The 56,024-nt window shown below is 67.8% G+C and carries 53 protein-coding genes (1 of these 53 only partly in view); 30 read left to right on the forward strand and 23 right to left on the reverse strand.

The features are described 5' to 3' along the window. Window positions 1-833 carry the 5' portion of a porin gene (locus AACH06_RS14875; RefSeq protein ID WP_341426522.1) on the reverse strand. The gene continues 112 nt to the left of window position 1, outside the view, so only the first 833 of its 945 coding nucleotides appear in the window; the start codon lies at window positions 831-833; its stop codon lies beyond the left edge, outside the window. Window positions 834-1,098: 265 nt separating this feature from the next. Between AACH06_RS14875 and coq7 the strand changes: the two genes are divergently transcribed. Further along, a complete protein-coding gene (coq7, locus tag AACH06_RS14880; RefSeq protein ID WP_341426523.1) occupies window positions 1,099-1,731 on the forward strand; it encodes a 2-polyprenyl-3-methyl-6-methoxy-1,4-benzoquinone monooxygenase in 633 nt (210 codons plus the stop codon). Between the two features lie 46 nt (window positions 1,732-1,777). Here coq7 and AACH06_RS14885 read toward each other — a convergent pair whose 3' ends face one another. Next, on the reverse strand, window positions 1,778-2,200 hold the full coding sequence (locus AACH06_RS14885; RefSeq protein WP_341426524.1) for an OsmC family protein: 423 nt from the start codon (window positions 2,198-2,200) through the stop codon (window positions 1,778-1,780). A 342-nt stretch (window positions 2,201-2,542) separates the two neighbouring features. Between AACH06_RS14885 and ilvA the strand changes: the two genes are divergently transcribed. The 7 genes from ilvA to AACH06_RS14920 all read left to right on the forward strand — a co-directional run bounded on the left by ilvA (window position 2,543) and on the right by AACH06_RS14920 (window position 12,092). Continuing rightward, window positions 2,543-4,129: a threonine ammonia-lyase, biosynthetic gene (ilvA, locus tag AACH06_RS14890; RefSeq protein ID WP_341426525.1), complete on the forward strand. Its 1,587-nt coding sequence runs from the start codon at window positions 2,543-2,545 to the stop codon at window positions 4,127-4,129. Between the two features lie 181 nt (window positions 4,130-4,310). Beyond that, window positions 4,311-5,486: a tetratricopeptide repeat protein gene (locus AACH06_RS14895; RefSeq protein WP_341426526.1), complete on the forward strand. Its 1,176-nt coding sequence runs from the start codon at window positions 4,311-4,313 to the stop codon at window positions 5,484-5,486. A 341-nt stretch (window positions 5,487-5,827) separates the two neighbouring features. Then, a complete protein-coding gene (locus AACH06_RS14900; RefSeq protein ID WP_341426527.1) occupies window positions 5,828-6,382 on the forward strand; it encodes an ECF-type sigma factor in 555 nt (184 codons plus the stop codon). 15 nt (window positions 6,383-6,397) lie between these two features. Further along, entirely contained in the window at window positions 6,398-9,175 is a 2,778-nt protein-coding gene (locus AACH06_RS14905) for a protein kinase domain-containing protein (RefSeq protein WP_341426528.1), read from the forward strand. A 9-nt stretch (window positions 9,176-9,184) separates the two neighbouring features. Continuing rightward, complete coding sequence (locus tag AACH06_RS14910; protein WP_341426529.1) at window positions 9,185-9,502, forward strand: hypothetical protein; 318 nt, start codon at window positions 9,185-9,187, stop codon at window positions 9,500-9,502. A gap of 225 nt (window positions 9,503-9,727) precedes the next feature. Continuing rightward, a complete protein-coding gene (locus AACH06_RS14915) occupies window positions 9,728-11,647 on the forward strand; it encodes a multicopper oxidase family protein (RefSeq protein WP_341426530.1) in 1,920 nt (639 codons plus the stop codon). 19 nt (window positions 11,648-11,666) lie between these two features. Further along, window positions 11,667-12,092 (forward strand): hypothetical protein, encoded by a 426-nt coding sequence (locus AACH06_RS14920; RefSeq protein ID WP_341426531.1) that lies wholly within the window; start codon window positions 11,667-11,669, stop codon window positions 12,090-12,092. A gap of 32 nt (window positions 12,093-12,124) precedes the next feature. On the opposite strand, the gene AACH06_RS14925 is transcribed toward AACH06_RS14920, so the two are convergent. Further along, window positions 12,125-12,619 carry a hypothetical protein gene (locus AACH06_RS14925; RefSeq protein ID WP_341426532.1) on the reverse strand — a complete coding sequence of 165 codons (495 nt, stop codon included), beginning with the start codon at window positions 12,617-12,619 and terminating at the stop codon, window positions 12,125-12,127. A gap of 171 nt (window positions 12,620-12,790) precedes the next feature. Here AACH06_RS14925 and AACH06_RS14930 point away from each other — a divergent pair, with 171 nt between their 5' ends. Next, window positions 12,791-13,282, forward strand: coding sequence for a GNAT family N-acetyltransferase (locus AACH06_RS14930; protein ID WP_341426533.1), 492 nt, complete (start codon window positions 12,791-12,793; stop codon window positions 13,280-13,282). 51 nt (window positions 13,283-13,333) lie between these two features. Here AACH06_RS14930 and AACH06_RS14935 read toward each other — a convergent pair whose 3' ends face one another. Next, complete coding sequence (locus AACH06_RS14935) at window positions 13,334-16,282, reverse strand: adenosylcobalamin-dependent ribonucleoside-diphosphate reductase (protein WP_341426534.1); 2,949 nt, start codon at window positions 16,280-16,282, stop codon at window positions 13,334-13,336. Between the two features lie 253 nt (window positions 16,283-16,535). Here AACH06_RS14935 and AACH06_RS14940 point away from each other — a divergent pair, with 253 nt between their 5' ends. From AACH06_RS14940 to AACH06_RS14955, 4 genes are all read left to right on the forward strand, one after another. Beyond that, complete coding sequence (locus AACH06_RS14940) at window positions 16,536-17,504, forward strand: ProQ/FINO family protein (protein ID WP_341426535.1); 969 nt, start codon at window positions 16,536-16,538, stop codon at window positions 17,502-17,504. Between the two features lie 204 nt (window positions 17,505-17,708). Then, window positions 17,709-17,915: a hypothetical protein gene (locus AACH06_RS14945; protein WP_341426536.1), complete on the forward strand. Its 207-nt coding sequence runs from the start codon at window positions 17,709-17,711 to the stop codon at window positions 17,913-17,915. Window positions 17,916-18,196: 281 nt separating this feature from the next. Next, window positions 18,197-18,400: a hypothetical protein gene (locus AACH06_RS14950; protein ID WP_341426537.1), complete on the forward strand. Its 204-nt coding sequence runs from the start codon at window positions 18,197-18,199 to the stop codon at window positions 18,398-18,400. Window positions 18,401-18,725: 325 nt separating this feature from the next. Next, window positions 18,726-19,850, forward strand: coding sequence for an ABC transporter substrate-binding protein (locus AACH06_RS14955; protein ID WP_341426538.1), 1,125 nt, complete (start codon window positions 18,726-18,728; stop codon window positions 19,848-19,850). Window positions 19,851-19,871: 21 nt separating this feature from the next. Here the strand turns inward: AACH06_RS14955 and AACH06_RS14960 are convergent, their stop codons facing one another. Continuing rightward, window positions 19,872-20,669: a helix-turn-helix domain-containing protein gene (locus AACH06_RS14960; RefSeq protein ID WP_341426539.1), complete on the reverse strand. Its 798-nt coding sequence runs from the start codon at window positions 20,667-20,669 to the stop codon at window positions 19,872-19,874. Window positions 20,670-20,736: 67 nt separating this feature from the next. Here AACH06_RS14960 and AACH06_RS14965 point away from each other — a divergent pair, with 67 nt between their 5' ends. Next, complete coding sequence (locus AACH06_RS14965) at window positions 20,737-21,288, forward strand: DUF3224 domain-containing protein (protein ID WP_341426540.1); 552 nt, start codon at window positions 20,737-20,739, stop codon at window positions 21,286-21,288. Between the two features lie 53 nt (window positions 21,289-21,341). Here AACH06_RS14965 and AACH06_RS14970 read toward each other — a convergent pair whose 3' ends face one another. Further along, entirely contained in the window at window positions 21,342-22,112 is a 771-nt protein-coding gene (locus tag AACH06_RS14970) for an SDR family oxidoreductase (protein ID WP_341426541.1), read from the reverse strand. Window positions 22,113-22,348: 236 nt separating this feature from the next. On the opposite strand from AACH06_RS14970, the gene AACH06_RS14975 reads away from it, so the two are divergent. Both AACH06_RS14975 and AACH06_RS14980 read left to right on the forward strand, forming a co-directional pair. Further along, window positions 22,349-22,759: a DUF2141 domain-containing protein gene (locus tag AACH06_RS14975; RefSeq protein ID WP_341426542.1), complete on the forward strand. Its 411-nt coding sequence runs from the start codon at window positions 22,349-22,351 to the stop codon at window positions 22,757-22,759. A 62-nt stretch (window positions 22,760-22,821) separates the two neighbouring features. Next, window positions 22,822-24,333, forward strand: a complete 1,512-nt coding sequence (locus AACH06_RS14980) for a carotenoid oxygenase family protein (protein ID WP_341426543.1) — start codon at window positions 22,822-22,824, stop codon at window positions 24,331-24,333. Window positions 24,334-24,371: 38 nt separating this feature from the next. Here AACH06_RS14980 and fghA read toward each other — a convergent pair whose 3' ends face one another. Together fghA and AACH06_RS14990 are read right to left on the reverse strand one after the other, a co-directional pair. Further along, the gene (gene fghA / locus AACH06_RS14985; RefSeq protein ID WP_341426544.1) at window positions 24,372-25,235 is read right to left on the reverse strand and encodes an S-formylglutathione hydrolase; all 864 of its coding nucleotides are present in this window, start codon (window positions 25,233-25,235) and stop codon (window positions 24,372-24,374) included. After that, entirely contained in the window at window positions 25,235-26,341 is a 1,107-nt protein-coding gene (locus AACH06_RS14990) for an S-(hydroxymethyl)glutathione dehydrogenase/class III alcohol dehydrogenase (RefSeq protein WP_341426545.1), read from the reverse strand. Before AACH06_RS14990 ends, fghA begins: the two co-directional genes overlap by 1 nt. A gap of 90 nt (window positions 26,342-26,431) precedes the next feature. Here AACH06_RS14990 and AACH06_RS14995 point away from each other — a divergent pair, with 90 nt between their 5' ends. The 3 genes from AACH06_RS14995 to AACH06_RS15005 all read left to right on the forward strand — a co-directional run bounded on the left by AACH06_RS14995 (window position 26,432) and on the right by AACH06_RS15005 (window position 32,234). Beyond that, window positions 26,432-27,817 (forward strand): DEAD/DEAH box helicase, encoded by a 1,386-nt coding sequence (locus AACH06_RS14995; protein ID WP_341426546.1) that lies wholly within the window; start codon window positions 26,432-26,434, stop codon window positions 27,815-27,817. Between the two features lie 232 nt (window positions 27,818-28,049). Then, complete coding sequence (locus AACH06_RS15000; RefSeq protein WP_341426547.1) at window positions 28,050-31,088, forward strand: transglycosylase domain-containing protein; 3,039 nt, start codon at window positions 28,050-28,052, stop codon at window positions 31,086-31,088. A 39-nt stretch (window positions 31,089-31,127) separates the two neighbouring features. Then, window positions 31,128-32,234, forward strand: a complete 1,107-nt coding sequence (locus tag AACH06_RS15005) for an NAD(P)/FAD-dependent oxidoreductase (protein ID WP_341426548.1) — start codon at window positions 31,128-31,130, stop codon at window positions 32,232-32,234. A 53-nt stretch (window positions 32,235-32,287) separates the two neighbouring features. On the opposite strand, the gene AACH06_RS15010 is transcribed toward AACH06_RS15005, so the two are convergent. From AACH06_RS15010 to AACH06_RS15030, 5 genes are all read right to left on the reverse strand, one after another. Further along, window positions 32,288-32,494: a hypothetical protein gene (locus AACH06_RS15010; protein WP_341426549.1), complete on the reverse strand. Its 207-nt coding sequence runs from the start codon at window positions 32,492-32,494 to the stop codon at window positions 32,288-32,290. Between the two features lie 313 nt (window positions 32,495-32,807). Next, on the reverse strand, window positions 32,808-34,463 hold the full coding sequence (locus AACH06_RS15015; RefSeq protein WP_341426550.1) for an MFS transporter: 1,656 nt from the start codon (window positions 34,461-34,463) through the stop codon (window positions 32,808-32,810). Between the two features lie 205 nt (window positions 34,464-34,668). Beyond that, window positions 34,669-35,256 carry a 2-hydroxychromene-2-carboxylate isomerase gene (locus tag AACH06_RS15020; RefSeq protein ID WP_341426551.1) on the reverse strand — a complete coding sequence of 196 codons (588 nt, stop codon included), beginning with the start codon at window positions 35,254-35,256 and terminating at the stop codon, window positions 34,669-34,671. Window positions 35,257-35,260: 4 nt separating this feature from the next. Next, window positions 35,261-35,461: a DUF1289 domain-containing protein gene (locus AACH06_RS15025; protein WP_341426552.1), complete on the reverse strand. Its 201-nt coding sequence runs from the start codon at window positions 35,459-35,461 to the stop codon at window positions 35,261-35,263. A 13-nt stretch (window positions 35,462-35,474) separates the two neighbouring features. Beyond that, window positions 35,475-35,945, reverse strand: a complete 471-nt coding sequence (locus AACH06_RS15030) for a YbaK/EbsC family protein (protein WP_341426710.1) — start codon at window positions 35,943-35,945, stop codon at window positions 35,475-35,477. A 65-nt stretch (window positions 35,946-36,010) separates the two neighbouring features. On the opposite strand from AACH06_RS15030, the gene AACH06_RS15035 reads away from it, so the two are divergent. From AACH06_RS15035 to AACH06_RS15070, 8 genes are all read left to right on the forward strand, one after another. After that, the gene (locus AACH06_RS15035) at window positions 36,011-36,586 is read left to right on the forward strand and encodes a DUF1415 domain-containing protein (RefSeq protein WP_341426553.1); all 576 of its coding nucleotides are present in this window, start codon (window positions 36,011-36,013) and stop codon (window positions 36,584-36,586) included. Window positions 36,587-36,741: 155 nt separating this feature from the next. Beyond that, on the forward strand, window positions 36,742-36,975 hold the full coding sequence (locus tag AACH06_RS15040) for a hypothetical protein (protein WP_341426554.1): 234 nt from the start codon (window positions 36,742-36,744) through the stop codon (window positions 36,973-36,975). A gap of 80 nt (window positions 36,976-37,055) precedes the next feature. After that, window positions 37,056-37,532: a hypothetical protein gene (locus AACH06_RS15045; protein ID WP_341426555.1), complete on the forward strand. Its 477-nt coding sequence runs from the start codon at window positions 37,056-37,058 to the stop codon at window positions 37,530-37,532. Window positions 37,533-37,609: 77 nt separating this feature from the next. Further along, window positions 37,610-38,461: an archaetidylserine decarboxylase gene (asd, locus tag AACH06_RS15050; RefSeq protein ID WP_341426556.1), complete on the forward strand. Its 852-nt coding sequence runs from the start codon at window positions 37,610-37,612 to the stop codon at window positions 38,459-38,461. 137 nt (window positions 38,462-38,598) lie between these two features. Continuing rightward, complete coding sequence (locus AACH06_RS15055) at window positions 38,599-39,234, forward strand: TorF family putative porin (protein WP_341426557.1); 636 nt, start codon at window positions 38,599-38,601, stop codon at window positions 39,232-39,234. A 108-nt stretch (window positions 39,235-39,342) separates the two neighbouring features. Continuing rightward, window positions 39,343-39,930, forward strand: a complete 588-nt coding sequence (locus AACH06_RS15060; protein WP_341426558.1) for an RNA polymerase sigma factor — start codon at window positions 39,343-39,345, stop codon at window positions 39,928-39,930. After that, entirely contained in the window at window positions 39,927-40,640 is a 714-nt protein-coding gene (locus AACH06_RS15065; RefSeq protein WP_341426559.1) for an anti-sigma factor family protein, read from the forward strand. Before AACH06_RS15060 ends, AACH06_RS15065 begins: the two co-directional genes overlap by 4 nt. Then, window positions 40,637-42,076, forward strand: a complete 1,440-nt coding sequence (locus AACH06_RS15070; RefSeq protein ID WP_341426560.1) for a S8 family serine peptidase — start codon at window positions 40,637-40,639, stop codon at window positions 42,074-42,076. Before AACH06_RS15065 ends, AACH06_RS15070 begins: the two co-directional genes overlap by 4 nt. A 57-nt stretch (window positions 42,077-42,133) precedes the next feature. On the opposite strand, the gene AACH06_RS15075 is transcribed toward AACH06_RS15070, so the two are convergent. Further along, window positions 42,134-42,490, reverse strand: a complete 357-nt coding sequence (locus AACH06_RS15075) for a hypothetical protein (RefSeq protein WP_341426561.1) — start codon at window positions 42,488-42,490, stop codon at window positions 42,134-42,136. Between the two features lie 302 nt (window positions 42,491-42,792). On the opposite strand from AACH06_RS15075, the gene AACH06_RS15080 reads away from it, so the two are divergent. After that, window positions 42,793-43,206, forward strand: coding sequence for a hypothetical protein (locus AACH06_RS15080; protein ID WP_341426563.1), 414 nt, complete (start codon window positions 42,793-42,795; stop codon window positions 43,204-43,206). Between the two features lie 17 nt (window positions 43,207-43,223). Here the strand turns inward: AACH06_RS15080 and AACH06_RS15085 are convergent, their stop codons facing one another. The 9 genes from AACH06_RS15085 to AACH06_RS15125 all read right to left on the reverse strand — a co-directional run bounded on the left by AACH06_RS15085 (window position 43,224) and on the right by AACH06_RS15125 (window position 54,557). Further along, window positions 43,224-44,069: an alpha/beta fold hydrolase gene (locus AACH06_RS15085; RefSeq protein ID WP_423222037.1), complete on the reverse strand. Its 846-nt coding sequence runs from the start codon at window positions 44,067-44,069 to the stop codon at window positions 43,224-43,226. A gap of 32 nt (window positions 44,070-44,101) precedes the next feature. Further along, entirely contained in the window at window positions 44,102-46,237 is a 2,136-nt protein-coding gene (locus tag AACH06_RS15090; RefSeq protein ID WP_341426564.1) for a D-(-)-3-hydroxybutyrate oligomer hydrolase, read from the reverse strand. Then, complete coding sequence (locus tag AACH06_RS15095) at window positions 46,234-47,346, reverse strand: branched-chain amino acid ABC transporter permease (protein WP_341426566.1); 1,113 nt, start codon at window positions 47,344-47,346, stop codon at window positions 46,234-46,236. The genes AACH06_RS15090 and AACH06_RS15095 overlap by 4 nt, the downstream gene beginning before the upstream one ends. An 82-nt stretch (window positions 47,347-47,428) precedes the next feature. After that, window positions 47,429-48,445 (reverse strand): branched-chain amino acid ABC transporter permease, encoded by a 1,017-nt coding sequence (locus AACH06_RS15100; protein WP_341426567.1) that lies wholly within the window; start codon window positions 48,443-48,445, stop codon window positions 47,429-47,431. Continuing rightward, window positions 48,442-49,188: an ABC transporter ATP-binding protein gene (locus AACH06_RS15105; protein WP_341426568.1), complete on the reverse strand. Its 747-nt coding sequence runs from the start codon at window positions 49,186-49,188 to the stop codon at window positions 48,442-48,444. The genes AACH06_RS15100 and AACH06_RS15105 overlap by 4 nt, the downstream gene beginning before the upstream one ends. Next, a complete protein-coding gene (locus AACH06_RS15110; RefSeq protein WP_341426569.1) occupies window positions 49,185-49,943 on the reverse strand; it encodes an ABC transporter ATP-binding protein in 759 nt (252 codons plus the stop codon). The genes AACH06_RS15105 and AACH06_RS15110 overlap by 4 nt, the downstream gene beginning before the upstream one ends. 22 nt (window positions 49,944-49,965) lie before the next feature. Further along, window positions 49,966-51,453, reverse strand: a complete 1,488-nt coding sequence (locus AACH06_RS15115) for an extracellular catalytic domain type 2 short-chain-length polyhydroxyalkanoate depolymerase (protein WP_341426570.1) — start codon at window positions 51,451-51,453, stop codon at window positions 49,966-49,968. 71 nt (window positions 51,454-51,524) lie between these two features. After that, window positions 51,525-52,748 (reverse strand): substrate-binding domain-containing protein, encoded by a 1,224-nt coding sequence (locus AACH06_RS15120; RefSeq protein WP_423222038.1) that lies wholly within the window; start codon window positions 52,746-52,748, stop codon window positions 51,525-51,527. Between the two features lie 318 nt (window positions 52,749-53,066). Next, window positions 53,067-54,557 (reverse strand): sigma-54 interaction domain-containing protein, encoded by a 1,491-nt coding sequence (locus tag AACH06_RS15125; RefSeq protein WP_341426572.1) that lies wholly within the window; start codon window positions 54,555-54,557, stop codon window positions 53,067-53,069. Between the two features lie 190 nt (window positions 54,558-54,747). Between AACH06_RS15125 and lepB the strand changes: the two genes are divergently transcribed. Next, window positions 54,748-55,413, forward strand: a complete 666-nt coding sequence (gene lepB, locus AACH06_RS15130; RefSeq protein WP_341426573.1) for a signal peptidase I — start codon at window positions 54,748-54,750, stop codon at window positions 55,411-55,413. Window positions 55,414-55,643: 230 nt separating this feature from the next. After that, window positions 55,644-55,994, forward strand: coding sequence for a DUF3052 domain-containing protein (locus AACH06_RS15135; protein ID WP_341426574.1), 351 nt, complete (start codon window positions 55,644-55,646; stop codon window positions 55,992-55,994). Window positions 55,995-56,024 lie beyond the last annotated feature (30 nt).

Here is a 56,024-nt window from a genome sequence, read left to right on the forward strand (position 1 = left end):
TTGTAGTGGGCACCGATGCCCGCCTTCTTGGTCTCGCCTGCACCGTCCACATCGTTGGCCGCGTACATGGCCTTGATGTCGAACGCACCGACCGGCACCGTCGCACCGATCAGCCAGCCCTTGGCATCTGCGCCAGCAGCGGTCGTGCCCTTGCCGTAGCCGGCGGCCAGGGTCATGAAGCCGAAGTTGTAGCGACCGCCGATGTTCCAGACCTTGTCTTCATCGGCAGCCGGGTTCTCGTAGCCCACGCCCACCCAGAACGGGCCAGCGGAGTAGTTGGCAGCCACAGAAATGGGCTTGTCATTCGATACGCCGCCGTTGTTGCTCGCGCTCTCCGCGATCGACGCGCCGAAGTTGAAACCGGCCACGCTCAGGTCGTAGCGGATCGAATCGGCCACGCGAACCTTGGTGATACCGCCGAAGCGCATGCCGACATCACGGCCCGCTGCCACGGTGTCGCCACCGAACGGGTCGATCTGGTTCTGCATCATGATGAACGCCGGGGTGTACTGGCGACCCAGGTTCACCATGCCGAAGTTGGTCACCAGACCCACGGTCGAATAACCGTTCCAGAAGTTGGCGTTGGCTTGGGTGCCGGTATCCGGGCTGAAGCGATGCTCCATGCCAAACACGGCCTTCAGGCCACCACCCAGGTCCTCGACGCCGCGGAAGCCCAGACGGCTGCCGGTGTTGTCCATGACTTGCTTGTCTTCGGTCAGGACCGGCTTACCCACCGCCAGATCCAGCTTACCGTAGATGGTGACCGACGATTGAGCCGACGCAGCGCCGGCGAACGCGCCCAGCACGGCGAGAGCGACCAGAGATTTTTTCATTCAGAGATCTCCTAGGATTGAACAAGAGGTCCCGATCGAGGGGGAACCCGGTCACCACGACGGGTGGGGCCGATCAGGCCAACCTCCTCAACGGAAGTTGACGCTATTGCACCAGACCCCCCGGGGGGGCGCAAAGGAAACGGCCCCCTCTGAGTGCGTTCTGTTGTCGTGCAACAACGAGTTACCCACTTGTCGCGCACCAATATGGCGCAATGGGCCCATTGGCGGAGATTCACCTCGAAAGCTGGCGAGTTATCCTCGGAATATGTCTGCGGCAATATCTCTCGATCGGTGGCTCATGGCCGCCGACAACGCCCTTCGCACGGTGTCTGGGGTCGCCTACGCCGCCCGCCCATCACCGGCGGCGGGCATTGACTCAGTCCTCTCTCCTGAGGCGAAGCGACGGTCGGCCCCGTTGATGCGGGTGAATCACGTCGGCGAGGTTTGCGCACAAGCCTTGTACGAAGCCCAGGCGCTCACCGCTCGCAGCGATGACGTGCGGACACGCATGCAACAAGCCGCCAAGGAAGAAACCGACCATCTGGCCTGGACGGCGGAACGGCTCGCGGAATTGGGCGATCGCCCCAGCCTGCTCAACCCGGTGTGGTACGCCGGCGCCTTTGCAATAGGCCTCGTTGCCGGCAAGGCCGGAGACGCATGGAGCCTGGGATTCCTGGTGGAAACCGAGCGGCAGGTCGAAGACCACCTGGCGGGCCACCTCGACCGCCTTCCTGTTGAGGATGTAGCCTCGCGGGCGATCGTCGCTCAGATGAAAGAGGACGAGGCCCAGCACGCGGACATGGCCTTGGCCGCAGGCGGCGCGGCCCTGCCGGCACCAGTCCGCTGGTTGATGCGGGGCGCAGCCAAGGCCATGACGCTCACCGCTCACTACATCTGACTGCACAAGCGGCCGCAACGGGCCGCACTTGGCGGCAGTCGGCCCGTCAAGCCTCGCGCACTTCGACGCTGGTGGTGATCTGGGCCGTGTGGCCGATCATGGCGGTGGCCGAGCAATACTTTTCGTGGGACAGCGCCACCGCTCGCTCCACCGCCGCCACGGGCAGGCCCCTGCCACTGACGATGAAATGCATGTTCAGGGCCGTGAACACCTTGGGGTCGGTCTCGGCGCGTTGAGCCTGCAGCTTCACCTGGCAGCCGGACACCTCATGCCGGCCTCGCTTCAAGATCAGGACCACGTCATAGGCGGTGCAGCCTCCGGCACCGGCCAGCAAGGTTTCCATCGGCCGGGGGGCCAGGTTGCGCCCGCCCCCCTCCGGAGCGCCGTCCATCGTGATGACGTGCCCACTGCCCGTCTCAGCCAACATCGCCATTCCGGCATCTGCCACCCAATGCACCGTGCATTCCATTGCCCGCGATTCCCGTGTGATCGGCGCTCAAACACGCCATGACGGGACATTATCAACATCTGGAGCCAGCTCTCTACGCCAGGGATATTGCAGTGCAGCAAAAGCCGAGCTAGACTGCTTCGCATGCAGTAAGCGCTTTCAACAGCACTCACTGCGCCGCTTGTCTCCTCCACCCCTCAACGGTGGATTCAGCCCGGGCCCTCACGGTCCCGGGCTTTTTTCTGGGCGCTTGCGCCGTTGCAGCGCATTTGGGGGCGTCGCATATCATGCGGCGGTGCAACACGGCCGCCCACCCTGGCGTTGGCCGCCATCCACCATTCCAGTCGATGAGGAGGAGACGCCATGGCCGGCGCCGCCCGTAAGTCGCGCGCCCAGGCTGCGCGCACGACCGTTCCAGCTGTCTCCAGCGCCGCCGACTATCTGCGCCGAATTCTGACCGCCAAGGTCTACGACGTGGCGAAGGAAACGCCACTCGACCCGGCGAAGTCGTTGACCCGTCGCCTCGGCAACGCCGTGCTGCTCAAGCGTGAAGACTGCCAACCGGTGTTCAGCTTCAAGCTCCGAGGGGCTTACAACAAGATGGCGCACCTGCCGGCCGAAGCGCTGGCCCGCGGTGTCATCTGCGCCTCGGCCGGCAACCACGCCCAGGGGGTCGCCTTGGGCGCCCACCGGCTCAAGTGCCGCGCGGTGATCGTCATGCCCACCACCACGCCGAAGGTGAAGGTCGATGCGGTGGCAGCGTTGGGCGGCGAGGTCGTCCTGCACGGCGACAGCTACTCCGATGCCTACCTTCACGCGCTGGAGATCGAGAAGGCCGAGGGCCTGACATTCGTTCACCCGTTCGATGACCCCGACGTGATCGCGGGGCAAGGCACGATCGCGATGGAGATCCTGCGCCAGCATCAGGGCCCGATCGACGCGATCTTCGTCGCCATCGGTGGCGGTGGGCTGATTTCCGGCGTGGCGGCCTATATCAAGGCCGTCCGCCCCGAGATCAAGGTGATCGGTGTCCAAACCTCCGATTCGGATGCGATGGTGCGCTCGGTCAAGGCCGGCAAGCGGGTGCAGTTGCCGGATGTTGGCCTCTTCGCCGACGGGACGGCCGTGAAACTGGTCGGCGAAGAAACCTTTCGCCTGACGCGCGAGTTGGTCGATGACTATGTGGTGGTCGACACCGATGCGGTGTGCGCCGCCATGAAGGATGTCTTCCAAGACACTCGCTCGATCGTGGAGCCTTCGGGGGCGCTGGGTGTGGCCGGCCTGAAGCAGTACGTCGAGACCCACAAACCCAAGGGCAAGACATTTGTCGCCGTGACCTGCGGCGCGAACATGAATTTCGACCGGCTGCGTTTCGTGGCCGAGCGGGCAGAGTTCGGCGAACAGCGGGAGGCCCTGTTCGCGGTCACCATCCCCGAAGAGCGCGGCAGCTTCAAGCGTTTTTGCGAGTTGATCGGGACGCCGGGGCACCCCCGGTCGGTCACCGAGTTCAACTACCGCATCTCCGATGCCCGGGTGGCCCACGTGTTCGTGGGCATTTCGATCAGCAAGCGCGATGAAGCCGACAAGATCGCTCGCCACTTCATCCGGCACGGCTTTGCCACCGTCAATTTGACAGACGACGAACTGGCCAAGGAGCATGTGCGCCACATGGTGGGCGGCCGCAGTGAGCTGGCAAAAGACGAGCGTCTTTACCGCTTCCAGTTTCCCGAGCGACCGGGCGCGCTGATGCGCTTCCTGGCCGCCATGCACCCTAGCTGGAACATCAGCCTGTTCCACTACCGCAATCAGGGCGCCGACTATGGGCGCATCCTCGTGGGCATCCAGGTGCCCAAGGCCGACAAGAGGGCCTTCAAGGCTTTCCTGGACACCCTCGCGTACCCCTGCGTCGACGAGACCGACAACCCGGTCTATCAGCTCTTCCTGCGCTGACCAGGCGGGCGGGCTGGCGCACCCGTGATGGCCCCCTGCACAAGGGCGGCCCACAGGCCTAATATGGGGCGAGGGCGGCTCGGCCGGAGTCAGTCGCCTTTGCCGAGCGTTGCACCGCCCGGCGAGGCCCGTCGATGCATGTCATGGCGCGGCCCACTTGCCGGTCTTGAGGAGCAGTGCCATGCCACGCCATGTGATCGCCCGCGCCCTGATCGTCGCCGCCACCTGCATCGGCCTGGTCGGTTGTGCTCAGGTGACCCAGGCGCCGTCGGAGCCCATCGCCCCGCTGCTGCAAGACGATGCTTTTGCGCCGCCGGCCCAACCGGTGCGCCCGGAGCAGATCCTGGCGATGAGCCCCGCGATGGTCCGCTATGTGGACGACGACATCGCACGCCGGATCCGGCGCCAGGGCCGACAACAGGGGCTGATCGATGCGCTGTACGACCGGGACATGCTGCGCCTGGAATACGACTCAGCCGTCACCCGCACCGCCAGCGAGGCGTTTGAGGCTCGCTCTGGCAACTGCCTGTCGTTGGTCATCATGACGGCGGCACTGGCGCGCCACCTGGAACTGCCCGTGGTCTTCCAATCCGTCGATGTCGAGGAGAGCTGGACCCGCGGACAGGCGCTGCTGCTGGCGTCGGGCCATGTGAATCTGGTCCTCAGCCAACGTCCCGTGGACAAGGCCCGCGGCGTCTTCACCGATCCGCAACTGACGGTCGACTTCCTGCCGCCGCAAGACCTTCAGGGCCGCCGGGTCACCCGCATCACCGAGGACCGCGTGCTGGCGATGTACATGAACAACCGCGCCGCCGAAACCATGGCGCATGGCGATCTGGACCAGGCCTACGCCTGGGCTCGCGCCTCCTTGAAGCAGGACCCCTCGTTCGCCAGCGCCCCCATCACCCTGGGCGTGATCTACCACCGCAAGGGGCTGCTCGCGCCGGCCGAGGCGGCCTTTCGCCATGCGTTGCGCGCAGAACCACAAAACACCATCGCCCTGGCTGATCTGGCATCGGTGCTGGTGAGCCAGGGCAGGCAGGCCGAAGCCGATGAGGTGAAGCGGGCACTGGCGCAACTCGAAGCCTTCCCGCCATTCCATTTCTTCGACCTGGGCAAGGCAGCCGTTCAACGCGGCGACTTCGAGGCCGGCAAGGTGTGGCTGCAACGGGAGATGTCGCGCGACCCCGACTATCACGAGGTTCACTTCTGGCTGGCGGTCGCCTACAACGGCCTGGGCGACGCCAAGGCCGCTCGCAAGCACCTGTCGAAGGCGATGGCCAACAGCACGACCCGGGGCGAACATGACTTGTACGCCGCCAAGCTGGACCGGCTCCAGGCCAGGACCGCGCACTGAGTCTCACCGAGGCTCACTCGACGATCGGGGCCCGACTCCATCAACGTGCATGTTCACGTGTGGAGGGTGAGCCGGCCAGCACCGCTGACCGGCTCACACTCGCTCCCTGAGCGCCTTTCGTGAAGTGATGTCGCGGCCGACCCTCCGTCGGTCCACTTTGCACACATCGAGGGCTTGCTACCCGGTAATACGCAAACCCGACACGAAACCCGACATCGTCCGCGAAAAAAAATTGGGTTCGCGAATCCGTCACGTCACCCCCTTGGCCCGAATTGCCGCGGCCCGGACACGCGGCTAGAGTCGGCCGCTGGCGCGACCTGGTCGCCTCAGAACACAACGGCATGACCCCCAACATCACGCTGCTGCTTCGCGATGCCGCTGACGGAAACCGTCAGGCTGCCGACCAGGTGGTGAGCTTGCTGTACGCCGACCTGCAGCGCTTGGCCCGCAGCCGGCTGCGCCGGGCGGGCGATGTGACGCTGCTCGACACGACCTCGCTGGTGCATGAGTCCTACCTTAGGCTGCTGAAGGGTGAAGGCACCGAGTTCGCTGACCGGCGCCACTTCCTCGCCTATGCGGCACAGGTGATGCGTCACATCGTGATCGACCTGTTGCGCTCGCGCCAGGCCGATCGGCACGGCGGCGGCGCCTGGCACGTCACGTTGAACACCGACATCGGCGATTCGGTCGCGCAGCATGAGGACGAGGTACTGCGGGTGCACGAAGCGCTCGACGAGCTGGCCAGCAGCGACGCCCGAGTGGCGCAGGTGGTGCAGATGCGCTATTTCGGCGGGCTGTCCGAAGCCGAGATCGCTGAGTGCCTCGGCGTCACCGAGCGCACCGTGCAGCGAGATTGGCAAAAGGCCCGGCTGTTTCTCTCGCTGGCCCTCAAGTAGCCGCCCGCAGCGTCCATGGCCGAACCCGACGTCAGCACACCTGCACCTGCCGAGCCCCGCAAGGTCGACAAATCCCGCTGGCCAGCACTCAGCCCGCATCTGGACGAGCTGCTCGATCTGGCGCCCGCCGAACGGGCCCGCCGCCTGGCTGCGCTCCGGGCCGCCGACCCGACGCTGGCGGACGATCTGCAAGCACTGCTGGCGAGCCTGGAAACGCTTGATCGCAACGCGTTCCTCGAGACACCGGCCGTCTTGCCCCCACCCACACTCGAGGGCGAAACGGTCGGTGCCTACACCATCGAGCGGGAGCTGGGCCAAGGAGGCATGGGCAGCGTCTGGCTGGCCCGCCGCACCGACGGTCGCTTCGATGGCCAGGTGGCTATCAAGTTCCTGCATGCCGGTCTCGTGCCGCGGGCGGACGCCGAACGCTTCTCCCGCGAAGGCCGCATCCTGGCCAGGTTGGCGCACCCCAACATCGCCCGGTTGATCGACGCCGGCATCCATGTGCCCACCGAGGGACCCAAGAGGCCCGGTGGCTCGCAGCCCTATCTGGTGCTGGAGTATGTCGACGGCATCCCGATCGACCAGCACTGCGACCGGCACGGCCTTGGTCTGGTCGAACGCCTGACGCTGTTCCTGGATGTGCTCGCCGCGGTGGCCCATGCCCACACGCGCCTGATCCTGCACCGTGACATCAAGCCCAGCAACATCTTGGTCACAGCCGCCGGAGAAGTGAAGCTGCTCGACTTCGGCATCGCCAAGCTGATGCGTGACGCACAAGTGGGCCCCACGATCGGTGCGCCGCCCGCGGCCACCGAGCTGACACAGCGCCTCGGCCGTGCCTTCACTGTCCAGTACGCGGCGCCAGAGCAGCTCCAGAACGGGGAGGTCACGACGGCGACCGATGTGTACTCGCTGGGCGTGCTGCTGTATGTGCTGCTGACGGGCAGCCACCCCACGCCCACGACCAGCACGGCTGCCGTGGACCAGATGCGTGCGACGCTCGAACAGCCGCCCCGCCGCCTGTCCGACACGGTGATGCGCAGCGCTGGGCCCGACGCGTTGAAACAGGCGCGGGCGCTGCGGGGCGATCTGGACACCATCGTCGCGCATGCGCTGAAGAAGCTGCCTGGCGAGCGCTACCCCAACGCGCAGGCGCTCGCCGACGACCTCAAACGGCACCTGGCGCACGAGCCGATCTCCGCACGGCGAGAAACCGCCGCGTATGTCCTCAGCAAGTTCGTTCGGCGTCACCGGACAGGCGTGGTGACCAGCACGGCGCTGGCGGCCGCGGTGGTGGCGGCCGCGGCCATCGCCATCCACGAAGCGCGGGAGGCCCGCCGGCAGCAGGTTCAGGCCGAGGGCCTGATCGAGTTCATGCTGGGGGACCTGCGCAAGAAGCTGCAACCCGTGGGCCGGCTCGACGCACTGGACGCGGTGGGCGGCCATGCCCTGGCCTACTACGCCGAACAGGACGCTGACCGGCTCGACGCCGAGTCGCTCGGCCGCCGCGCGCGAGCCCTTCACCTGATCGGCGAAATCGCCGATGAGCGTGGCGATCTGGACGAGGCCAGCCGCATCTTTCAGCAAGCCGCCGACAGCACCGCCGAGCTGGTCCAGCGCTACCCACGGGACGGCCAGCGGCTGTTCGACCATTCCCAAAGCCTGTACTGGGTGGGCTTCGTCGCACGCCAGCGTCGTCAGGTGGATGAGGCCGAAAAGGCCTTCAAGGGCTATCTCGACATCGCCGACCAGTTGGTCCGGCTCGATCCCGGACGTCTCGATTGGCGCATCGAACAGGCCTACGCCAACCAGAACCTCGGCGTGCTGCAGCTCGAACGCGCACGGCCGAAGCTGGCGCTGGCCGCCTTCATCGCGGCGCGCAACACCTTCCGCAGCGAGGCACCCGAACGCAACGAGCTGGTGTTTGACCAAGCCAACAGCGAAGGCTGGATCGGCAAAGCCCAGGAGGCCAGCGGCGAACTCGTCGCCGCGCTGACGGCGCAGCAGACGAAACTCGCCACCCTGCAGACCCTGCCGGGGGCGGACAGCGACCGTCGAGCCCAACGGCTGATGGCCAATGCGCTGCATGAGCAAGGCCGCATGCACCTGGCCCTCGGCCATGCCGAACAGGCGGTCACTTCTGCGCGAGATGCGCTGGCCCTCTTCGACACGCTGCTCGCGGTGGATTCGAACAACATGGATTGGCAAAGCCAGGCGACGCTCGCCAGACTGGCACTGGCCGAAGCCGCCTGGGCCCAAGGGGACCGCGTGGTCGCGCGCCAGGCCCTGGACCGGGCCGAAGCCGACAACGTGCGCCTGCTCGCCAACGCCCGCGTCCGCACCACCTGGCGATTGGCGCAGCAGGGCCAGGCGTTGCGGCTGCGGTGGATGGCAGGCGATCCGCCCGACGCCCTGCGCCCTGCCCTCGACGCTTACCTCGGCGTGTTGCGGCAGGCCGAGGCCCAAGGCGTGTTGCTCGACACGGATCTCAGCCTGCTCGCCGCCACCGCCGAGCTCGCCTGGGGCGACGCCCTGCAGGCCGACAACGGCGCGGCGGCAGCCCGGGCCCCCTGGCAATCTGCCGCCGATCGCCTGCGATCGGCCGCCAGCGGGGGTCACCCGGCCGCTGCCACCCTGCGAGCCCACGCGCTGTGGCGCCTGGGCCAACACACCGAAGCCCGCGCGCTCGCCGCGCGCGTGGCCGGCTCGGCGTATCGGCACCCCGAACTTGCCGATTTGCAACGGCGGCTGGCGAGCGGCGAGGGCGCCGCCAGCGACAAACATCCATGAGGCCTCTCCATGAATACCGTCAATGTCAGCGTGAGCACCACCGGCATGATCAGTTGCACGCCGGACCCGGTGCCGATCAGCGGCTCGAACGTGAACATCGTCTTCAACCTGCTGACCACCGGCTACTCGTTCCGCAGCAACGCGGCAGTGGTCGTGTCGAACCCTGGCTCGCAGTTTCCGAACCCTTCCGTCACGGCATCGTCGATCCTGGTGAACCTGTTCGACGCAAACAGCGACAACAAGCACTACAAGTACACCGTCCACCTCGTCAACGACAGCAACGGCGAGAGCCTCAGCGTCGACCCGACGATCGAGAACGGTCGTTGAGAATTGTTGAGCCGCCACGAGGCTTTCCGGGCGGCTCCCCCCAGGTTTCGCGGTTGGCGGCACGCCGGTGCTGTGCTCGAATGCGAGCCATCCCCAAGCCGCCGCTGGATCGAGAAACCAATGCGCTCTCCGTTGATTGCTGGCCTGCTGCGACAGGCCTTTTTCATGCCCGCTTGCATGGTGCTTTGCGCCACTGCAGGGGCCTCCCCGATCCAGGAGCTGCCCGTGCTCCAGAGCAGCCAGGGTGTGCTCGACGTGCTGGTGGTGGCACGCGGTGAAAAGATCACCACACTCGGCACCCTGAAGCCCGATGGCTGGGTGTACGACATCTGCGCGCGCCCCACGGACGGCAGCGACACTTGCCCACCCAAGCCGGAGGGCACCAACCTGTACGGCGGCACACGGCTGCAGCTGCAGCCCGGCGACACGCTGAAGATGCGGCTGGTGAACAAGCTGCCCGAAGTGCTCGATTCCGAGCACGCCTCGGAACCTGGTCACCACTACCTGCGCGGCAACCCCACCAACCTGCACACGCACGGGCTGATCGTCTCACCGCGCTATCCGACAAAGTCGAATCCCTCGTACGGCGACAACGTCTTCGTGATGACCTTGAACCCGGCCAACACCTTGCCGGGCGACGACGATGTGGTGCATGGTGACACGCGGCTCGGCTTCACCGACTACGAAATCAAGATCCCGAAGAGCCACCCGTCGGGTCTGTACTGGCTGCACGGCCACATTCACGGCCTGACCTTGAACCAGCTGAGCTCAGGCATGTCCGGCGTCATCACCATCGGTGACCCGAGCGACTACCTTTGCAAGAACGCCGCCTGCAGTGATTTCCTCAAGACGCTGCCGGTGCGCCACCTGCTGCTCAAGGACACACAGGTGCTGAAGAATGGCCGGATGATCACCGAGCAGTACCCGGTCTTCTGCAAGAAGCACCGCGGCGCCGATGAAGAGCCGCGCGAAGGCCAATGCGCCGGCCTGCATGGCCGCCCCACAGGCGGCGGCAAGTGGTATTTCAGTGTGAACGGCCAAGGCTATCCGCACATCCCGGTGCACCAGGGCAACGGCGAAATCTGGCGCATCACCACCGGCTCCGCCACCGTCACCTACGACCTCGGGCTGCGTGACAACGCCACCGGGAAGGACATGGTGATGCAGGTGCTGTCGGTCGACGGTATCGCCGTCGAGCCCGACGGCGACGCCAGTGCCAACGAAGTGCGCAGCATGAGCGGCGCCCGCATCACCGCCGTGCCCTGCCCTGCCGACATTCCGGGCAAGCTGGCGCACAAGCCGATCTGCGCAAGCCGCGTGATGATGATGCCCAGCTCGCGCGTGGAGCTCTGGGTGGCCCACCGCGATGCGAAGGGCCGCCTGGCCCCGGCGGGCCCCAACGCCAGCGCCACGCTCTACACCGCCGACGTGCAGACAGGCCCGGCCGGCGACACCTGGCCCTCGGTGGATCTGGCCAGTGTGAGCTTCCGCGGCACGCCCGCTGCCAACGCTCCGCAGGTGCTCACCGTGACGGGCGATGCGCAAGCCGAGATGCGCGATCCGCGTCGCATCAGCGCCGAGCTGAACAACGCCAACACGAGCTTCCGTGCCGAGGCCGATTGCCTGCCACTGGCCGCCGGCCACAAGCGCCGCATCTTCATGGGCTTCACCCCCGGTGGGTCGGTGGCCTTCGGTCTGGGCTATGAAGAGCTCGATGAAAATGATCAGCCGGTTCCAGGCACCTTCCTCGACATCGAGCCTTTCAACGCCGACAAGCCCACGCTGTGCATCCCGCTGGGCGCCGGCAACACGCCCGCCACCGAGCGTTGGGAAATCGTGAACATCGCGGCGGAGAACCACAACTTCCACGTGCACCAAACCAAGTTCAGCCTGCTCTCGCGCGACCGCGTCAGCGGCCACGTCGTTGAGCATCGCGGCGGCGTGCTGCACGACAGCGTGCCCATCCCGCACGCCGATGGCGACTGCGAATCGGTGGCCGACTGGCGCGCCGGCAAGTGCACCGTCCACCCGATCTTGCTGGAGATCCCGTTCACCGTGGCTGGCGATTTCGCCTACCACTGCCACATCGGCGAACACAGCGACGAAGGCATGATGGCCCGCATCCGGATCCGCGCCGCGAAGTGACATGGCGCGCAGGCAGGGCATGGGCGCCAAACGCGCGCTGAGGGCGGCGTGCTGGGGGCTCGCTGTGGCCGCTGCAGCCCCGGCCGTCGCCACCGCCTCACTGCCGGAGGTCACGCAGATCCAGGCGGCCTACGAGGCCGCCTACCTGGCCACGCGCGGCAAGCCACCGGCGGGCGAACATGCGGACGACCTGGTGATCCAGTCGGCTCGCTGCCAACCCTTGAGCGGCATCGTTGGCGCGGCCTGCCAGATCGAATTCGTCCGCCAGCGCGAGCCTGAGGGTCGCCTTTATTCGGACATCGTCACGCTGGTGCCGCAGATTCAAGGCCAAGGGGCATGGACGCTGCTCTCGGGCCTGTGCATGACCCGCCAGCCGAACAAGCACGCCCCCGGCGGCTCGTCCAGCGCCTCATCCGGCGGCTTCCCCGCCACGACCGCACGCTGACGCCCACCGAAGGCGCCAGCGCACGCCCGCTCTCACTTGTTGAAGATGCGGTATTCGGCCTGGTAGCGGTACAGCTGGTTGGGCAGTTCGCTGTAAGCGCGCATTTCCAGCGTGTGGGTGCCGGTGATGATCTTGGCCGTCGAGAGGTGGCTCATCACCTTGAAGCCGGTGGTCGCGCTCATGCGGTCGTTCGACGGGCAGGTCACCGAGGCGCCGTCCACATAAAAGCACAAGGACGCCGAGTTCGCGCCCACCTGGCGGATTTGCGCCTCCAGCGAAGCCGACACCGTGCAGCCAGTGGTCACCGTGCAATTCACCTCGACGGGGGTGCCCACGGTGACGAAGGTCGACGACGGCAGCGACGCACCGCTCATGGTGCCGGCGTCGATGTAGGTCTTGGTCAGCTTCAGCGGGCCGACCGGGGTGGGCAGCGCTGTGGGCTGCACCGCATCGCTGGCCACGGCGGCCCAGGACGCGGCCGCCAGAGCGGCGCAGGCGACATGGCGAATGGTGTCGAATCGCTTCACGGGAATCCCTCCTCGAATGGATTGGCTTCAAAAACCGGTGCTCCGCAGCGACGCTGCTGGCCCGGGCCCTGGGGATTCTTTCAGGTCCCCCCCGCATGGTCTACTCGGTGACTCCGCCGCCCCCCACGTTTTGGTTGGTGCGGCAAGCCTCGCCTGTGAACCTGCGCACCGATGAAGCTGTCTGCCGCATCCCCAGCCCGCCCCGTTGAACGATGGGACGTTCGCGCCACCCGCCACGACGAACCAGACGCCCTGGCGATGCAAGAGCAACTGTCAGCCGTGCTGTTGGCGCGCTATGGCAGCGACGGCAAAGCCGGCTTCGCAGGCCCCCTGCCCGCTGGCTCGGTGTTCGCCGTGGCCTATGACAGCCAAGGGGTGGCGGCGGGTTGTGGCGCCGTTCGGCCCCTGCCCGGCCACGAAGGCTGCGGCGAGGTCAAGCGGATGCACGCGAGCCAACCGGGGCGCGGAATCGGCGCGGCGGTGCTGGACTTTCTTGAATCGCAGGCCCGTGCGATGGGCTACCGTGAACTGAAGCTCTCCACCCGCTGGGCCAACGAAGGTGCGATCGGCTTTTACCGATCGCGAGGGTTCACGGTCTGCGAGCCTTTTGGCTCGTACGTCACCCGCCCTGAGTGCGCCTGCCTCGCCAAGCCGCTGGCTTGAGGTGAGGGTGCGTCGTCGTCAAACGACGCGCCGCGCCCCCCGCCACCGGTTTCAACCGCACTGGCCCACGTAGCCGCAGGCGGTGCAGAAGTCGCAGCCGTCCTTGTGGATCAAGGTGGCGTTGCCGCACTCAGGACACGGGCGCCCGGCCATCACCGGCGCCACCGCGGCTGCCGAGGCGGCCTTGGGCGTCGGCGATTCGAGGATGCCCATGGCATGCAAGGGGAAGCCCTCTTCATCGAGCACGCTCAGCATGGCGTAGCGGTGAATGATGAGCCGCGCCACGTAGGCCACCGTGCTGGGCCAGACCTGCTGCCGGCGCTGGCCTGGAACGGGCGCCATGAAGTGCCCGAGCGGTTCACCGACATTCAGCAGCTTGCGCAGCTTCATCCCGATCCAGGCGGGATCGATCACCCGCATGTCCAGCGACAGCAATCGCGCCAGGCCGTCGAACGCCTTCGGGTAGTTGCCCGAGAAGCCCAGTGCGCAAGGCCGGGTCACCAGGCCGGCCGCCGAGACCTGCGGATCACGCGTGGCCAGCGACACCTCCTTGAGCGTCAGCGTGAATGATTCGCCGGTCGCGGGGTTGTCCACATCGACCGCCCAGGCCAGCGTGCCCGAGGTGCTGGTGCGCGGCTCGTCACGGCTGAACATCGCATCGAGCACGGGCGTCGGGCCTCCCTCGGCCAGGGCGCCCAGTTGCTCGCAACGCCAGCGGATCACGCTCGCCGTGGCAGCCACCACGCCGGGGAACATTCGCTTCTCGCCCTGGGGCGGGAACGGCATCTCGAACGACCGCTCTTCCGCCACCGTGGCCAGGGCATCGAGCTTCAGCTTGAGCCACTGGGGGTCGTTCGCCCGCATGTCCATCGACAGCGTCTTGGCCAGGGCCCCGAGCCCGCGCGGCTGCTCGGCGCCGTTGACCCACACCTCGAAGGGCAGCGTGGTCCCGAACAGTCCGGTCCCCGGCCCCGCCTCGGCTGGCAGCTCACCCACGAAGAGCGAGAAATCGCCGTGCGGATGCTGGATGAGGTAACTCCACGCGGGGTTGCCGGCCTTCAACTCCGGCCGCCCGGGCCAGCGCAAAGAGGTCAGCACCGGAGCGGGCAGCTTGTCCAGCGTGAGGCGCTGGTTGGCGTGATCGGTCGACAGCGGAGGCGGCGTGGCCTCCGCTGCCGCTGGCGTGTCCACGCTGAGCACGGAGCCCAGCACCGCATTCGGCCGGTAGGTGGCCAGGCCCTTCAAGCCGTTGCGCCAGGCCGTGAGGTACAGGTCCTGGAAGTCGGCATACGGATAGTCGGCCGGTACGTTCACCGTCTTGCTGATCGAGGTGTCGATGCAAGGCGCCACCGCCGCCACCATCAATGCATGCGCTTCGGCACTCATCTCGAGGGCGGTGACGAAAGCCTCGGTGAGCGGCGCATCGGGCCCCTTCATGTAGCGGTACAGCCGCCAGGCGTGATCCTCGACCGCGTATTCCTTGAAGCTGCCATCCGGCATGCGTTTCTTGCGCGTGTACGTCCACGAAAAAGGCGGCTCGATGCCGTTGCTCGCGTTGTCCGCGAACGCGAGGCTGATGGTGCCGGTGGGCGCGATCGACAGCAGGTGTGAGTTGCGCAACCCTTGGGCGCGAATGCGCTCTTTCACCTCGTTCGGCAAACGCGACGCGAACGAGCCACCAGACAGATACAGGTCGGCATTGAACAGCGGAAAGGCGCCGCGCTCGGTGGCCAGCTCGGCGCTGGCACGGTAGGCCGCATCGCGCATCGTTTCGCTGATCCGGCGCGCCATGTCGCGTGCCTCGGCCGCGTCGTAGCGCAAGCCCAGCATGATCAGCGCGTCGCCCAAACCGGTGAAGCCCAGGCCGATGCGACGCTTGTTGCGGGCCTCCTCCGCCTGTTGCGGCAGTGGCCAGACCGTGACGTCGAGCACGTTGTCGAGCATGCGCACCGCCACCTTCACCACGTCGGCGAAGCCCGCATCGTCGAACGCGGCCCCCGCTTCGAACGGTGACAACACGAAATGCGTGAGGTCGATCGAGCCCAGGCAGCAGCACCCGTAGGAAGGCAGCGGCTGCTCTGCACAGGGGTTCGTGGCAGCAATCGATTCGCAATAGCCGAGGTTGTTGTCGTTGTTGATGCGGTCGAGGAAAAGCACCCCGGGTTCGGCATGGTCGTAGGTCGACCGCATGATCTTGTCCCACAGCTTGGCCGCGGCCAGCCGCCGATAGACCCAGAGCCCATCGGCGCGTCGATAGGCGCCAGCCGCCTTCTGCGCCGCGCCCGGCTCGGCCTTGTGGACCAGCTCGATGTCGCCACCGGCCAGCATCGCCTGGATGAATTCATCCGTCACACCCACGGAGATGTTGAAGTTGCGCAGGTCGCCCTGGTCCTTCGCCTGGATGAAAGCTTCGATGTCAGGGTGGTCACAGCGCAGCACTGCCATCTGCGCCCCGCGCCGCGCGCCGGCCGACTCCACGGTTTCGCAGGAGCGGTCGAAGACCCGCATGTAGCTGACCGGGCCGGACGCACTGGACTGTGTCGAGCCCACCCACGCCCCATGCGGGCGGATGCGCGAAAAGTCGTAGCCCACGCCACCGCCGCGCCGCATCGTCTCGGCGGCCTCGGTGAGCGCGGTGTAGATGCCCGGGAAGCCGTCTTCCACCTGGGCGATCGAATCCCCGACAGGCTGAACAAAGCAGTTGATCAGCGTGGCGGTCAGGTCGGTCCCCGCTGCCGAGTTGATGCGGCCGGCCGGCACGAAGCCCCGACGTTGGGCCTCCAGGAACTTCTGCTCCCAGGCGGCGCGCTGCGGCGCCTGTTCGGCCACCGCCAAGGCGCGCGCCACACGCTGCCGCACATCGTCCAGCGTCTGCTCAGCCCCCTTGGCGTACTTCTCGGCCAGCACCTCCGCACTGATGGGTTGCGCCGGAAGCGAGGCGCGAGGATGGGGGCGGCCAGGAGGAATCGAGGCTGTCGAGGTACGGCGGACAGAAGTCATAAAGGCAGCGCCACTGACGGGCGCAAAACTGTAAATTTGAACAGTACGGATCATGCGCCCATCGCCGGCTCCGTGCAGCCGAATCCTGAGCCCGCAAGGGGGGCTTGTCGGCTCGATGCAGCAGCCGCGCTCGCATGCCGAGTGGGCATGACTTGAGGCGCGCCGGCCGTGCCCGGGCGGGGCACAATCGCGCCTCTTGTCTTTCTTTGCCAAGGGCCCGGCACGGGCCCGGACTTTCACCGCACCGCGCGCCATGACCGCCAACGACCTTCCGACGTCCGACACCGCAGGCGCCACGTCGCCCGAGCCCACCGCCGTGCCGCCCACGGCGCCCACGACGCCCGACAACGCGGTGACACCCGATGCCCCGGTGGCCTCGGCCGAGCCGTCCGCGGCGGTGGAGGCATCTGCGCCCACCGAGGTGGTGGCCGAGGCATCGGCATCCACCGAAGCGGCTTCCGTCACGTCGCCAGCCTCATCGTCTCCCCAAGGCGGCGAGCCCTTGTCGCCGGCCGCGTGCGCAGAAAAGCTCAAGTCGATGTTCCCGGCGCTTTTCACTGGCCCTGCCAAGCCGATCAAGCTGCGCATCCAGGCCGACATCCAGACACGCGCCCCCGGCGTGTTCACCAAGGCTTCACTGTCGGGCTTCTTGCGCCGCTACACCGGCGGCACCGGCTATCTGATTGCCCTCACTCGGGCTCCGCATCGATTCGACCTCGACGGCCAGCCTGCCGGCGAGATCAGTGCCGAGCATCGTCAGGCCGCAGCCGACGAACTGGCGCGTCGCCGGCAAACGCAGGAAAGCCGCCGTCAGGCCGAGGAAGACCAGCGTCGTGAGCGCGCCCAACTGTTGCGCGCCTTTGAAACGACGACCTTGACCAAGGACAACTTCTGCGCGCTCAAGGGCATCGCGCCCGAGGCCCTGGACGCGGTGCTGGCGCAGGCTCGCCAGGAAGCCGAAGAGTTCGCCCGGCAGCGCCCGGCGCACTTCCATCCGGGTGGCCGCCCGGATGGGCGCGGCCCGAGGCCGGATCGCCGCCCGCCCCACGCAGGCCATGAACGAGGCGGCGCCCGCGCTGAACACCGGCCCGATCCCCGCGGCCCCCAAGGCCCTGCGGGCGCAGCACCCAGCCCGCGTGGCCCGCGGGGTCCGCAAGACGGCCAGCGCCAAGGCGCACCGCGCGGCGAGCGCGGTCCGCGCCCGCCCCGGCCCGCCCGCTGAGCGGCTCCCCGCCACGCGGCGCGCCTTCGCGCCAGGCCTGGGCCTGGCCAGTTGGCCTCACCACCTTTGGGCCACTCACCGCTCATCCGCCGCGCACGCAGTTCATCGCGCGGCGCCGTCGGCTGGTCGCATCGGCGTGGTCGTTGGATCGGGCACTGCCTACAGTGCAACCCATCGACAACGCCTTTGCACCCGGAGCCGAACATGAGCCAGCCCAGCACCCTTCGTTTCGCCGCCCATGAATCCACCGTCCGCCGCGTGGCCGCAGGCCTGGCGCTGGCTCTGTCGCTGGGCTTGATGGCAGGCCTCGACCACGTCGCCGATCGCCAGTACGACGAAGCCTGGCTGGCCCAATCCGACAACGCCCCCACGCAGGTGGTGGTGATCACCGCCAAGCGTCCCGCCGCCTGATCCGACGGCCTTCGGGCCGCGCGTTGCGCGGGCATCTCGCCACGGGCCAGCGGCCCTCAGATGCTTCGCTCTTGATTTCCGTTCCACTCCTCTTGGGGGCCCTTCGCGGGCCCATTTTTTTTGGCCGCGCACTCGCTGCACCGGATGTCGGATCGGTGACAAGCAGCGCCCCTATTGCACACATCGTCTTGATGCGGGGCTGGCACTTCTGCATGCGCAGGACTACAGTCTTTCGCAGCGGTGTCGCAGACCGCGGCGCCGCCCACGCGAAGGAGCCCACCATGCCCACGCTGAAGCAACGCCTTGCCGCCGCCCCTCCTGTCCTGCGCGCCGTGGCCCTGGCCCTCGCCGCAGTGGTCACGCTGGGAGCCATCGGAGGGTTGGCCCACTTGGCGGACGAGCACTACTCGGACGCGCTGGTTGCGCAAGACCTGGCCACGCCGGCCGACAACTACGTGCTGGTCACCGCCAAGCCATTGCCTTGAACGCCGCGGCGCCAGCCGGCGCACTGCGGATCGGTCTCCAGGCAGGAAGGGCCCTTCGGGGCCCTTTTGCATGGGCTGAGCGCGCATGAGCTGCCGTGCGCTGCGTCACGTGGATGCGGTTCCACAGCCTCGGGCTGACCCGAAGCGCACCGGCGATTCAAGCTAGCGTTCAGCTTCGCCGACCTAGCCTCGCCGACCTCAGCAGTACCACGCCCTTGCCGGGCCCTACGCCATGTCGCCTTGCCGCTTGATTGCCCGCCGAGTCCGTCTCGTTGCCGCCGTTGTCGCCTGCGCGGCCGGCTCAGCGACCGCCGCGCCCCCACCCTTGAAGGTCGGTTTTATCTGCCCGCTCAGTGGGGGATCCGGAGACTTCGGCAACAGCGCGCGGCTGGGCGCCGAGCTGGCGGTGAAAGAGATCAACGAAGTGGGCGGCTACATGGGCCGACCGCTGGTGCTCGTCGCTCGCGACGACCAGGCGAAGCCCGATGAGGGCCGGCGTGCGGCAGAAGACCTGGTGCTGAATGAGAAGGTCGATTTCACCGTCGGCTTCTGCAACACCGGCGTCGCCCTGAAATCGTTGGATGTGTTCCAGACGCACCAGCACCTGCTGATGGTGCCGGTGGCCACCGGTTCCGCCGTCACCGCCACCTATGCGCCGCAGGACAGCTTCGTGTTCCGCCTATCGCCCCGCGACACGGTGCAGGCGGACTTCCTGGTGCACGAAGTGGCGCAGCGGCGCAAGCTCAAGCGCGTGGCCCTGTTCGCCGACCGCACCGCCTACGGCGAAGGGGGCCTGAACGACCTCAAGCAGTTCCTCTCAGCGCAGGGCCTGCAGCCCGTGCAGATCACCCGCTTCGATCTCGGCGTGGCGTCGTTGGTGGACGAGGTCAAGTCCGCGCAGGCGGCCGGCGCGGAAGCGATCATCGCCTACAGCGTGGGGCCCGAGCTGGCGACCATCGCCAGCGCCCGACAGGCTGCGCACTTCAATGGGCCGCTGCTGGGCCCGTGGCCGATGTCGCTGAAGACCGTCTGGGACAAATCCAACGGCGCAGCCGAGGGCGCGATGATGGTCCAGTCCATCGTGCCGGACCTGTCCAACGAGCGGCGCATGTCGTTCATCGCCCGCCTCAAGCGGCACGCCGGCGACCAGCCGATGACCTCGCTGATGGCCGCGGCGCAAACCTACGATGCGGTGCACCTGATGCTCAGGGCCGTGTTCCAGACCAAGGGTGACACCAAAGGCCGCGCGCTGAAGGCCGCGCTGGAGAACCTGGACCAGCCCTATCCGGGCGTGGTGACGACACACGATCGCCCGTTCAGCGCCCAGGATCACGACGCGTTCACGATGAACATGGTCTGGCTGGCCACCTGGCGCAACGGCGCCCTGCAGTTCGTCTACGCCGACGACGCGAAGAAGGCGTCAGTCATCCGTCGCAAGGCCGGTACCTGAGCCACTGACACCGGGCCTCCCTCAGCGTCGGGTGGCCGCGGCGTACTGCTGCGGCGTTTGCCCCGTGTGCTGCTTGAAGCAGCGGCTGAAGTGGGCTTGGTCGAAGAAGCCCAGCTGAAGCGCCAGATCGGCCAGTGGTGGCGCCTCGCCCCCAGAAGACAGGGCCAGCAGGGCATCGTGGATGCGGGCGCGCTGGATCACCCACTTCGGCGTGACGCCCACGTAGTTGGCAAAGCAACGCTGCAGCGCCCGTTCGCTCAGGCCCAGGCGCTCTTGCAGCGCGGCGGCACGGGTGATGCGGCTGTCGGCCTGCACCTCGCGCACCGCCGCATCCAGCCGATCCACCCAAGGGTCGATCGGCGGCCTCGCCGCGAGCAGCAAGTGCTCCGCATTCGCCACCGCCTCTTCCAAGGTCGCGGCCTGGAGCACCCGCCGTTCAGCCTCCGCCAGGTCGATGCCTGGTGGAAGGCACGGCCACGGCGGCATCTGGCGATCACGCCATCGCCACATCGGCTCGTCGATCCAGGGGCGCAAGCCACCGCACTTGAAACGCAGGCCATGCACCCGCCCGCGCTCTTGCAGCCGCCGCTCTGCCAAACCCGAGGCGATGCCATGCAGCGCGGTCTGGCCTGCTTCGAAGGCCAGGTTGGCGTTCGGGTAGGGCAGCAATTGCTGCACATGCGTCTGATCATCGGGCAGCGCCCACTCGACGATCCAATGGATGTCCAGCCAGGGTGAGAGCGCCTCGCTCACCGGCAACCGCTGAAGCCGGAACCGCTCACCCACCCATTGCGGCTGCAACAGTGCCCGGCGGGTCATCGTGAGGCCCAGGTCCAGTGTCGGCTTTCTGCAATCCGAGGCGTCGCGATGCTGCCAAGATCCGCCCATGCCCGCCTCAACCTTCACCCGAGCCCGCACGCGGCGCCGCATGCTGCGCGCCACCGCCGCGCTCGCGGTGTCGCCTTGCCTCATTGGAACGCCTGCCGTGAACGCCACCCCCAGCAACGCCAACACCCCAGCCCCCTCCACCGCGCCGACCAACCCGCCCACCGCCACCGGCCAGTTCGAGGTGAAGATCGGCCCGCCTGAGCCGATGGTCACCCCCGCCGACGCGCCGGCCATCGGGCGTCGCCGGCTGGACAAGACCTACCGTGGTGACCTGCAGGGATCTGCACTCGGAGAGATGGTCTTCGCGGGCCAGCCGCAGGCGGGCGAAGCGGCCTACACCGCGCTGGAGTCGTTCGTCGGCACCTTGCATGGGCGCAGTGGCGGCCTGGCGTTGGCCCATCTGGGCGTCATGCATGCCGGTGGGCAAGAGGTGCGCATCCTGATCGTGCCCGGATCGGGAACCGGCGAGCTGGCCGGTATCCAGGGCGAGCTGCTGTTGCGCATCGAATCGGGCGTTCACCACTACACGTTGAACTACCAGTTCAACTGACAGCTTGACCGGCACTCCCGCGCGTCCACGCATACCGGTGGCCGCCGCCGGGCTCAGCCCCGCCCGACGAACGGCATGCCGGTGGCGAGGATGGTGGTGAACAGCACGTTGGCGCTGAGCGGCAGCGACGCCATGTGCACCACCGTGTCGGCCACGTGTTGCACGTCCATGCGGGCCTCGGCCCGCCGGCTGCCATCGGCCTGCGGCATGCCCTGGGCCATCGCGGTGGTCATGTCGGTGGCTGCGTTGCCGATGTCGATCTGGCCGACCGCAATGTCAAAGGCCCGGCCATCCAGTGCGCAGGATTTGGTCAGCCCGCTCATCGCGTGCTTGGTGGCGGTGTAGGCCACCGAATTCGGCCGCGGGGTGTGGGCCGAGATCGATCCGTTGTTGATGATGCGTCCGCCGCGCGGCGACTGGGTCTTCATCAGCCGGAACGCTTCACGGGTGCAGAGAAATGCGCCCGTCAGGTTGGTGTCGACCGCGCTGCGCCACGCTGACACGGGCAACTCATCGATTGGCACCCCGGCCGTGAAGACGCCGGCGTTGTTGAACAGCAGATCGAGGCGGCCGTGCCGATCACGAATCTGGTTGAAGAGCTGCGCCACCGCATCGGCGTCCGTCACATCACACGGGGCCGCCCAAGCCCGCTCGCCTGCCGCGCCGGCGTCCGCCACCACCGACTGCAGCGCCTCCATCCGACGACCGCTGAGCACCACCGTCCAGCCGTCGGCCAGCAGGCCCAGTGCGCACGCACGACCAATGCCACTGCCGGCACCGGTGACCAGCGCAATGCGTGAGGGCGAAGAAGAGGCGTCCGACATGGGGGGCTCCGGCGTGTGGCCTGTTCGAAGGACACCCAGTCTGCCACGCCGCACCCGGTGAGGCCCCGTACGAACGTCACCGCCTGCCATTCGCGCCGGCGGGGGCACCGCTCGCGCCCGCCGGCACCCGGCCGTCGCAGCACGGTGGCAGAGGGCGCAGCCTCGGCCGAGCATCACCCCAACGACGCGCCCTGCGCGCCGCGATTCACCGACTCACCCACCACCGCCCCTCAGCCATGACACCTCGCCTTCTCTCCTTGATTTCTCTCGCCGCCGGCGTGGCCGCCTCAGCCGGTGCCGCCACCCTCACTGTCGAAGTCCAGAACGTCTCGGCCCCGGGCGAGCTGATGGTCGCGGTGTTCGACACCGAGGGCACCTGGCTCAAACAGCCCGCGCACAGTGTTCGGCAGGCCGCCACCGCCGGCACGATGACCGTGCAGGTGACGGACCTGCCCGACGGCGTGTACGGCGTCTCGCTGTTCATCGACCGCAATGCCAATGGCCAGCTGGACCGCAATGCCATCGGCATCCCCACTGAGCCCTACGCGTTCTCGAACGATGCCTCTGGCGCCTTTGGGCCCCCGCGCTTCGATAAGGCCCGGCTCGACGTGCGGGGCGACACCCGCACGGTCATCCACCTGCCTTGACCTGCCCTGACCTGCCTTGAGGCAGCGGCCCCACTCGCCCACCGTCACACCGAAAGCCCACCATGCAACGCCGACACTTCCTGCGCACCTCCGCGGCTGCGCTGAGCACCCTCTCGCTGTTCTCCGGGGCCCGCGCTGCCAACGTCTGGCAACCCCCGGCTGACTTCGGCCAGCATCCCGCGCTGCAACCGATCCGGGGGCTGCAAGGGCAGGATCTGGCCTGCGAGGCCGTCACCGTCGAAGGCCACTGGCCCGAGGGCCTGCGCGGCACGCTGTATCGCAACGGTCCGGCGCTGTTCGAACGCGCCGGCCAGCGCTATCGCCACTGGTTCGATGGCGATGGGCTGGTGCAGGCCTGGCGCTTCGGCGGCGACGGCCGGGTGTCTCACCGGGCGCGCTTCGTGCAAACGCCCAAGTTCGTCGCCGAGCAGCAGGCTGGCCGCTTCCTGCTGCCGGCCTTTGGCACCGCCATCGCACCGCAGCGCCCGATCCGCAGCGCCGATGACCTGAACGCCGCCAACACCAGCGTGTTGCCGTTGCCAGACCGCCTGCTGGCGCTGTGGGAAGGCGGCTCCGCGTTCGCAATGGATCGAGACACTCTGGCCACGCGAGGGCTGGTGACATGGTCGGACGAGCTCGCCGGGATGCCGTTTTCCGCCCACCCGAAGATCGAGCCCGACGGGACCATCTGGAACTTCGGCTCGGCCGGCGGCAAGATGGTGCTCTACCAGCTGTCGGCCGAAGGGGCGCTGCGGCGGCACGCGGTGTTCGAGATGCCGCCTTGCGCGATGGTGCACGACTTCGTTGTCACCCAGCGCTACCTCGTCTTCCTGTTGCCCCCCTTGACGTTGGACATGCAGGCGGTGCGCCGCGGTGACACGAGCTTCGCCGAGGCCATGCGCTGGAAGGCCCCCGGCCAGGCCGTGACCACCCGTGTGCTGGTGATCGACAAGGCCGACTTCGAGCGCCGGCGGGTCTTCGAGCTGCCCGCCGAGATGGTGTTCCACTTCGCCAATGGCTGGGACGACGGCGACCTGCTCACGGTGGACTACGTGCGCTCGTCCGACGCGCCGATCGGCGAGCAACGCCTGCGCGCCATCGCCCATGGCGACCACCGACCCGGCACGCCCTCACAAGCCGCGTTGTTGCGGCTGAACCTGCGCACGGGCGATCACCGTGTGGCCCAAGGGGCGGACACCCTCGAGTTCCCGCGGGTCGATCCCCGCGTGGTGGGGCAACGGCATCGTCAGGTGTTCTACCCGGCGGCGCTGACGCCGGGGCACGAGAAGCGCTTCGGGCACGACTCGGTGCTGCGGCTGGACCGCGAGAGCGGGCAGCGCGACGCCTTCACGTTCGGGCCCGAAGCGGTGGTGGAAGAACACGTCTTCGTGCCACGCCCCGGCAGCGCACGTGAGGGCGAGGGCTGGCTCGTCGGCGCCGGCTACGACCTGCGCTGGCGCAGCAGCTTTGCCACGGTGTTCAACGCCGAGCACCTGTCGGATGGGCCGGTGGCGGTGGCCCGCCTGCCCTATGCGGTGCCCCATGCCTTTCACGGCCAGTTCGTCGCGGCTTGACGGCCCCGGACGGTCTCGCCACGGTCTCGTCAGGCGCATCAGGCCAGCTGCGCGGCGTGGTGGTGCAGGTGGTCGTCGATGACGGTCGCGATGAAGTAGTAGCCGTGGTCGTAGCCGGCATGTCGCCGCAGGGTCAGCGGTTGGCCCACGGCGGCGCACGCCGATTCGAACGCCTCAGGGTGCAACTGGTCGGCCAGAAACTTGTCGGCCAGGCCCTGGTCGACCAGGATGCCGCCGGGGTAAGGCGCTGAAGGTTGCCCGGCCATCAAGGCGCTGGCGTCGTGCGCCGGCCACGCTGCTTCATCCGCACCCAAATAGCCGGTGAAGGCCTTGCGGCCCCAGGGGCAGCGCGTCGGCGCGCAGATCGGCGCCAGCGCCGACAGGCTGCGAAAGCGCCCCGGGTGCCGCAGCGCCAGCGTCAACGCGCCATGGCCACCCATCGAGTGCCCGAACAGGCCCAGGCGCTGGCCATCGATGGCACCCAGCGGCCCCATCCCCGGCAGCAGCTCATCGAGCAGGTAGCTTTCCATGCGCCAGTGCGCAGCCCACGGCGCCTGGGTGGCATCGAGGTAGAAGCCTGCCCCCACGCCGAAATCCCACGCATCGGCCTCACCGGCCACCTGCGCGCCCCGCGGGCTGGTGTCGGGCATCAGCAGCGCCAGCCCCAGCGTGGCGGCCAGGCGCTGGGCGCCTGCCTTCATGGTGAAGGTTTCCTCGGTGCAGGTGAGCCCGGCCAGGAAGGTGAGCAGCGGCACTTCCTGGCTCGCCAGCGCCTGAGGCGGCAGGTACAGCGCAAACCGCATCGGCAGGCCGATCTCGCGAGAGGCATGCCGATAGAAGCGCTGCACGCCTCCGAAGCAGCCATGCTCGCTGAGCAGCTCCAGCGCGTCGAGCGTCGCCATCAGAACTCCACCACGGTGCGGATGGACTCGCCGCGCTCCATCAGCTCGAAGCCCTCGTTGATGCGCTCCAGCGGCAGCTTGTGGGTGATGAGCGAATCGATGTTCAGCTTGCCCTCCATGTACCAATCGACGATCTTGGGCACATCGGTGCGGCCCCGTGCGCCGCCAAAGGCCGACCCCTCCCACTTGCGTCCGGTGACCAGCTGGAAGGGCCGCGTCGAGATCTCGGCGCCGGCCTCCGCCACGCCGATGATGATGCTGCGGCCCCAGCCCTTGTGGGTGCACTCCAGCGCCTGGCGCATCACCTGGGTGTTGCCGATGCACTCGAAGCTGTAGTCGGCACCGCCGTCGGTCAGTTGCACGATGGCATCGACGATGTTGGGCACTTCCTTCGGGTTCACAAAGTGGGTGGCGCCGAACTGACGGGCCATCGCCTCGCGGGCGGGGTTGATGTCCACGCCGATGATCTTGTCGGCCCCGACCATCTTGGCGCCCTGGATGACGTTCAGCCCGATGCCGCCCAGGCCGAAGACCACGACATTCGCTCCGGCCTCCACCTTCGCGGTGAACAGCACCGCGCCCACGCCCGTGGTGACACCGCAGCCGATGTAGCAGACCTTGTCGAACGGTGCATCCGGCCGGATCTTGGCCAGCGCGATACCGGGCACCACGATGTGGTTGGCAAAGGTCGAGGTGCCCATGTAGTGCAGGATGGGCTGGCCATTGAGCGAGAAGCGGCTGCTGCCGTCAGGCATCAGGCCCTTGCCCTGGGTGGCGCGAATCGCCTGGCACAGGTTCGTCTTGCGTGACAGGCAGAACTTGCACTGACGGCATTCGGGCGTGTAGAGCGGAATGACGTGGTCCCCGGGCTTCAGCCAGGTGACGTCGCGCCCCACCTCCAGCACCACGCCGGCCCCTTCGTGGCCGAGGATGGCCGGGAACAGGCCCTCGGGGTCGGCGCCAGAGAGGGTGTAGTGATCGGTGTGGCAGATGCCGGTGGCCTTCACCTCGACCAGCACCTCACCGTCGCGAGGGCCTTGCAGGTCGACCTCTTCGATCGTCAAGGGGGCGCCGGCCTTCCAGGCCACGGCTGCGCGGGTCTTCATCGTCGTTCTCCTGATGGGGACGGGGTCAAACAGCTGGGGCGCATTCTCGATGCTCGCCGAGGGCGACACCAGGCAACGGACAATCGCCCCATGTCGTTCGAATCACTTGGCCTGGCACCGGTGCTGCTGCAGGCGCTGGCGGCCCAGGGCCACACGCAACCCACGCCGGTCCAGGCGGCCGCCATGGGCCCGATGCTCCAGGGCCGCGACCTGCTCGTCCAGGCCCGCACGGGTTCAGGCAAGACGCTGGCGTACGCCTTGCCTCTGCTCCAGCGCTGGCTGGCGGGCAAGCCCCGGGCGCCACGGCCGGTTGAAGGCCTGGTACTGGTGCCCACGCGTGAGCTGGCGCTGCAGGTGGGCCAGACCCTGCGTGACCTCGCCCACGAGCTGCCGGGGCTGGCCAAGATCGCGGTCGTGTTCGGCGGTGTCTCGATCAACCCGCAGATGATGGCGTTGCGCGGCGGGGCGGACGTGGTGGTCGCCACGCCCGGCCGGCTGCTCGATCTGGTGCGCCACAACGCACTGCAGCTCGGCCAGGTCCGCACCCTGGTGCTGGATGAGGCCGACCGCCTGCTGGCGCTGGGCTTCGCCGACGAACTGGCCGAGGTGCGCGCCCTGCTGCCCGCGCCGCGCCAAACGGTGCTGGTGTCGGCCACGCTGCCGGCCCCGGTGCGCACACTGGCCGACGGCTGGCTGGTCGATCCGGTGGATGCGAAGGTCGCCACCGCGGCCCTGGCGCGGGCTGACATCCGCCAGCGCGCGATTGCGGTGGACGAAGACCGCCGCACGGAGCTGCTCAAGCACCTGCTGAAGGCTGCTGGCGACGACCGGGCGCTCGTGTTCGTGGCCACCCAGTACGCCACTGAGCATGTGGCCGACAAGCTCACCCGCGGTGGATTTCCGGCCGTCCCCTTTCATGGCGACATGAGCCAGGGTGCCCGCGTGGCCGCGCTGGACGATTTCAAGGCGGGTCGGGTGCGGGTGCTGGTGGCCACCGACATGGCGGCCCGCGGCCTGCACATCGACGCGCTGCCGCTGGTGGTGAACTACGATCTGCCGCGCTCGACCGACGACTACACCCACCGCATCGGCCGCACCGGCCGAGCCGGCGGCCAGGGCGATGCGATCAGTTTCGTCACCGCCACGAACGAGGCGCACTTTCGCCTGATCGAGAAGCGCCAGGCCCAACGCCTGGTTCGTGAGACCGTGGCCGGGTTCGAGCCCGCGCAGTCGCCGCCTGAGCGCGACCGAGGCGCAGGCACTGGGCTCGACCCGAATGGCGGCGTCAAGGGCCATCGCAAGAGCAAGAAAGACAAGCTGCGCGAGGCCGCCGCGGCGGCAGCAACCGAGACGACGCCAGAGCCCGCCGCGAAGGCGGCGCGACCGTCACCAGCCCGCTCGTCACCCGAGTCGCCCGCGCCGGAATCGGGCCCGGCATCCAGGCGATCGGGCCCGCCGACGCGACGCGCACGCTGAACGCATCTCCTGCCGAAACCAGATGACTGTGGAGTGACACCGCGAGGGCGTCAACCGGTGGTGCCGCGGGTGTTGCATAGGCCCCGCGAACACCCCTGATGCGCTGACCATGCCCCTGGTGTTGTCGAACACCCGGGGGTAATGTGAAGGTCGGAATGTTGCTCGCGAAAGGCAGGCTTCCTTGTCCGATGCCAAGGTCGTTGCCCCTCGAAATTTTCATGTCCGGCGCATCGTGGCCGGTGTCCTGGTCTTGTCTGCGCTGGCCGTCGCCGTGCTGGTGGCCGACGAGGTTCGAACCTCCCGACAACAGGCCGAATGGCTCTCGGCACGCACCCGGGATCTGCACTATCAGCTCGGGCCCGGGCCCAGCGACGCCATCCGATTTGCCGGCAACGGGCCCTACGACCAGCGCCTGGGCTACCACCAGTTGCCCCAGCTGATCGACCGGCTGAAGGAGCAGGGCTACGACGTCAGCGCGCAGGCCCGCATGTCGCCGGCGATGCTGCGCTGGCACGACAAGGGCCTCTTCACGCCCTACCGCGAGAAAACGCAGGCCGGGCTCACAGTGCGTGACTGCCGTGGCGACGCCTTGTACGACGCCAGCTACCCCGAGCGCACCTACGCCAATTTCGGCACCGCACCGGCGTTGCTGATCGACACGCTGCTGTACATCGAAAACCGCGACCTGTTCGATCCGCCGGCCACCCGCAACCCCGCGGTCGAGTGGGACCGGCTCGGCAAGGCGGTGTTCGATCAGTTGGTACGGCGGGTCGACGAATCACACAGCGCCGGCGGCGGCAGCACGCTGGCGACCCAGATCGAGAAATACCGGCACTCCCCACAAGGCCGCACCGAGACGGCACGCGACAAGCTGCGGCAGATGGCTTCGGCCTCGCTGCGTGCCTACCTCGACGGCGAAGACACTACCGGACGCCGTCGGCAAATCGTGCTGGACTACCTCAACACCGTGCCGCTGTCGGCCCAGGCCGGGTTTGGCGAAGTCAACGGCCTGGGCGACGGGCTGTGGGCCTGGTACGGGCGCGACTTCGCCGCGGCCAATCGCCTCCTCACCACGCCTGTGGCCGAACCGCCACCCGGCCCGCCCCGCCGCGACGCGCTGGCCTTCAAGCCCGCCTTGCTGCCGCAGCAAGCCCTGGTCTACAAGCAGGCCCTGTCCTTGATGGTGGCGCAGCGGCGCCCCTCTCACTATCTGGGCGGCGAGGGTGAACGCGACTTGCAGGCCTTGACCGACAGCCATCTGCGCCTGCTGGCCGAGGCCGGCGTGATCCCCACCGCGTTGCGCGACGCGGCGCTGCCGCTGAAGTTGCAACCCCTGAGCCGCCCTCCGGCAGAGCCACCGGTATCGTTCATCGACCGCAAGGCCGCGACGGCGGTGCGTGGCCGCCTGCAGCAGATGCTGGGCATGCCGCGCGCGTACGACCTGGACCGGCTGGACCTCGCGGTCGACAGCAGCCTGGCCGCCGAGCCTCAGCATGCCGCCACCAGCCTGCTGCGCAGCTTGAACGACCCGAAGGCGGCCAAGGCCGCGGGCCTGTACGGCTTTCGGCTGCTGAACGAAGGCGACGACCCGTCGAAGATCATCTTCAGCTTCACCCTCTTCGAGCGCGTCGACGGCGCCAATCTGTTGCGGGTGCAGACCGACAACCTGGACCAACCCTTCGACCTCAACGAAGGCGCCCGGCTGGACCTGGGCTCCACCGCCAAGTTGCGCACCCTGGTCACCTACCTCGAGCAAGTGGCCGACCTCCACCAGCGCTGGAGTGGGCTCGGTGCACAGGAGCTGGCCGCGATCGAGCGCCCGGAGCACGATGCCATCGGACGCTGGGCGTTGGACCATCTGCGCACCGCGGAAGACCGTGGTCTGCAGCCGATGCTGGAAGCCGCCCTTGAGCGCACCTACTCGGCCAATCCGGACGAGGGCTTCTTCACCGGTGGCGGGCTTCACCACTTCGACAACTTCGAACCCGAAGACGACCACCGCACGATGACCGTGCGCGAAGCGCTGACCCGCTCGGTCAACCTGGTCTTCATCCGCCTCATGCGCGACATCGTCCGCCACGTGATGGCCGACCGCGACGACATGAACGCCGCGCTGCTGGGCGACCCGTCGGACCCCGCCCGCCGGGCCTACCTGGCGCGCTTTGCCGACAAGGAAGGTCGCACCTTCGTCGCCCGCTACTACCGCGAGTTCGCCGGCAAGTCGAACGACGAGATCGAGGTGGCGCTGCTCGACGGCGCCCGCCCGAGGCCGTCGCGCCTGGCCAGCCTCTACTACGGGCTTGAACCCGAGGGTGACGAAGCCGGCCTGGCCCAGTTCCTGGCCCGGCACCTGGAAGACCCGCCTGACAGCGTCGCCGGCCTGCACGAGAAGTACCGAGCCGGTCGCTGGTCCCTGGCCGACAGGGCGTACCTGGCCGGGGTGCACCCGCTGGCGATGTGGGTCGCTGGGCACCTGCGCACCCACCCGCAGGCCACGCTGACCCAGGTGCTTGACGCCAGCGTCCAGCAGCGGCAGGAAGCGTACGAGTGGCTCTTCAAGACGAGGCACAAGAGCGCCCAGGATTCACGCATCCGCAACCAGCTGGAGCTGGAGGCCTTTGCCGAAGTGCACAAAGCATGGAAGCGGCTGGGCTATCCCTTCGAATCGCTCACCCCGTCCTATGCCACGGCATTGGGCGCGTCCGGCGACCGGCCCGCCGCCCTGGCCGAGCTGATGGGCATCATCGTCAACCGCGGCCAGTGGTGGCCCCAGGCCAGGGTGCGCGATCTGCAGTTCGCCACCGGCACGCCGTATGAGACCCGGTTGTCACGGCGCCCGGCCACCGCCGAACAGGTCATGCAGCCCGAAGTGGCGGATGTGGTGCGCAACGCGGTGATCGGCGTCGTCGAGAACGGCACGGCCAAACGCCTGAAAGGCGCCATCAAGCTGGCCGACGGGCAGATCGTCCCGATCGGCGGCAAGACGGGCACCGGCGATCACCGCTTCGAGGTCTTCGGTGCCGGCGGCAAACTGGTGTCGTCGCGCGTCGTCAGCCGCTCGGCCACCTTGGCGTTCCTGATCGGCGACCGGTACTTCGGCACGCTGATGGCCTACGTGCAAGGCGCCGATGCCGAGCACTACAGATTCACCAGCGCCATGCCCTCGCAACTGCTGAAAGCCCTGGCCCCCAGCCTGCTGCCGCTGATCGAAGGCTCAGCCTGCCAGAAACCGCCGCCGGTGGTGACGGCGGCGAACAGTGCCAACCCTTGAGCGTCCGCCGCCCACCGGCGCGCTGCGCACAATGCCGGCATGGACGACATCGACACCGTGGTCATCGGCGCAGGCGTCGTGGGGCTGGCCTGCGCACGCGCCTTGGCGCTGGCGGGCCACGAGGTGGTCATTCTCGAAAGCGAGTCGGCTTTCGGCACCGCCACGAGTGCGCGCAACAGCGAAGTGATCCACGCCGGGCTGTACTACCCCACGGGCTCGCGCCGAGCCCGGCTTTGTGTGCGGGGCAAGCGCCTGCTGTACGACTATTGCGAAGCACACGGCGTGGCGCACCGGCGTTGCGGCAAGCTGGTGGTGGCCTGCAGCGACGACGAGCTGCACCGTCTCGACGCGGTGATGGCACAGGCCGCCGCCAACGGGGTGGACGACCTGCAGCGCCTGAGCGCCAACGAAGCCCGAGCACTGGAGCCAGCGCTGGACTGCCGCGGCGCGCTGCTGTCACCCTCGACGGGCATCGTCGACAGCCATGGCCTGATGCTGGCCCTGCTGGCTGATGCCGAGGCCGCCGGCGCGATGCTGGCGGTGCAGTCGCCGGTGCTGCGCGGCGAATCAACGGCGGCCGGCTTGATACTCGACATCGGTGGCGCCACACCGAGCCGGCTTCGTGCTCGCCAGGTGGTGAATGCGGCCGGGCTGCACGCCTGCGACCTGGCGCGCCGCATCGAAGGGCTTGATCCACGCCACGTGCCCCAGGCGCACTACGCGCAAGGCGCCTACTTCAGCCTCGCCGGCCGGGCCCCTTTCCGCCATCTGATCTACCCCGTGCCCGGAGAAAGCAGCCACCTGGGTGTCCACCTGACGCTGGATCTGGGTGGCCAAGCCCGATTCGGCCCGAGCTTCCGTTGGGTGGATGAGATCGACTACCAGATCGACCCTGCCGATGGCGCCGGCTTCGAGGCCGAGGTGCGTCGCTACTGGCCCGGCCTGCCATCTGGTGCCCTGCAACCTGGCTACGCAGGCGTGCGCCCGAAGATCAGTGGCCCCGGGGAGCCGGCCGCCGACTTTCGCATCGATGGGCCGGCCCTGCATGGGCTTGCCGGCTGGGTGAACCTGTTCGGCATCGAGTCACCCGGGCTGACGGCCGCGCTGGCCATCGCGGAGCAGGTGCGCGAAGCGCTGGCAGCCTGAAGCACCCCGGGCCCGCCGGGCACGCAGTCCGGCGCGGCGAGCAATCGGGATGGTCAGTTGGACGCAGCTGAAGCCGCCGCGGGGGCGGCCGGCGCGGCCGCACTGGCCGACTCGGTGGGCGCCGCAGCCGCCTCGGACGCCGCTGCCGGGTGGGCGTCGATGCCATGCTTCTCGCCGCTCATGTCCACATCACCCCCCTTGGAGAGCATGAACATCGCCAAGGCGGCAAAGAGGATGAAGGCAACGACGATCTTCCACATGGCAGGTGTCCCGGTTGGTTCGATGCTTCACGATAGTGCGCGAGGCTGACACGAGGCGGACACCCTCGGCGGGCCCGCGACGCCGATCGCCTGCAACGACAGCCCACGAAAAAGGGCGGCCACTGGGGCCGCCCTGGATGCTGCTCTGCGAGCACACTGACTGGTGCCCGTCGGATTGCCGGCGGGTGGAGCCCGCGCGATGTCTGTCGTGTCATGCGGGCCTGTCGGCCCCACCGGTGTGGCCCTCCACAACCAGCATGCACATGCAGGCGGGAGCGGGCAGCGACGCCCTCCCCCCGCCAGGTGTTCGAGTTCAGTCGCGGGCGTAGATGTCCACGTCCTTGGTTTCCTTCACGAACAACATGCCGATCACGAAGGTGATGCCGGCGATGATGATCGGGTACCACAGGCCGTTGTACATGTTGCCCGTCTGCGCCACGATGGCCAGCGCCGTCGCCGGCAGCAGGCCGCCGAACCAGCCGTTGCCGATGTGGTACGGCAAGCTCATCGAGGTGTAGCGGATGCGGGTCGGGAACAGCTCCACGAGCATCGCAGCGATCGGGCCGTAGACCATCGTCACGTAGATCACGAGCAGCGACAGGATCAACACGATCTTGACCTTGTCGACCTTCGCCGGATCGGCCTTCTCGGGGTAGCCTGCCGCCTTCAGCGCATCGCCGACCACCTTCTTGAACTCGGCGTCCTTCTTCTTCGCTTCATCCGCCGGCAGGCCAGTGGAGGCGTAGCTTTCGATGATGGTTTCGCCGATGCTGATCTTGGCGACGCCCGGAGCATCCACCGTCTCGTAGCTCACCGAGCGGCCCGAAAGCACCTGCTTGGCGATGTCGCACGAGCTGGTGAACTTGGCGGTACCGGTCGGGTTGAACTGGAACGAGCATTCCTTCGGATCGGCGGTGACGACCACGCGGTTGGTGGCCTGGGCCTTGGCGAGATCCGGGTTCGCGGCGGCGGTCAGCGCCTTGAACAGCGGGAAGTAGGTCAGCGCCGCGATCAGGCAGCCGGCCATGATGATCGGCTTGCGGCCAATCTTGTCGGACAGCGAACCGAACACGATGAAGAACGGCGTGCCGATGATCAGCGACGCTGCAATCAACATGTTGGCCAAGGCACCGTCCACCTTCAGCGCGCCCGTCAGGAAGAACAGCGCGTAGAACTGGCCCGTGTACCAGACCACCGCCTGGCCGGCGGTCAGGCCCACCAGCGCCAGGATGACGATCTTCAGGTTCTTCCACTGGCCGAACGATTCGGTCAGCGGCGCCTTCGAGGTCTTGCCCTCTTCCTTCATCTTCTTGAAGGCGGGCGATTCGTTCATGCTGAGGCGGATCCACACGCTGATCGCGAGCAGGAAGATCGACACCAGGAACGGAATGCGCCAGCCCCAGTCGGCGAACTCTTTCTCGCCAATCGAGGTGCGCACGCCCAGGATCACCACCAGCGACAGGAACAGGCCGACGGTGGCCGTGGTCTGAATCCACGAGGTGTAGGCGCCGCGCTTGCCGTGCGGGGCATGCTCGGCCACGTAGGTGGCGGCGCCACCGTACTCACCGCCGAGCGCCAGGCCCTGCAGCATCCGCAAGCCGATCAGGATGATCGGCGCAGCCACGCCGATCGAGCTGTAGCTGGGCAGCACGCCGACGATGAAGGTCGACAGGCCCATGATCAAGATGGTGACCAGGAAGGTGTACTTGCGGCCGATCATGTCGCCCAGGCGGCCGAACACGATGGCGCCGAAGGGCCGCACGATGAAGCCCGCGGCGAAGGCCAGCAACGAGAAGATCGTCCGCGAGGCTGGGTCCAGCGCCGAGAAGAACTGGTTGCCGATGATGACGGCCAGCGTGCCGTACAGATAAAAGTCGTACCACTCGAACACCGTGCCGAGCGACGAGGCGAAGATGACCTTCTTCTCCTCCTTCGTCATCGGCGCGTTGGCTGCCACTGCTGTTGCCATGTAGCTCTCCTGAGAGATCGCTGTGCCACCACCTCGGCGGCACATGGCGCGAACTATCGAAGCCGCCTCTGACCTCGTTCTGACAGCTGGCTGATACGAAACTGACAAACTCAGGCCAAACCCTGAGGTTCGGTTGCGCCATGTGAGAGTGGAAGTGCAACCGCGGGTAAGTACGGGCCCCCGATCCGCCAACGATCAACCGCGATCAGGCCGTGCCCTGGAGGGCCTCGCGCAGCATGGGCAGCGAATCCAGGCCCCAATACAACTGCCCCTGGGCCTCGAAGGTGGGCACGCCGAAGATGCCCCGGGCCACCGCCGCGTCCGTGAGTGCCCTCAGCTCGGCCTTGACCTCATCGCTGTCGGGGTCACGCTGCGGCGCCAGCTGGGCGCGCAACGACGCGAGACGCGCCGGGTCGTTCGGATCCGCCCCTTGGCCCTGCCAAGCATGGCGCATGACCGCTTCGACAATGCGCCGATTCGGCATGCGCCCCGCCGGTCCGCACGCCAGCGACAACCGCAGCAGCGCCAGCGGATTGAAAGGATGCGGTGCCGGCGTGCGCATCGACGCCACCCCATGCCGGCGCGCCAGCCACTCGATCTGCCGGAACATCCACTCGCGTTTCGGCGCGATCTCGGCCGGGCCCTTGTGCGCGTGCGCCTTCAGCAGGCCCGCGAAGAGAACCGGGCGGTATTCGACAACATGGCTGCAGCCCACCATCGCTTCCGGCCAGTGCTCGAACGCCAGGTAGGCGTAGGGCGAGACCACATCGAAGTAGAAGACGATCGGCGTCATGGCCTCAGCCTTGCTTGGGCGAAGCCTTCGCGGCGACGGCTTGCCGGCGTGCCGGCAGCAACTGCCAGACCCGGCGTTTCGCGTCATCAGGCATCGTGCTCCAGGCGATGATCTCGTCGATCGTCCTGTAGCAGCCCTCACACCAGCCGGTGTGGTCGTTCATGCGGCAGACACTGCTGCAGGGCGAAGCAACTCCCGTGGACATCGCGCGCCCTCGATCAGGCCTGGACAACGTCGGCCACCGGGGCGCCGGTCAGGCGCTCCAGATCACCTGGCGACAGACGGAACACCCCGTTGGGATGCCCCGCCGCCGCCCAGACCTCGTCGAAGCGAAACAGTTCGCGGTCGATCAGCGTGACGGGCGGCGTGGCGTGGCCCACAGGCGCCACGCCGCCGATCGAGTAGCCCGTCTTCGACTTGACGAAATCGGCATCGGCCCGGCCCACCGGCCCGACGAGCGCCGCCACCTTCTTCTCGTCCACCCGCTTGTCGCCCGACGCGACCACCAGCACCGCGGCGTCGTCGGCCTTGCGGCGGAAGATCACGCTCTTGGCGATCTGGCCGGTGGTCAGGCCCAGCGCCTCGGCCGCCTCCTGGCAGGTGCGGGCCGGCACATCGAGCCAACGAGGACGGTGGGGGTGTCCCAGATCGGCCAGCAGGCGCGTGACCTGCATGAAAGCCTCGTGCATGGGCGAATCGTCGGGGGAGGTATCGGCAGCCATGGCCCGAATTGTGACCGGGCCACAATGCCCTGATGAAACCCTCAGACAGCCTCGTGCCCGGCTCGACGGGCGACGATCCCCTTTCCCGAACGCGCGACTGGGTCGAGCGCGCCGTGATCGGGCTCAACCTCTGCCCCTTTGCCAAGAGTGTCCAGATCAAGGGGCAGGTGCGCTATGTGTTGAGCGAGGCCACCGAGACGACCGACTTGAAAGCACTGTTGGCCCAGGAACTGCAGCACCTGGTTCACACGGACCCCGAGGTGACCGACACGACGCTGATCGTCCACCCCCACGTGCTGCAGGACTTTCTGGACTTCAACGACTTCCTCGACGAAGCCGATGCCTTGCTGGACGAATTGGGGTTGGAGGGCACGCTGCAGATCGCCAGCTTCCATCCCCAGTTCCAGTTCGCCGGCACCGCGCCAGACGACATCACCAACTACACCAACCGCACGCCCTACCCCACCTTGCACCTGCTGCGCGAGGCCAGCATCGACCGCGCCGTCGAAGCCTTCCCCGAGGCCGAGGCCATCTACGAGCGCAACATGGAAACACTGCAGCGCCTGGGACTGGACGGGTGGAACGGGTTGTTTGCCAGGGCGCGATGAGCGCCGAAAGCTGTAGCGACGCGTTCCGCCCTCCTTCGTCAGCCAACGCAGCGCTTCGCCGCTGCGCTGCGGACCGCGCACAGCTTCTCGAAGCTCCAGGACAGACGCTGGGGTCGTTCGCCCGGCAGCGTCCCAACCCAGGAAAGGAGCGCTCGATGTTGAGGAACGTGGTCGTCAATACGGCAAAAGTGATCGGAAGAGCGGGCGTCGGATATGGCTTGGAAAAGGCCGCCGAGTCCGCCAAAGAAGGGATTGAGGGCGACAAGAAACCTGAAGGCAACGCCAAACCCCCCGGCAACAGCCCCGATTGGAGTTGGGTGACACGGCGGGTGAGACTGCTGACAAGTTGCGCGCTCGCACCGGCCAGTTGTCGATTGGAGATTCGCTGAAGTGCAAAGCCGAAAGGGCCCAGCGCACTGTGGCGAATGCGGCCGATGCAGCGCGCCATCCGCAGAGGACCGGTCAAGCAATGAAGAACGAGATCGAGAATCTGGTCGACAGTTCGGCTGAATTGCGAGACGAAGTGCAGGGCCTTCGTCGACTGGCCAACGGAGAGACCAGCCTCCAGGAGAAGACTGCGCTTGGTGCCACCGCAGTCCAGGTCGCCGCCACCAACGCCTGGGACACGACAGTGAAGGCGGCGAAAGTTGCTTCCGCCGCTCCCAGCTTCGGCAAAGAGGGCATCAAAGACGTCGCGCAAGCCGCTCAAGAGCATGTCGCCGAACAAGCCAAAGTTACCGCGGCGACGAGCGCGATCATTCATGGAGCGGCCAAAGCGATGCAGATCCCTGCCGCCCCGCTGCCCGTCAAGGTCTTCGGAAAGAGTGTGGAGGTCGTCAACGGCATGGCCACCGGTACAGCCATCGCCGACATGAAGAAGCAAGTCGAGGAATCAGTTCCCGGCCCTGTCCGAGAAAAGCTGGGCGAGATCGGTCCCAACGGCTGACCATCGGAGCGGCTGGCGGCAGGGCGTGATCCCGCCCTCCTACAATCGCGGCCCTTGCCGCCAACCCGTTTGATGCCGTGTCCGACCGACTGCGCGTGCTGCCGCAATACCTGCTGCCCAAGCAGGCCCTGACTTCGCTGATGGGCGCGCTGGCTCGCCGTGAAGCCGGTGGCTTGACCACTTGGGTGATCGAGCGCTTCGTGGCGCGCTATGGCGTCAACATGGCCGAAGCGGCGCAGCCCGACATCGGCGCCTACAAGACCTTCAACGAGTTCTTCACCAGGCCGCTGAAGCCCGGCGCGCGACCGATCGCCACGTCGCCGCTCATCTGCCCGGTGGATGGCGCGATCAGCCAGTTCGGCCCGATCGACGGCGACCAGATCTTCCAAGCCAAGGGTCACCAGTACTCGACCGCCGCACTGGTTGGCGGTGACCAGGCCCTGGCGGCCCATTTCCATGGCGGTTCGTTCGCCACGCTCTACCTGAGCCCACGCGACTACCACCGCATCCACATGCCCTGCGATGGGCGCCTGTTGCGCATGCTGCATGTCCCAGGCGATCTGTTCTCGGTGAACCCGACGACCGCCCGGGGCGTGCCCGGCTTGTTCGCCCGCAACGAGCGGGTGGTGTGCCTGTTCGATGGCCCGCTCGGCCCCTTCATCTTGGTTCTCGTGGGCGCCACCGTCGTGGGCAGCATGGCCACCGTCTGGCATGGCGTGGTGAACCCGCCGCGGCCGGGGCATCTGCGCGAGTGGGCGTACCACAACGAGAACATCGTTCTGAAGCAGGGCGAAGAGATGGGCCGATTCCTCCTCGGCTCGACGGTCGTGATGCTGTTCCAGCGCCGGCCGGACGGGCAACCCTTGCGCTTCAACGCCGGTTGGGCGCCCGCAGGCGCCATCCGCCTGGGCGAGGCCATGGCGGGATGAACGGGCCCGGCGGGTTGTCGACGCATCGCTGCCGGCCGCCGCCGCCGTGCGGCCGCCGTCGCGCCTGTCGATCGACTGCGCGGTACCTGGCCAGCGGGCTGCTCACGGCAGCCAGCCTCGGCGCTCATGGGCCTTTGATGGCCGAGGGGCTCGTCTGGGGGGGCGAGGCCTCGATCGCCACCGACTTCATCGAACGCGGCATGTCCCCCTGGCCGACAGACGCTGTCGCGCAAGGCCTGCTCACCGTGTCGGACAACACGGCCTGGGCGGCCACGCTGGCCCTCACCGCCCCGGAGGACCATGCCCGCGATTACCTCGTGGTGGCGCGCGGCGCCGCCTATGGCCATGTCGGCGACAACTGGCAGTGGCAAGCCCATGCCGGTGTCTACGTCTACCCAGGCGGCGGGCCGGCCTACCGGGCGTTCGACCGGGCCGAAGCCGGGCTCTCGGCCGGCTACCGCGATGTCGCCACGCTGACGCTGTCCGCGCTGCGGATGACCGGCAAACCGGCCGACGACCACCTGTACCCCGCGGCCGAACTGTCGCTGCGATGGCCGTTGTCCGACCATTGGACCCTGGCAGCCGGCGTGGGCCGCAGTGAAGTGCTGCGCTGGCCTGGGGTCTGGTACACCTACGGCGATGTGGGGGTGGAATGGCAGGCCGGGCCATGGCGGGCCGCCCTGCGCCAGGTGGGCGCGAGCGACGCCGCCCGCCCGTACATGGCGGGCGGCAATGACCCGAGAACCACGGTCAGCCTCGGCTGGCAGTTCTGATCGGCGGACAGCCCCGCGGGCTGCGCCAAGCAGCGGGAGTCTTTTTTCGGCCCACCGCAACCTTTTCACCGCGCTGGTGCACTCACCGGGCAAGCTGAGCCTGCGCCGATGACCTCCGACACCTCCAACGACGACGATCTCGAACGATCGCTGCTGCGCCGCATCGCCTCTGGCGACCGGCAGGCACTGGCCGGGTTGTACCGGCCCTACCACCGCCGACTGGCGCGCTTCCTGTCGCGACTGACGCGGCGGCCCGATGTGATAGACGAGGTGATCAACGATTGCTTCTGGATCGTCTGGCAGAAGGCGGCCGCGTTCCGTGGCGATTCCCGCGTCTCCACCTGGATCTTCGGCATCGCCTACCGCTGCGCGTTGAAGGCGCTTCGGCAGCACGGCGAGGAGGCCGATGTCGATGTGTCCGATACCGCCGTGCAAGAGCTGGCCGATCCGTCGTCTGACCCCCAGGCCGAGCACGAACTGCGCGACTGGCTGGGCAAGGCCATGGCGCGCCTGCCCTCAGACCAGCGCATCGTGCTGGAGCTGGCCTATGGCGAGGGCCACTCCCTTGAAGAAATTGCCGCCATCATGCAGTGCCCGGTGGGCACGGTGAAGGCGCGGATGTTCCACGCCCGTGTGAAGCTGCGCAACCTGTTGCCCGACCTGGCCGGCCAGCGCAGCCCGAAAGCAGTGCCATGAACCGAGATACCCCTGACCACACCGACGCCCGCCCCGAACACCTGCGCGCCTGGGAGGCACTGCCTTGGGTGGTGAACGGCCGCGCCACCCCCGAACAGGCCCGCTGGGTGGCCGAGCACGTGGCGCATTGCGACGACTGCCGCGCCGAACTCTCGTGGCAGCAGCGCCTGCACGATGCACTGGCGGCCCCGGCGACGGCAGAGTCGGACGACTGCGCGGCGGAAGCCGGCCTGCAGCGCCTGCTGGGCCGTTTGGACGACGTGGGCCAAGACCAGCCCGAACCCTCGGGCTACCCTGTCGCCGCCCCCACATCCCCCACATCCCTGCCACCCACAACGGCCCGGGCACAGCGTGTGACCTGGGCGCTGGCCGCCGCCGTCGTGATCCAGGCCGTCGGGCTGGGGGTCATGAGTCTGCAGCTGACCGGCGCCGACGGCGACGGCAACGGCTACCGCACCTTGTCCGACACGGCGGCACCGGCGGCCACCAACGCCGCCTGGCGCGTGGTCCCGCAGGCCGAGATGACCTTGGCGCAATGGCAAGGCCTGCTGCAGTCGATGCAGCTGCAAATCGTCAGCGGCCCCAATGCCGCGGGCGCCTATGCCCTGGCCCCGGCGATCGGCGCCATTGCCCCCCGCGACGCCACACTGGCCCGCCTGCGTGCGTCCCCTGGGGTCCGCATGGCCGAGCCGATCGGCGGCACGCCATGAGTCGAGCGACAGCCGATCGCGCCACTTTGTGGCTGAGGCCGAGGCGGTGGGTGGGGTCGTGGTTGCTTTGCGGCGCCGCGGTGCTGCAGACGCTGGCGCTGGGGGGCTGCGCATCAGCGGCGACCGAGCCAGAGGCGGCCTCAGCGGCGATGCGCGACGAAAGCAGCCGCTACATCGTGCTCGCGGTGGACAACCCCTTGAGTTCACCCGGCGGCCGCGCCGGCGCCAGCCTGGGCAGCTACGGGGCGGCGCCGCGCTATGTGCTGGGCAGCCGCGCCGCCGCCACGCTCGCAGCGCTGGCACGTGAACACGGCCTGCGCGAGACCGCCGGCTGGCCGATCGTCTCGCTGGGCTGGCACTGCGTGGTGTTCGAGCTGCCCGCGGGCGCCGAACGCGGCCAGGTGCTTGCCGCGCTGCAAGCCGACCCCCGCGTGCGCCTGGCTCAGCCGCTGCAAGAGTTCGACACCCAAGGCGCCACAGGGCCGGGCGCGCCGCCGCCCCCTGCGCTGCCCCCATCGACCTCACCGACAAACAGCCCTGGCACCCCGGCGGCCACCCCGACGTCGCCGGGGGCGCCCACCGAACGCGTGCCCTACAACGACCCGTACGTCGACCTCCAGCGCAGCTTTCTCGACATGGGCGCGGCCCAGGCCCACCGCATCAGCACCGGTGCGGGCGTTCGCATCGCCGTGGTGGACACCGGCGCGGCCCTGAACCACCCCGATCTGCGGGGCCGCATCCTGGCCACCCGTGACCTGGTTGGAGAACCGGCGGCACGCTTCGAAGGCGACAAGCACGGCACCGAAGTGGCGGGCGTGATCGCCGCGGTGGGCAACAACGGCGAAGGCATCGTCGGTATCGCACCGCAGGCGGGGCTGGAAGTGTTCAAGGCCTGTTGGGGCCGCCATGCCACGGGGGGCGCAGAAAGCCCCGCGCGCTGCAATTCATTCACGCTGGCCAAGGCGCTGGCCGGTGTACTCGAGTCGAACGCCCGGATCGTCAACCTGAGCCTGGGCGGCCCGAGCGACCCCTTGCTCGAGAAGCTGCTCGGCGAGTTGCTGCGGCAAGGGCGCGTCATCATCGGCGCCTTGCCGCCCGACGGCCGGCGTGGCGGGTTTCCGACCGGCGTGGAGGGTGTGTTGGCGGTCGGCGTGGCGGGCGAACTGCAGTCGCCCGCCGATGCCAGCGTGATCGCGGCCCCCGGCCGTGATGTGCTGACCTTGCAGCCGGGCACCGGCTACGACTACGCCAGCGGATCATCCATCGCGGCCGCCCACGTGAGCGCCGTGGCCGCCTTGTTGCTGGCCGCCGATCCTCGGCTGGATCGACTGGCCCTGAGCACGCTGCTCCAAGGCGCCAGCCAAGGCAGAGTGCTCGATGCCGGCGCCGCCTTGCGCACGCTGAGCACGCGCCTTGCCACCAGCCGGCGCTCGTGACGCGCCGAGTTCGGGCCGCCCCCCAACGCGCCGCTGGTGGTCATGCCCAGTGGCTGGTCACGCGCAACTGGCAGTCACGGTGTGTGAATGGCCAGCGGCGGTGGTCGAGGTCACGCTGACCGAGCGGCCTGACTTCAGCGCCGCCAATTGGGCCGGCGTGAAGGTCACGGTGTGATCGTGGCCCGAGCTGCCCTGGATGCTGTAGGTCTTGTCGCTGGTGGCGCTCAAGTCCGCCTCCGCGATCGTCAACGAGTGACCATGGTTGCTGCCGATCGACGCACCACTGGCACCGCAGCTTTCAGGCGAGCCGTCGTCTCCATCATCACTGCCACCGCCTCCGCCGCAGGCCTGCAGCCACAAGGCCACGGTCCCCGCTCCCAAGGCACCCAAGAATCGCTTGCGCGAGATGTCCATTGACTGATCCTCGATCCGTTGTGGCACCGCCATCGACGATGGGCGAAGGTGCTCGTCGGTAGGTGCCACAGCGGGGCCGAAAGGTTGCCGCGCGAACGCTCAAGTCAGGCCATGGGTCCTCGACTCTGGGCGTCAGGACCGGTCTGTGCACCCCCCACGTTCCATGCGTCGACAAGGTCGACAAGCCGCTAGAGTGCCGGGCTGCCTTTTGACCGAGAGGCAGCCGGGGTCCGACGACACGCGTGCACCCCACGCGTCGACAGGCCATCCATCGATTTCAACAACCAACTGGGGGGATTTCCATGAACCACTCTTCCATCGTCCGTCGCGCAGCCACCCTCGCTGGCGCCGCCGCACTGGCCTCATTCGCTTCGGTGTCGCACGCCGACCCGATCAGCCTGACCGGCCAATGCATCATGACCAGCCTCGTTGCCGGGCAGAGCCAGTGTTCGCTGCTGGCCACCATGAGGGACGACTTCACCGCGCCAGCGGTCGTTCGCAAGGCTCAGATCAAGATCAACGGCGTGCTGGTGACGCAAGCGGTCAACGACAGCGTGACCCCGGTCGGCTTCTTCGCCACCGGCGTCAGCGGCTCCATGACGGTGGCCTGCGGTGCCTCGTACAACGTGGCCGGTTTCATCATGCGCCAGGGCGCCAACAACTACGAGCAGGTCGGCCACCTGCCGGCCGTCGCCTGCCCAGCCGCACCGCAGTGAGCGAACGCATCGGCGCCTCAGGATTCTGAGAAGAAGCCTTCGACCAGTGCAAAGTGCGCCGGCACGTTCAGCGCCGGCGCATGGCCGCATCCGGCGATCTCGATCACCTCGGCTTTCGGGCCGCGCGTGCGCATCGCCTGGGCGACCTCGGGCTCCAGCAGGTCGCTGGTTTCGCCGCGCAGGCAACGCACCGGGATGGCCAGCGAGTCCCAGGCCGACCACTGGTCGTAGTCGGTCGGATGCACGATGAACTGCTGCACCATCGCCGGGTCGTAGTGCGGCGTCACTCGGCCGTCCGGCAGGCGCCGCGCCGAGGTTTCGGTCAGGCGCAGCCACTGCGCATCGGTCAAGAAGCCGTAGGGCGCGTAGACGCTGCGGAAATAGCCCTGCAACTCAGCCATCGTCGCGAACGCTGGCGGGTTGCCGGCATAGCCTCGAATGCGCTCAACCGCCACCGGCGCCAAACGAGGGCCAATGTCGTTGAGCAGCAGCCGGCGGATGCGCCCGTGCAACTGCGTGGCCGCGGCGCGCAGCCCGATGGCGCCGCCCATCGACGTGCCCAGCCAAGCGAACTGCTGCAGGCCCAGTTGATCGACCAGGGAGACCGCGAGCCGCACGTAGAAGGCCAGGCAGTACTCGGCCGTCGGATCCGGGCTCCACTGGCTCAGGCCGCGGCCGATCGTGTCCGGGCAGATCACGTGGTAGCCGCGGCCGGCGAGGTGCGCGGCGATGTCGTCCATGTCACGCCCAGTGCGAGCCAGGCCATGCCACGCGATGACGGCCGGCCCCTGCGCCGGCCCCCACTCGGTGAGATGCAGTTCACGGCCCTCACAGCACAGGTAGCGCGACACCGGTTCGATCATCTCGGCACCTTCTTCCAAGTCGAGGGAGCGGCTCAGTCCGGGATCGTCAGCGTGTTGGCGCTGAAGCCGATCAAGTCGCCTGCTGCCGGCTGCTGCAGGATCGGTGGCACATGGGCCGCAGTGAGCGCGGGCGCCGCACCGGGCACGCCCCCGCGCGGCACGGTGCGCACGACCTGGCTCGGCGGCAAGGGCGTGCCGCTCACCAGGTGCGCCCACATCGCATCCATCGCCCGGTTGAAATAGACGTGCAGCGGGATATAGCGCGTGTCGTAGCCCAGGAACAAGCCCAGTGCGATGAACGAATCGAAATGTTGGGCGTTGGTGACTTCGACATAGCGCACATTGGCGGCCTTCGCGCCACCCGACTGGCTCTTGGCAAACCAGGCGCGGGCGGCATGGTTCACCGGCAGCAGTGCATCGTTGCGGCCCGCGACGATGAGCACCGGCGTGCCGTGGGTGTGCGCACCGAGCTGCACCTCTTCGATGCCCGCTCGCACGCGGTCAGACCAGGCCTTCATCGGCCCGGTCAATCGGCGCCCGGTCACCACGTCCCGACCGGTGACCAGCGCGCGCTGGCACAAGGCCCCGTCGAGCGCGAAGTCGGCGCTGCCCGTGCTGGGCGAGCTTGCCAGGAAGTCGAGCCGCGCACCGCCCACCGAATCGTCGTAGACGACGTTCACGCCCGAGGTGGGCGGCACCCCGTTGCCCGTGGCGAACAGACCCGCCTGCACCGCCGGCACCTGAGCGATCACGCTGCCGGAGGCGTCGGTGTTGGCAAAGCTGAAGCCGCACAGGCGATCCAGCACGCTGAAGCGACCGGCCGCGTTGGTGTAGGTCACCGCGATGGAATTGGTGGCGAATCGGTAATGCGATTGCTGCAGGTAGTCGCTCTCGGGCTGCCAGCCGTAGGCACGCAAACGTGCGAGTGCGTCATCGGCCTGCTCGGACAGCGTCGCACCCTTCACCAATCCCCTGGCGGCGAGCGCCGCGCAGCGGTTCTGCGCCGAGGTGGTGTAGGCCGCGGGCCAGAAGGCCGGGTGAAGCGACAAACCAGCCTGGGCCGAGAGCAATGCGCAAGGCTGGTACACGTTGGCGAAGGTGAAGTAGTCGGCCAACGGCTTGCCGATCGTTCCAATGGTGGTGCTTCCCTGACGAATGGAGAGTTGCTTCACATGCCGCGGCTGTGCATTGGGCTCGCTGACGGCCACCCCGTCGATCAGGCCCTCGGTGTCCAGCTCGGCGGCGGCCAGCGCGGCGCCACCGCCGTTGGACACACTGCTGGCGATGACCAGCGTGTTTTTCGAATTCAGCGTGGCCCGGCGCAAACCGTCGTGGCCCACCTTGCCGAAGCGTTCGTTCAGCACATAGAAGGCCAGGCGAATCGCATTGAGCGTGTGCCGGCCCCAGTCCTTCTCGGGGTTCTGCTGCGAGTGGGCGTGCTTGTAGGCCACCCGATTCGGTGTGGCCGTGTTGAATGCCACGCGCTCGGCCTCGGTGATGTCGGCGGCGAACAGCGCCTCGGTGCTCCCCGAGCCCACGTCCAGCAGGGTGCCATCGCGCGCGGCGGCCAGATTCGTCATCAGATCGTGAAAGCCGTTGCCGCTGCCCTTGTCCGCATAGGCCACCGCGCAGCCTCGCTTCAGCCCCCAGTCGCCCGAGGTGCCGATGGCTCCGTAGATGCCACGCGAGCCCGATGAGGTGCCCGTGACGATGCACGCCGCTTCAGGGCGGAAGCTGTCGGGCACCTGCACCATCAAGGTCACGTTCTGTCGCCCGCTGCCGTCGTCGGCCCAGGCGATGTACTCGCGTCCGGCGATCTTGCCTTCGCCAAGGGTGTCTCTCCCTTCGGTGTCGATGTTGGGGCCATAGAAGACCGTGAAGCCACCCGCCACGGTGGAATCGACCAGTGCGCGGTAGTTGGTGTGGATGGCATTGCGGCGCAGCTCGGCCGACGTGGGATGCAGCGGATCGACGAAGGCCGGCGCCGCGCCCAGCAGCCCGGTCTTTCCCAGCCCGCCGGTGAGCAGGTCGTCCGACACGCCGTCGTAGACGGTCTCCTGGACGGGCCCACGCAGCACGGCCGGCGGGGTGTTGACCGGCGCGGCCAGCGCCGGCGCGCCGCCCGCCCAGGCGGCCAGGCCGAGCCAGCACAGCAGATGTCGATTCATGTCGTTTCTCCTCGGGTCGATTCAGTGGTCCGGCCCCCAGCGCGCAGGCGACCCACCACGCCGCTCGGGAAGTGATACACGCACAGCACAAAGCCGAGGCCCAGCCACAGCAGCCAGCGGTCGGGTGAGAACAGCGGCTGCAACCAGGGCAGGGCCGACATCGGCCCCTGCTCTCCCCCCAGCCAGCGCAGCCCGTCTTGCAGATAGTTCTGGGCGAACAGGAACAGCACCGTGCCGATGACCGCGCCGTACATCGTCCCCATGCCGCCGATCACCACGATCAGCAGCGCATCCAGCATCACCTCGAAGCTGAGCGTGGTGTCGGGGCCGGTGTAGCGCAGCCACAGCGCCAGCAGCGCGCCCGCCACCGTGGCAAAGGCCGCCGAGATCACGTTGCTGAGCGTGCGGTAGACCACCGTGCGGTAGCCGATCGCCTCGGCCCGGAAGTCGTTCTCGCGGATGGCCTGCAGCACCCGACCGAAGGGCGAGTTGACGATGCGCAGCAGCGCCAGGAACGACGCCGCCACCACCGCGAGCACCAGGTAATAGGCCACGACCTTGCCATCGATCACCAGGCCGAAAACCGGCTCGTCGAAGGGCTCGAACGACGGTGACAACCAGGCGGGCGCCTTGAAGCTCAGGCCATCTTCCCCGCCGGTCAGGCCGCTCCACTGAGACGCCAGCGTCTGGAATGCCGCGGCGACCGCGAGGGTGATCATCGCGAAGAAGATCGCCCGCACCCGCAGGCTGAACAAGCCGATCAGCAGGCTGAGCAGCGCAGACAACAGCAACGCCACCGCCACGCCCGCCAGCACAGGAGAGAGCCCCACGCCATCTTCGCCGGCGCCCCAGGTGCACCCGATGGCCACCCCGTACGCTCCGATGCCGAAGAACATGGTGTGGGCAAAGCTGACGATGCCGGTGTAGCCCAGCAGCAGGTCGTAGCTCGAGACGAGCAGCACGAAGACCAGCATCTTCGCGGCCACATTGAGCGCCTTGGCGCCAGGAAAGACGAAGGGCTCGATCACCAGAAGCGCCAGCACCAGACCCAAGGCCCAGGCCAGAGGCCGGCTGCGAGGCAGGTCGTGCGACAGCAGGCGGCTCAACATGCGCGCCCCTCACGGTGAGGCGGCCTGCACACGGCGCGATCCATCCGCAGGCCGCGGGCGCTCACGGTGCGTGTGTCGGCCGTCATCGCTGCGCCACCGGGTAGAGGCCCTGCGGGCGCCACAACAGCACCGCCACCATCAGGCCGATGTTGGAGAACAGCGCCACCTTGGGCGCCAGGAAGCCGGTGTAGTTGGCCATCAGCCCCACCAGCAACGCACCGACGAAACAGCCCAGCGTGGAGCCCAGGCCGCCCATGATGATCACGATGAACAGCAGCGTGTTGATCTGGGCGCCGATCTGGGGCACCACGCTCTGCTGGTACAGGCCCCACAGCACGCCGCCCAAGCCGGCGAGCGCCGATCCGGCCACGAACACGCCGATGAACAGGCGCCGGACCCGGTAACCGAGCGACTCGACCATCTCGCGGTCTTGCACGCCGGCGCGCACCAGCAGGCCGACCTTGGTTCGGCCCAGCACCCACAGCAGGCCCACCAGCACCACCAGCCCCACGCCCACCGCGAACAGGCGATAGATCTCGATCACCGCTTCGCCCAGGAACCACGCGCCCTGCAGCACCGGCGGCAAGGGCAAGGGGATCTGCGCCGGCCCCCACAGCAGCTTGATCAGCTCCTCGCCGATGATCATGCCGCCCATGGTGATGAGGATCTGCTTGAGATGCTGGCCGTAGACCGGCCGCACCACCACGCGCTCAAAGGCCCAACCCAGCGCGCCCGCCGTCAGCATGGCCGCCAACATGGCGGCGAACACCGCCGCGAGGTTCTGCCACGCCACGGCACCACTTGCCCAACCGGCCATGCCCCCCAACACGCTGGTGGCCACGAACGCGCCGCAGGCGATGAACACCCCGTGACCGAAGTTCAGAACGTCCATGAGGCCGAACACCAGCGTGAGGCCCGACGCGGTGATGAACAGGATGAGCCCCATCGCCAGGCCCGCCACCGTGAGCGTCAACCAGGTCGGTGTCGAGCCGATGCAGGGCCCGGCGAGCACCACCAGCGCGGCCACCAGCGCCAGCGGCCGTGCGTCGAAACGGGATGCCGGCACGGCTCCCCCCGCGTGCGGTGACGTGCTGCTCATTGGTGCGCCCCGAGCGACAAGCCGAGCAGGCGCTGCTGCAGCGCCACGTCATCGGCCAGCGCGGCCATCGAGCCCGCGTGCACGACACGGCCGTTGTCCATCACCGCCACGTGGTCGCCCAGTGCGCGGGCCATCATGAAGTTCTGCTCGACCAGCAAGAGCGTGGCGCGCTGCCGCTTCAGCTCGGCAAAGGCGGCGATCAGGTTCTGCACGATGGCCGGCGCCAGGCCCTTGCTGGGCTCATCGACCAGCAACAGCGCGCGCGGCTCGATCAAGGCGCGGGCGACCGCCAGCATCTGCTTCTGGCCGCCGCTCAGTTTGCCGGCCGGGTAACGCCAGAACTTGTGCAGCGCCGGAAAGAGGCCGAACAGCCATTCCAGCCGGGCCGGATCGAGATCGGCCTCGCGCCGAGCCGACCGGGCCGCGAGCAGCAGGTTTTCACTCACCGTCAGCTCACCGAAGATGCCCATGCCTTCGGGCACATAGGCGACGCCGCGCTGCGCGATGTCCGGCGTCGGCAAGTGCCCACCCGGCCCGCCGATCGGGCACCCCGCCAGGCGCACGCTGCCGGCGCTGGCCGCCCACAGACCCATGATGGTCCGCAGCGTGGTCGACTTGCCAGCGCCGTTTCGGCCCAGCAGCATCGTGACCTCGCCCTCGGGCACCTGCAAGTCCACCCCGTGCAGGATGTGGTACGCGCCAATGTGGGTGTGCACGCCGCTCAGCTCCAGCAGATGGCTCATGCCGCCTCCGCCTGTTCTGAGGTGCCCAGATAGGCCTGCTGCACGATGTCGGAGGCGATGACCGCCTCGGGTTCGCCGTCGGCCACCAGGGCCCCGTTGTGCAACACGACGATGCGGTCGGCCAGCTCGCGCACCACGTCCATCTTGTGCTCGACCAGCAAGATGGTGCAGTCACGGCGAGCCTTGAGCCGCCGGATCAGGTTGAGCACGACCGGCACCTCGTCCACGCTCATGCCGGCGGTGGGCTCGTCGAACATGTAGACGCGCGGCTCCAGCGCCATCAGCACCGCCACCTCCAGCTTGCGCTGGTCACCGTGGGGCAGGCTGGCCGCCGGGGCCTCCGCCCGGTCCAGCAACTGCACGCCAGCCAGGATGTCACGCGCCTCGACGATCCAATCCTGCCGATCCAGCCACACCTGCCAGACGTTGAGGCCGCCGCCATGTCGGGCCTGCACCGCGAGGCGCACGTTCTCCAGCACGCTGAGCTGCGGGAACAACTGGGTGAGCTGGAAGGCCCGCCCCAGGCCGCGCCGGGTGCGCACTGGCGCGGGCAGGCGGGTGATGTCCATGCCGTCGAGCAGTACCGCGCCCTCGCTGGCCCGCAACTGGCCGGAGATGAGGTTGAAATAGGTGGTCTTGCCCGCCCCGTTGGGGCCGACGATGGCGGTGAGCGTGCCCGGAGCGAAGGCACAGCTCACGCGATCGACCGCCACGTGGCCGCCGAAGCGGATGGACAACTGTCGGGTTTCGAGCATCGGGCGGGTGAGCGAAGGCGCGTCAGGGGCAGGTGCCCAGCACGTAGTAGTTGGGTCCGGTCTGCTTCAAGGTCGTGACGACGAAGATGTTCCACAGGCCCAGGTTCTGGTTCGAGCCATTCGCATAGGCGAAGCCGCCACTCTGATAGGCCCGGCCCGCCACGGTGTGGGCGTAGTTGTTGGCGGTGGTGCACACCGGGGCGCTGCCGGTGGTCGTGCCACTCGCGGCGCTGGAGCGAGCGCCTACGGCCCCATTGGCATCCACGGCCGCCACGGTCCACGAATAGGTGGTGGCCGGGGCCAGCCCCGAATCCACGTAGCTGGTGGCCGTGACGGCGGTGGTGGTCACTGGGGCACCATCGCGGTAGACGTGGTAGCCGGCCGCACCGTTCACCGCGTTCCAGGCGATCGTCATGGACGTGTTCGTCGCGTTGGACGTGGCCACGCCCGTGGGTGCGGGCAGACTGCCTCCGCCGCCGGTGCCGGACGACAGCTGGTCGACCATCGCCTTGATGGCCGCAATCTGCGTGCCACCCTTCTGCGCGAAGTGGTTGCCATACCAGCCCACCCAGTCCCAGCAGCCGTTCGGGTTGGGCAGCGGGCCGCTGGCCGTCGTCTGCCGGCTCGTCGAATCGACGCGGGTCTGGGGAAACAGCACGACGATGCTGTTGGTGTCGGCCCAGCGGCTGTAGCCGGTGTTCTTGATGAATTTGTCGCCGATGGTGGCGTAGTTCTGCTGGCAACCGTGCAGCGCCACATGCAGCCTGCAACTTGCACCGCTGGCGCAGTTGGCCGGCACATAGAGCCAGCCCGTGTTGGCCATGCCGGGGTTGCCGTTGGTGAACGGCGTCTGGTCGAACTCGATGTAGTTGGCGGCCGCTGGCGCGTTGTTGCGCGCGTTGAGCGGGCCGTAGAAATGCGTCAGCGCGGCTTTCGCGCCGTCATAGCCGCAGTTGGCGATGTAGGGCGAGCTGCTGCTGCTGCACGCGTTGTTGCCGCTCGAATCGAAGTCGGTGGGAAACACATGCGCCGTGCCGCTTCGCTTCACATAGGGGCGCTGCGCCGCCGGCACGCCGTTGTTGGCGTACTGGGTGCTGAGCGCATCCATGGGCTTCGGGCCCACCGTCGCGTCACTGGTGCCGACGAACAGGAAGATCTTCTGCTGCGGCACCAGCGACAGCGCATCGATGTTCGTGCCGCTCCAATTGTTCAGGTCGGCCTGCATGGTGTTGAGCATGCCGCTCGTGATGCTGGCGTTGTACATGCACGCGGTGTAGTTGGAATGGCCCGCGCACATATAGGGGCCACCTGCAAACACGCCCACCCCCTTGAAGGTGCTGGCATGGGCATAGCCCAACTGGTTGGCCATGAAGCCGCCAGACGACAGGCCTGACACCGTCGTCTGGGTTTGGTCGATCGACAGCTTGGGCAAGGCCACCGCGGCCTCGGCTGAAACACCCGCGATCGCGGCACACGCCGCAACCGCACGCACAACACGCGCAGCTTTCATGAACGAGTCTCCTGTGGTGTGACGGGCGCTCTGAATGGCGCCTCGGTGGGGGCATGCGCCCCGCGCGCCATTCAGCGCCGGTTGCGCACGGGAACCTGCATGTCTTCGGGCTTGATCTCTCGCACCAGCTCGGGCACGCCCCAGGCGAACGCCGGGTCGACCTTGATCTTGAAGTGGTACATGCTCTGCAAGGCTTGGTGGTCTTCCTTGCGGAAGGTCATGCGGCCCTTGGGCGTCTCGAAGGCCATGCCTTCCATCGCCGCGATGAGCTTCGGGCTGGCGGTGTCGCCACCGGTCTTCTTCAGGGCTTCGACCACCGCGATGGCGGCGGTCATGCCACCGGCGGTGAAGAAGTCCGGCGGGGTCTTGTGCTGCTTGTAGTGGTTGGCCACCAGCCACTCGTTGACCGGGTTCTTCGGAATGCCGAAGTAGTAGTAGGTCGCGCCTTCCATGCCGGGAAAGTTCTTGTAGGCGGCCATCGCCGGCAGGATGTTGCCGCCGGTGAACACCTCGATCTGGTAGCGCTTGGCCAGCTCCTGCGCGGCCAAGGCGTTGTACGGCGGCGTGCCGCCGGCCCAGATCACCTCGATCACCTTGCGCCCCGGCTGCCCCTTGAGCGCGTCGACCACCCGCTGGATGCCGGCGGTGAAATCGGTCGTGTTCTGCGGCAGGTACTCTTCGTGGACGATCTTGGCGTTCTTCAACGCTTCCTTGAAGGCCTTCACCCCATCTCGGCCGAAGGCGTAGTCTTGCGCCAAGGTGGCCACCACCGTGCCGGGCTTGTCCAGCGCCACCGCGTTCGAGATGGCATCCTGACTGGAGTTGCGCCCGGTGCGGAAGATGTACTTGTTCCACTTGTCGCCGGTGATCGAGTCGGCCACGGCGGGCTCGACGACCAGCACTTTTTTGTACTCCTCGGCCACCGGCAACATCGCCAGCGCCACCCCGGAAGACGTCGGCCCCACCGCGATATCAGCCTTGTCGTCACCGTAGGCCGCGGCCAGCAGGCTCTTGCCGACATCGGGCTTGCCCTGGTCGTCCTTCTCGATCACGACGATCTTCTTGCCCGCGACCATCATCGTGCCGCCTGTCGCGTACTCCAACCCCAGGTTGAAGCCGATCGTCGTCTGCTTGCCATAGGCCTCGAGCGGACCGGTGAGGCTGTGGATGTGGGCGATGCGGACGTCGGCCGCTGTCGCGAAGACAACACCCGGGCCCAGACAGGCGAAGACCACGGCGGCGACTGCCGAAGAGCGAGACGGGCGGGGCAGGCAGAAAGAGGCTGGGCACGGCATGGACGCTTGTCTCCGGACTTTCTTGGTGGTGATCACCAAGACAGTGCAACGGACATGCCCGATTCACGACACCTCAGGGAAAGTACGGGCCCGCGTGCCAGATCAGCACGGGTGGCTAACGCGTCTAAAGGACGGACGTCAAGACCAACCGCCCCAGGCCATCACGCCACTCCGCCCACGGAATGGGGCATTCGGATCAACCACACGATCAACGACTTCCGCGGGGTTCATCCCGAAAGAATCTTCAGGAGCGATCGGGCCCCGTGTCCGGCATCCAGACAGCGCCTCGGCATCTGTCTGAAAGTCAGCCATCCAAGCTCAGCCCTTGACCGCGCTGCTCAGCGCCAGCTTCTCGTAGAGCGTCGCACGTGAAATGCCCAGCATGCGCGCGGCCGCCAGCTTGTTGCCGCCTGTGGCGGTCAACGCGGCCTTGATGGCCACTGCCTCCAGTTCGGCGACAGCCTGCGGCAGCGGCTTGACGGCGCCTTCGCTGCCCATCGTGGCCCCCGGCGTCGCAGCCGTCTCGGTGGCGCCCAGCGCGGGCGCCGCGGTGCCAACCCACCGCTGCAGCTGTGCGGCGGTCAACACCAGCTCATCGGTCATCAAACAGGCCTGCTCCAGCGCGTTGCGCAGCTCCCGGATGTTGCCGGGCCAGTCGTGTTGCGCCAACAGCTCCAGTGCGTCGTCGCTCAGGCTGCGGTGGGTCAGGCCCGTGCGGCGGCCAATGTCATCCAGCAGGTGATCCGCGAGCGCGTCCAGGTCGCTCAGCCGGTCGCGCAGGGCGGGCAGCCGGATCGGCAAGACATTGAGCCGGTAGTAAAGGTCAGCCCGGAAAGCGCCTTCCGCCACCATCGCCTGCAGGTTCCGGCTCGTCGCGGCGATGATCCGAACGTCCACACGCTCGACCTTGTTGCTGCCCACCGGCTCGACCTCTTGCTCCTGCAAGACGCGCAGCAGCTTGGCCTGCAGCGGCAACGGCATGTCGCCGATCTCGTCAAGGAACAGGGTGCCGCCGTCCGCCAGCTTGAACTTGCCCACACGCCCCTTTCGGTCGGCGCCCGTGAAGGCGCCGGGGGCGACGCCGAAGAACTCTGCTTCAAGCAGGCTCTCGGGGATGGCAGCGATGTTGACGCCGATGAAGGGGCCCGCGGCGCGGTGGCCGCCGGCATGGATGCCTTGCGCCATCAGCTCCTTGCCCGTCCCCGTTTCGCCGAGCAGCAGCACGGTCGAGTCGGTGCCGGCCACGCGCCGCGCCTGGCGCTTGACCTCCATCACCGCCGCGCTGGAGCCGATGAAGCTGGCGATGGTGTACTTCGTCCGCCGCTGTGCCGCCAGCTCACGGCGCGCTTCGTCCAGCTCTTTGTGCAAGCGGCTGAACTTGGCCATCAGCGGCTGCATGGTGCCCTGCGTGTGGTCGGGTGACTCGTTGAGCCACACCAGCCCGACGGCGCCCAGCACCTCGCCGGCTTCGTCGCGCAGCGGCAAGCGGCTCACGAGGAAAGTGCCCGCCTTGTTGGTGAGCAGATCCAGCACGATCGGGCGGCCAGAGTCGATCACCTGGTTCATCATCGTGTTGGGCACGACCTCTTCGATCGGCCGGCCGACGAAGTCGGACTCGTGCTCGAAGCCCAACGCGGGCAGGAAGTGTTTGTACCCGTCGCTGATCCAGACAATGCGGTGCTGGCGATCGACCACCATCATGCCCAGCGCCGTGCGCGCAAACACCTCGAACATCGATTGCGCGGCGAGGCGCAGCACCGCTTCAGCATGCTGCGGCAGGATGGCGGACGTGCGAAGTGGATCGGACATGGTGGCTTCCCACTTGAGTGTTGCACACGCTGGCCTGGCGCCGCGATCGGGTGGGCCCCGGACGTCGTGCCCGCCATTCATCGGCGGGGGATGCCATTCATGCGCCCCAACCGACCAGTGCCCTCATCGGTGATCGACCGGCGGGCGCAGGTTCCCAGAATGCCGCTGTCTGACCCCTCGTGAGGATGTGATGAAACAGTGGCTGCGAGAGAACCGCGGGTTCCTGGTGTTTCTGTTGTGCTTTGGCTTTCTGCGCACGGCGGTGGCCGATTGGAACCCGGTGCCCACCGGATCGATGCGACCGACCATTCTCGAAGGCGACGTGGTGCTGGTGAACCGCCTGGCCTACGACGCCAAGATCCCGCTCACCGATGTGTCGGTGAGCCGCTTGGGCGAGCCTCGGCGCGGCGACGTGGTGACCTTCAGTTCCCCCAAGGACGGCGTCAGGCTCGTCAAGCGCATCGTCGGCCTGCCCGGCGACGAGTTGGCCATGCGCGATGGCGTGTTGTTCGTCAACGGGGCTGCCATGCGCTATGCAGACGTGGGACTTGCCGCGGAAACTTTGGGGGGCACGGTTGAAGTGCCCGCGGTGCGGGCCACGGAGCAAGGGCTGGGCAAAGACCATGCGGTTCAGCAACTGCCATCGGTGAGGGCGCTGCGCGATTTCGGGCCGTTGACCGTACCGGCAGACCAGTATTTCATGCTGGGCGACAACCGCGACAACAGCGAAGACTCGCGTTTCATCGGCACCGTGCATCGATCACTGCTGATCGGGCGCGCCCACCACATCCTGGTGTCCGCGGACATCCTTGGCCATTGGTGGCCGCGCTGGGAGCGGTTCGGGGCGCCGCTGTAGGCGGCCGGCACGTGGCGCAGAATCACCCCATCCCTGCATCCGCCGCGGGGTGAGCCGGCGCCTCGGCCGGCACGGTCCCGCGGACCACACCACCAGTTGAGCTCACCGTGCCGCGCCCGCCCACCCCACCAAAGCCTCGTTCTACCGGCCCTGCTGCGGCCCCTGCCGCTTCGGTGACGCCCGGCTATTCCGGCAAGCCCTTGTCCGCGAAACTGGGCTTGAAGCCCGGCATGTTGGTCCACGTGGAATCAGCCCCCGAGGGCTACCGTGACTGGCTCGCGCCGACGCCCGCGGGCTTGGTATGGGCACCCCGTCCGGATGCCGAGGTGGCTTGGGTGCACCTTTTCGCCACGCAGCGGCAGGTGCTGGCAGATCGGCTGCGGCAGTACCGCGACGCCCTGCAGCCCGACGCGACGGTGTGGGTTTCGTGGCCGAAGAAATCCAGCAAGGTCTCCACAGACATCACCGAGGATGTGATTCGCGAGGTGGCCCTGCCGCTCGGCTGGGTCGATGTGAAGGTGTGTGCCGTCAGCGACATCTGGTCCGGCTTGAAGCTGGTCGTGCGCAAGTCCTTGCGCTGACACGCCGCGACGCTTTGCGGGAGCGATCCG

Source organism: Ideonella lacteola, assembly GCF_038066555.1.
Classification (GTDB): domain Bacteria; phylum Pseudomonadota; class Gammaproteobacteria; order Burkholderiales; family Burkholderiaceae_C; genus Ideonella; species Ideonella lacteola.

What these genes read in the sequence shown, in the direction of transcription:
- coq7 (WP_341426523.1), top strand. Translation starts at nt 1,099, where the DNA reads ATGTCTGCGGCAATATCTCTCGATCGGTGGCTCATGGCCGCCGACAAC.
- AACH06_RS14885 (WP_341426524.1), bottom strand. Translation starts at nt 2,200, where the DNA reads ATGGAATGCACGGTGCATTGGGTGGCAGATGCCGGAATGGCGATGTTG.
- ilvA (WP_341426525.1), top strand. Translation starts at nt 2,543, where the DNA reads ATGGCCGGCGCCGCCCGTAAGTCGCGCGCCCAGGCTGCGCGCACGACC.
- AACH06_RS14895 (WP_341426526.1), top strand. Translation starts at nt 4,311, where the DNA reads ATGCCACGCCATGTGATCGCCCGCGCCCTGATCGTCGCCGCCACCTGC.
- AACH06_RS14900 (WP_341426527.1), top strand. Translation starts at nt 5,828, where the DNA reads ATGACCCCCAACATCACGCTGCTGCTTCGCGATGCCGCTGACGGAAAC.
- AACH06_RS14905 (WP_341426528.1), top strand. Translation starts at nt 6,398, where the DNA reads ATGGCCGAACCCGACGTCAGCACACCTGCACCTGCCGAGCCCCGCAAG.
- AACH06_RS14910 (WP_341426529.1), top strand. Translation starts at nt 9,185, where the DNA reads ATGAATACCGTCAATGTCAGCGTGAGCACCACCGGCATGATCAGTTGC.
- AACH06_RS14920 (WP_341426531.1), top strand. Translation starts at nt 11,667, where the DNA reads ATGGGCGCCAAACGCGCGCTGAGGGCGGCGTGCTGGGGGCTCGCTGTG.
- AACH06_RS14930 (WP_341426533.1), top strand. Translation starts at nt 12,791, where the DNA reads ATGAAGCTGTCTGCCGCATCCCCAGCCCGCCCCGTTGAACGATGGGAC.
- AACH06_RS14935 (WP_341426534.1), bottom strand. Translation starts at nt 16,282, where the DNA reads ATGACTTCTGTCCGCCGTACCTCGACAGCCTCGATTCCTCCTGGCCGC.
- AACH06_RS14940 (WP_341426535.1), top strand. Translation starts at nt 16,536, where the DNA reads ATGACCGCCAACGACCTTCCGACGTCCGACACCGCAGGCGCCACGTCG.
- AACH06_RS14945 (WP_341426536.1), top strand. Translation starts at nt 17,709, where the DNA reads ATGAGCCAGCCCAGCACCCTTCGTTTCGCCGCCCATGAATCCACCGTC.
- AACH06_RS14950 (WP_341426537.1), top strand. Translation starts at nt 18,197, where the DNA reads ATGCCCACGCTGAAGCAACGCCTTGCCGCCGCCCCTCCTGTCCTGCGC.
- AACH06_RS14960 (WP_341426539.1), bottom strand. Translation starts at nt 20,669, where the DNA reads ATGACCCGCCGGGCACTGTTGCAGCCGCAATGGGTGGGTGAGCGGTTC.
- AACH06_RS14965 (WP_341426540.1), top strand. Translation starts at nt 20,737, where the DNA reads ATGCCCGCCTCAACCTTCACCCGAGCCCGCACGCGGCGCCGCATGCTG.
- AACH06_RS14970 (WP_341426541.1), bottom strand. Translation starts at nt 22,112, where the DNA reads ATGTCGGACGCCTCTTCTTCGCCCTCACGCATTGCGCTGGTCACCGGT.
- AACH06_RS14975 (WP_341426542.1), top strand. Translation starts at nt 22,349, where the DNA reads ATGACACCTCGCCTTCTCTCCTTGATTTCTCTCGCCGCCGGCGTGGCC.
- AACH06_RS14980 (WP_341426543.1), top strand. Translation starts at nt 22,822, where the DNA reads ATGCAACGCCGACACTTCCTGCGCACCTCCGCGGCTGCGCTGAGCACC.
- fghA (WP_341426544.1), bottom strand. Translation starts at nt 25,235, where the DNA reads ATGGCGACGCTCGACGCGCTGGAGCTGCTCAGCGAGCATGGCTGCTTC.
- AACH06_RS14990 (WP_341426545.1), bottom strand. Translation starts at nt 26,341, where the DNA reads ATGAAGACCCGCGCAGCCGTGGCCTGGAAGGCCGGCGCCCCCTTGACG.
- AACH06_RS14995 (WP_341426546.1), top strand. Translation starts at nt 26,432, where the DNA reads ATGTCGTTCGAATCACTTGGCCTGGCACCGGTGCTGCTGCAGGCGCTG.
- AACH06_RS15005 (WP_341426548.1), top strand. Translation starts at nt 31,128, where the DNA reads ATGGACGACATCGACACCGTGGTCATCGGCGCAGGCGTCGTGGGGCTG.
- AACH06_RS15010 (WP_341426549.1), bottom strand. Translation starts at nt 32,494, where the DNA reads ATGTGGAAGATCGTCGTTGCCTTCATCCTCTTTGCCGCCTTGGCGATG.
- AACH06_RS15015 (WP_341426550.1), bottom strand. Translation starts at nt 34,463, where the DNA reads ATGGCAACAGCAGTGGCAGCCAACGCGCCGATGACGAAGGAGGAGAAG.
- AACH06_RS15020 (WP_341426551.1), bottom strand. Translation starts at nt 35,256, where the DNA reads ATGACGCCGATCGTCTTCTACTTCGATGTGGTCTCGCCCTACGCCTAC.
- AACH06_RS15025 (WP_341426552.1), bottom strand. Translation starts at nt 35,461, where the DNA reads ATGTCCACGGGAGTTGCTTCGCCCTGCAGCAGTGTCTGCCGCATGAAC.
- AACH06_RS15030 (WP_341426710.1), bottom strand. Translation starts at nt 35,945, where the DNA reads ATGCACGAGGCTTTCATGCAGGTCACGCGCCTGCTGGCCGATCTGGGA.
- AACH06_RS15035 (WP_341426553.1), top strand. Translation starts at nt 36,011, where the DNA reads ATGAAACCCTCAGACAGCCTCGTGCCCGGCTCGACGGGCGACGATCCC.
- AACH06_RS15040 (WP_341426554.1), top strand. Translation starts at nt 36,742, where the DNA reads ATGTTGAGGAACGTGGTCGTCAATACGGCAAAAGTGATCGGAAGAGCG.
- AACH06_RS15045 (WP_341426555.1), top strand. Translation starts at nt 37,056, where the DNA reads ATGAAGAACGAGATCGAGAATCTGGTCGACAGTTCGGCTGAATTGCGA.
- AACH06_RS15055 (WP_341426557.1), top strand. Translation starts at nt 38,599, where the DNA reads ATGGCCGAGGGGCTCGTCTGGGGGGGCGAGGCCTCGATCGCCACCGAC.
- AACH06_RS15060 (WP_341426558.1), top strand. Translation starts at nt 39,343, where the DNA reads ATGACCTCCGACACCTCCAACGACGACGATCTCGAACGATCGCTGCTG.
- AACH06_RS15065 (WP_341426559.1), top strand. Translation starts at nt 39,927, where the DNA reads ATGAACCGAGATACCCCTGACCACACCGACGCCCGCCCCGAACACCTG.
- AACH06_RS15070 (WP_341426560.1), top strand. Translation starts at nt 40,637, where the DNA reads ATGAGTCGAGCGACAGCCGATCGCGCCACTTTGTGGCTGAGGCCGAGG.
- AACH06_RS15075 (WP_341426561.1), bottom strand. Translation starts at nt 42,490, where the DNA reads ATGGACATCTCGCGCAAGCGATTCTTGGGTGCCTTGGGAGCGGGGACC.
- AACH06_RS15080 (WP_341426563.1), top strand. Translation starts at nt 42,793, where the DNA reads ATGAACCACTCTTCCATCGTCCGTCGCGCAGCCACCCTCGCTGGCGCC.
- AACH06_RS15085 (WP_423222037.1), bottom strand. Translation starts at nt 44,069, where the DNA reads ATGATCGAACCGGTGTCGCGCTACCTGTGCTGTGAGGGCCGTGAACTG.
- AACH06_RS15090 (WP_341426564.1), bottom strand. Translation starts at nt 46,237, where the DNA reads ATGAATCGACATCTGCTGTGCTGGCTCGGCCTGGCCGCCTGGGCGGGC.
- AACH06_RS15095 (WP_341426566.1), bottom strand. Translation starts at nt 47,346, where the DNA reads ATGTTGAGCCGCCTGCTGTCGCACGACCTGCCTCGCAGCCGGCCTCTG.
- AACH06_RS15100 (WP_341426567.1), bottom strand. Translation starts at nt 48,445, where the DNA reads ATGAGCAGCACGTCACCGCACGCGGGGGGAGCCGTGCCGGCATCCCGT.
- AACH06_RS15105 (WP_341426568.1), bottom strand. Translation starts at nt 49,188, where the DNA reads ATGAGCCATCTGCTGGAGCTGAGCGGCGTGCACACCCACATTGGCGCG.
- AACH06_RS15110 (WP_341426569.1), bottom strand. Translation starts at nt 49,943, where the DNA reads ATGCTCGAAACCCGACAGTTGTCCATCCGCTTCGGCGGCCACGTGGCG.
- AACH06_RS15115 (WP_341426570.1), bottom strand. Translation starts at nt 51,453, where the DNA reads ATGAAAGCTGCGCGTGTTGTGCGTGCGGTTGCGGCGTGTGCCGCGATC.
- AACH06_RS15120 (WP_423222038.1), bottom strand. Translation starts at nt 52,748, where the DNA reads ATGCCGTGCCCAGCCTCTTTCTGCCTGCCCCGCCCGTCTCGCTCTTCG.
- AACH06_RS15125 (WP_341426572.1), bottom strand. Translation starts at nt 54,557, where the DNA reads ATGTCCGATCCACTTCGCACGTCCGCCATCCTGCCGCAGCATGCTGAA.
- lepB (WP_341426573.1), top strand. Translation starts at nt 54,748, where the DNA reads ATGAAACAGTGGCTGCGAGAGAACCGCGGGTTCCTGGTGTTTCTGTTG.
- AACH06_RS15135 (WP_341426574.1), top strand. Translation starts at nt 55,644, where the DNA reads ATGTTGGTCCACGTGGAATCAGCCCCCGAGGGCTACCGTGACTGGCTC.